This is a genomic window from Psychrobacter sp. Arc29, from assembly GCF_041431175.1.
In the GTDB taxonomy this organism is placed as follows: Bacteria; Pseudomonadota; Gammaproteobacteria; order Pseudomonadales; family Moraxellaceae; genus Psychrobacter.
This window is the reverse complement of sequence record NZ_JASMRR010000002.1, coordinates 173015-230685: the sequence shown is the minus strand read 5'-3', so window position 1 is coordinate 230685 and position 57671 is coordinate 173015. Positions and strand designations below refer to the sequence as shown.

50 protein-coding genes (2 of these 50 running past the window's edge) are annotated in these 57671 nt (G+C 44.3%); 22 read left to right on the top strand and 28 right to left on the bottom strand.

The features are described from left to right. The 3 genes from acs to pgsA form a co-directional block, all read left to right on the top strand. Positions 1–694, top strand: the 3' end of a protein-coding gene (gene acs / locus QO189_RS03895) for an acetate--CoA ligase (protein ID WP_371531606.1). It extends 1268 nt beyond the left edge of the window; only the last 694 of its 1962 coding nucleotides appear in the window; its start codon lies beyond the left edge, outside the window; it ends in the stop codon at positions 692–694. Positions 695–954: 260 nt separating this feature from the next. Continuing rightward, positions 955–2112, top strand: coding sequence for an NAD(P)/FAD-dependent oxidoreductase (locus tag QO189_RS03890; protein ID WP_371531605.1), 1158 nt, complete (start codon positions 955–957; stop codon positions 2110–2112). Positions 2113–2762: 650 nt separating this feature from the next. Then, complete coding sequence (gene pgsA / locus QO189_RS03885; protein ID WP_201601155.1) at positions 2763–3443, top strand: CDP-diacylglycerol--glycerol-3-phosphate 3-phosphatidyltransferase; 681 nt, start codon at positions 2763–2765, stop codon at positions 3441–3443. 98 nt (positions 3444–3541) lie between these two features. Here pgsA and QO189_RS03880 read toward each other — a convergent pair whose 3' ends face one another. Both QO189_RS03880 and QO189_RS03875 read right to left on the bottom strand, forming a co-directional pair. Beyond that, the gene (locus QO189_RS03880; RefSeq protein ID WP_371531604.1) at positions 3542–4036 is read right to left on the bottom strand and encodes a pyridoxamine 5'-phosphate oxidase family protein; all 495 of its coding nucleotides are present in this window, start codon (positions 4034–4036) and stop codon (positions 3542–3544) included. Positions 4037–4381: 345 nt separating this feature from the next. Then, positions 4382–4876 (bottom strand): pyridoxamine 5'-phosphate oxidase family protein, encoded by a 495-nt coding sequence (locus tag QO189_RS03875; RefSeq protein ID WP_371531603.1) that lies wholly within the window; start codon positions 4874–4876, stop codon positions 4382–4384. Positions 4877–5302: 426 nt separating this feature from the next. On the opposite strand from QO189_RS03875, the gene purL reads away from it, so the two are divergent. After that, positions 5303–9316, top strand: a complete 4014-nt coding sequence (gene purL, locus QO189_RS03870; protein ID WP_371531602.1) for a phosphoribosylformylglycinamidine synthase — start codon at positions 5303–5305, stop codon at positions 9314–9316. Between the two features lie 82 nt (positions 9317–9398). Here purL and QO189_RS03865 read toward each other — a convergent pair whose 3' ends face one another. Then, positions 9399–9566 carry a hypothetical protein gene (locus QO189_RS03865; protein WP_371531601.1) on the bottom strand — a complete coding sequence of 56 codons (168 nt, stop codon included), beginning with the start codon at positions 9564–9566 and terminating at the stop codon, positions 9399–9401. A gap of 123 nt (positions 9567–9689) precedes the next feature. Here QO189_RS03865 and QO189_RS03860 point away from each other — a divergent pair, with 123 nt between their 5' ends. Further along, a complete protein-coding gene (locus tag QO189_RS03860; RefSeq protein WP_371531600.1) occupies positions 9690–13454 on the top strand; it encodes an SMEK domain-containing protein in 3765 nt (1254 codons plus the stop codon). A gap of 237 nt (positions 13455–13691) precedes the next feature. On the opposite strand, the gene tdh is transcribed toward QO189_RS03860, so the two are convergent. The 10 genes from tdh to QO189_RS03810 all read right to left on the bottom strand — a co-directional run bounded on the left by tdh (position 13692) and on the right by QO189_RS03810 (position 25887). Beyond that, positions 13692–14717 (bottom strand): L-threonine 3-dehydrogenase, encoded by a 1026-nt coding sequence (gene tdh, locus QO189_RS03855; protein WP_371531599.1) that lies wholly within the window; start codon positions 14715–14717, stop codon positions 13692–13694. A 235-nt stretch (positions 14718–14952) separates the two neighbouring features. Then, positions 14953–16143 carry a glycine C-acetyltransferase gene (gene kbl, locus QO189_RS03850; protein ID WP_371531598.1) on the bottom strand — a complete coding sequence of 397 codons (1191 nt, stop codon included), beginning with the start codon at positions 16141–16143 and terminating at the stop codon, positions 14953–14955. A 77-nt stretch (positions 16144–16220) separates the two neighbouring features. Then, positions 16221–16967, bottom strand: coding sequence for a pyridoxine 5'-phosphate synthase (locus QO189_RS03845; protein WP_371531597.1), 747 nt, complete (start codon positions 16965–16967; stop codon positions 16221–16223). A 171-nt stretch (positions 16968–17138) separates the two neighbouring features. Further along, positions 17139–18014, bottom strand: a complete 876-nt coding sequence (locus tag QO189_RS03840) for an N-acetylmuramoyl-L-alanine amidase (RefSeq protein WP_371531596.1) — start codon at positions 18012–18014, stop codon at positions 17139–17141. Between the two features lie 95 nt (positions 18015–18109). After that, positions 18110–19474: an APC family permease gene (locus QO189_RS03835; protein ID WP_371531595.1), complete on the bottom strand. Its 1365-nt coding sequence runs from the start codon at positions 19472–19474 to the stop codon at positions 18110–18112. A 156-nt stretch (positions 19475–19630) separates the two neighbouring features. Then, complete coding sequence (locus QO189_RS03830; protein WP_371531594.1) at positions 19631–20368, bottom strand: MOSC domain-containing protein; 738 nt, start codon at positions 20366–20368, stop codon at positions 19631–19633. A gap of 211 nt (positions 20369–20579) precedes the next feature. Further along, entirely contained in the window at positions 20580–20993 is a 414-nt protein-coding gene (gene rsfS, locus QO189_RS03825; RefSeq protein ID WP_201601366.1) for a ribosome silencing factor, read from the bottom strand. Between the two features lie 131 nt (positions 20994–21124). Further along, positions 21125–22066, bottom strand: coding sequence for a nicotinate-nicotinamide nucleotide adenylyltransferase (locus tag QO189_RS03820; RefSeq protein WP_371531593.1), 942 nt, complete (start codon positions 22064–22066; stop codon positions 21125–21127). Positions 22067–22372: 306 nt separating this feature from the next. Beyond that, positions 22373–24520 (bottom strand): phosphate acetyltransferase, encoded by a 2148-nt coding sequence (gene pta / locus QO189_RS03815; protein ID WP_201601371.1) that lies wholly within the window; start codon positions 24518–24520, stop codon positions 22373–22375. 134 nt (positions 24521–24654) lie between these two features. Then, on the bottom strand, positions 24655–25887 hold the full coding sequence (locus QO189_RS03810) for an acetate/propionate family kinase (protein WP_371531592.1): 1233 nt from the start codon (positions 25885–25887) through the stop codon (positions 24655–24657). Positions 25888–26609: 722 nt separating this feature from the next. Between QO189_RS03810 and QO189_RS03805 the strand changes: the two genes are divergently transcribed. The 4 genes from QO189_RS03805 (at position 26610) to QO189_RS03790 (ending at position 30518) form a co-directional block, all read left to right on the top strand. Next, a complete protein-coding gene (locus QO189_RS03805) occupies positions 26610–26924 on the top strand; it encodes a lipoprotein (RefSeq protein ID WP_371531591.1) in 315 nt (104 codons plus the stop codon). Between the two features lie 52 nt (positions 26925–26976). Next, positions 26977–28353, top strand: coding sequence for a diaminopimelate decarboxylase (gene lysA, locus QO189_RS03800; RefSeq protein ID WP_371531590.1), 1377 nt, complete (start codon positions 26977–26979; stop codon positions 28351–28353). A 205-nt stretch (positions 28354–28558) separates the two neighbouring features. Next, on the top strand, positions 28559–29446 hold the full coding sequence (gene dapF, locus QO189_RS03795) for a diaminopimelate epimerase (protein WP_371531589.1): 888 nt from the start codon (positions 28559–28561) through the stop codon (positions 29444–29446). Between the two features lie 46 nt (positions 29447–29492). Further along, on the top strand, positions 29493–30518 hold the full coding sequence (locus tag QO189_RS03790; RefSeq protein ID WP_371531788.1) for a tyrosine recombinase XerC: 1026 nt from the start codon (positions 29493–29495) through the stop codon (positions 30516–30518). 42 nt (positions 30519–30560) lie between these two features. On the opposite strand, the gene QO189_RS03785 is transcribed toward QO189_RS03790, so the two are convergent. Next, complete coding sequence (locus QO189_RS03785) at positions 30561–31460, bottom strand: nitrilase-related carbon-nitrogen hydrolase (protein WP_371531588.1); 900 nt, start codon at positions 31458–31460, stop codon at positions 30561–30563. Positions 31461–31747: 287 nt separating this feature from the next. Between QO189_RS03785 and rpoN the strand changes: the two genes are divergently transcribed. Further along, the gene (gene rpoN, locus QO189_RS03780; RefSeq protein ID WP_371531587.1) at positions 31748–33394 is read left to right on the top strand and encodes an RNA polymerase factor sigma-54; all 1647 of its coding nucleotides are present in this window, start codon (positions 31748–31750) and stop codon (positions 33392–33394) included. 359 nt (positions 33395–33753) lie between these two features. Then, positions 33754–34134: a ribosome hibernation-promoting factor, HPF/YfiA family gene (hpf, locus tag QO189_RS03775; protein ID WP_075105727.1), complete on the top strand. Its 381-nt coding sequence runs from the start codon at positions 33754–33756 to the stop codon at positions 34132–34134. A 228-nt stretch (positions 34135–34362) separates the two neighbouring features. On the opposite strand, the gene thiS is transcribed toward hpf, so the two are convergent. From thiS to QO189_RS03755, 4 genes are all read right to left on the bottom strand, one after another. Then, complete coding sequence (thiS, locus tag QO189_RS03770) at positions 34363–34563, bottom strand: sulfur carrier protein ThiS (protein WP_201601386.1); 201 nt, start codon at positions 34561–34563, stop codon at positions 34363–34365. 147 nt (positions 34564–34710) lie between these two features. Continuing rightward, positions 34711–35085 (bottom strand): DUF423 domain-containing protein, encoded by a 375-nt coding sequence (locus QO189_RS03765; RefSeq protein ID WP_371531586.1) that lies wholly within the window; start codon positions 35083–35085, stop codon positions 34711–34713. A gap of 24 nt (positions 35086–35109) precedes the next feature. Continuing rightward, on the bottom strand, positions 35110–35973 hold the full coding sequence (gene rpoH / locus QO189_RS03760; RefSeq protein ID WP_201601468.1) for an RNA polymerase sigma factor RpoH: 864 nt from the start codon (positions 35971–35973) through the stop codon (positions 35110–35112). A 241-nt stretch (positions 35974–36214) separates the two neighbouring features. After that, positions 36215–36682, bottom strand: a complete 468-nt coding sequence (locus QO189_RS03755; RefSeq protein ID WP_371531585.1) for a sulfurtransferase TusA family protein — start codon at positions 36680–36682, stop codon at positions 36215–36217. A gap of 320 nt (positions 36683–37002) precedes the next feature. Between QO189_RS03755 and QO189_RS03750 the strand changes: the two genes are divergently transcribed. Continuing rightward, positions 37003–38697: a M48 family metalloprotease gene (locus tag QO189_RS03750; RefSeq protein WP_371531584.1), complete on the top strand. Its 1695-nt coding sequence runs from the start codon at positions 37003–37005 to the stop codon at positions 38695–38697. A gap of 103 nt (positions 38698–38800) precedes the next feature. Here QO189_RS03750 and QO189_RS03745 read toward each other — a convergent pair whose 3' ends face one another. Then, positions 38801–39250: a GatB/YqeY domain-containing protein gene (locus QO189_RS03745; RefSeq protein WP_371531583.1), complete on the bottom strand. Its 450-nt coding sequence runs from the start codon at positions 39248–39250 to the stop codon at positions 38801–38803. Positions 39251–39456: 206 nt separating this feature from the next. Beyond that, positions 39457–39672, bottom strand: a complete 216-nt coding sequence (gene rpsU, locus QO189_RS03740; protein ID WP_010195908.1) for a 30S ribosomal protein S21 — start codon at positions 39670–39672, stop codon at positions 39457–39459. A gap of 639 nt (positions 39673–40311) precedes the next feature. On the opposite strand from rpsU, the gene QO189_RS03735 reads away from it, so the two are divergent. The 5 genes from QO189_RS03735 (at position 40312) to QO189_RS03715 (ending at position 43398) form a co-directional block, all read left to right on the top strand. Continuing rightward, on the top strand, positions 40312–40671 hold the full coding sequence (locus QO189_RS03735) for a hypothetical protein (RefSeq protein ID WP_371531582.1): 360 nt from the start codon (positions 40312–40314) through the stop codon (positions 40669–40671). 89 nt (positions 40672–40760) lie between these two features. Beyond that, positions 40761–41264 (top strand): cytochrome c5 family protein, encoded by a 504-nt coding sequence (locus tag QO189_RS03730; protein ID WP_371531581.1) that lies wholly within the window; start codon positions 40761–40763, stop codon positions 41262–41264. Between the two features lie 221 nt (positions 41265–41485). After that, entirely contained in the window at positions 41486–42523 is a 1038-nt protein-coding gene (gene tsaD / locus QO189_RS03725; protein ID WP_371531580.1) for a tRNA (adenosine(37)-N6)-threonylcarbamoyltransferase complex transferase subunit TsaD, read from the top strand. Between the two features lie 44 nt (positions 42524–42567). Further along, the gene (crcB, locus tag QO189_RS03720) at positions 42568–42939 is read left to right on the top strand and encodes a fluoride efflux transporter CrcB (protein ID WP_371531579.1); all 372 of its coding nucleotides are present in this window, start codon (positions 42568–42570) and stop codon (positions 42937–42939) included. 141 nt (positions 42940–43080) lie between these two features. After that, positions 43081–43398, top strand: coding sequence for a barstar family protein (locus QO189_RS03715; RefSeq protein ID WP_371531578.1), 318 nt, complete (start codon positions 43081–43083; stop codon positions 43396–43398). 346 nt (positions 43399–43744) lie between these two features. Here the strand turns inward: QO189_RS03715 and QO189_RS03710 are convergent, their stop codons facing one another. From QO189_RS03710 to potA, 4 genes are all read right to left on the bottom strand, one after another. Beyond that, complete coding sequence (locus QO189_RS03710) at positions 43745–44635, bottom strand: LysR family transcriptional regulator (protein ID WP_371531577.1); 891 nt, start codon at positions 44633–44635, stop codon at positions 43745–43747. 104 nt (positions 44636–44739) lie between these two features. Next, positions 44740–45528, bottom strand: a complete 789-nt coding sequence (gene potC, locus QO189_RS03705) for a spermidine/putrescine ABC transporter permease PotC (RefSeq protein WP_371531576.1) — start codon at positions 45526–45528, stop codon at positions 44740–44742. Beyond that, positions 45528–46406 carry a spermidine/putrescine ABC transporter permease PotB gene (potB, locus tag QO189_RS03700; RefSeq protein WP_371531575.1) on the bottom strand — a complete coding sequence of 293 codons (879 nt, stop codon included), beginning with the start codon at positions 46404–46406 and terminating at the stop codon, positions 45528–45530. The genes potC and potB overlap by 1 nt, the downstream gene beginning before the upstream one ends. Further along, positions 46406–47647, bottom strand: coding sequence for a spermidine/putrescine ABC transporter ATP-binding protein PotA (potA, locus tag QO189_RS03695; protein ID WP_371531574.1), 1242 nt, complete (start codon positions 47645–47647; stop codon positions 46406–46408). Before potA ends, potB begins: the two co-directional genes overlap by 1 nt. A gap of 425 nt (positions 47648–48072) precedes the next feature. Between potA and QO189_RS03690 the strand changes: the two genes are divergently transcribed. From QO189_RS03690 to QO189_RS03680, 3 genes are all read left to right on the top strand, one after another. Beyond that, positions 48073–48711: a carbonic anhydrase gene (locus tag QO189_RS03690; RefSeq protein WP_201601422.1), complete on the top strand. Its 639-nt coding sequence runs from the start codon at positions 48073–48075 to the stop codon at positions 48709–48711. 154 nt (positions 48712–48865) lie between these two features. Further along, entirely contained in the window at positions 48866–49429 is a 564-nt protein-coding gene (gene gloA / locus QO189_RS03685) for a lactoylglutathione lyase (RefSeq protein WP_371531573.1), read from the top strand. Positions 49430–49506: 77 nt separating this feature from the next. Beyond that, positions 49507–50472, top strand: a complete 966-nt coding sequence (locus tag QO189_RS03680) for a mechanosensitive ion channel family protein (protein WP_371531572.1) — start codon at positions 49507–49509, stop codon at positions 50470–50472. A gap of 126 nt (positions 50473–50598) precedes the next feature. Here QO189_RS03680 and QO189_RS03675 read toward each other — a convergent pair whose 3' ends face one another. The 3 genes from QO189_RS03675 to ribA all read right to left on the bottom strand — a co-directional run bounded on the left by QO189_RS03675 (position 50599) and on the right by ribA (position 53162). Then, a complete protein-coding gene (locus QO189_RS03675) occupies positions 50599–51072 on the bottom strand; it encodes a cytochrome c (protein ID WP_371531571.1) in 474 nt (157 codons plus the stop codon). Between the two features lie 364 nt (positions 51073–51436). Then, complete coding sequence (gene hemF / locus QO189_RS03670; protein ID WP_371531570.1) at positions 51437–52447, bottom strand: oxygen-dependent coproporphyrinogen oxidase; 1011 nt, start codon at positions 52445–52447, stop codon at positions 51437–51439. Positions 52448–52454: 7 nt separating this feature from the next. Then, a complete protein-coding gene (gene ribA, locus QO189_RS03665) occupies positions 52455–53162 on the bottom strand; it encodes a GTP cyclohydrolase II (RefSeq protein ID WP_371531569.1) in 708 nt (235 codons plus the stop codon). 533 nt (positions 53163–53695) lie between these two features. Here ribA and dxs point away from each other — a divergent pair. Together dxs and QO189_RS03655 are read left to right on the top strand one after the other, a co-directional pair. Further along, a complete protein-coding gene (gene dxs / locus QO189_RS03660; protein WP_371531568.1) occupies positions 53696–55753 on the top strand; it encodes a 1-deoxy-D-xylulose-5-phosphate synthase in 2058 nt (685 codons plus the stop codon). Between the two features lie 353 nt (positions 55754–56106). Next, positions 56107–56934, top strand: a complete 828-nt coding sequence (locus QO189_RS03655) for an inositol monophosphatase family protein (protein ID WP_075105898.1) — start codon at positions 56107–56109, stop codon at positions 56932–56934. Between the two features lie 57 nt (positions 56935–56991). Here the strand turns inward: QO189_RS03655 and QO189_RS03650 are convergent, their stop codons facing one another. Beyond that, a protein-coding gene (locus tag QO189_RS03650) for a wax ester/triacylglycerol synthase family O-acyltransferase (RefSeq protein ID WP_371531567.1) crosses the window boundary here: on the bottom strand, positions 56992–57671 show its end. 748 nt of this gene lie beyond the right edge of the window; 680 of the gene's 1428 nt are visible here — the last part of the coding sequence; the start codon falls outside the window, past its right edge; the stop codon is at positions 56992–56994.

Here is a 57671-nt window from a genome sequence, read left to right as displayed (position 1 = left end):
TTTGATGGCACCTATCCCAGGTACTGTCGATCTTAAGCCGGGCGCCGCGATGACGCCACTATATGGTATTAAACCTGAAGTCGTAAATGCCGAAGGCGCAATCATAGACGGCGCTGCTGAAGGTAACTTAGTCATCAGTAGTGGTTGGCCTGGGCAAATGCGTACGATCTACAATGACCATCCGCGCTTTTTGAAAACCTATTTTAGCGATTATCCCGGTCATTATTTCACAGGTGATGGGGCGCAGCGTGATGAAGATGGACATTATTGGATAACAGGACGTGTGGATGACGTATTGAACGTTTCTGGGCATCGCTTGGGTACTGCGGAGATTGAGAGCGCGTTGGTTGCTCATCCTGCTACTGCCGAGGCCGCGATTGTCGGTATGCCGCATGAGATTCGCGGGACAGGTATCTGTGCCTTTATCATTCTAAAGTCTGGCGAAGAAAAAACAGACGATCTAAAAGCGGAGCTAAAACGTCATGTGCGTTCTGAGATTGGGCCGATTGCGACCTTAGATGCCATTTATATGGTTGAGGCGCTACCAAAGACTCGTTCAGGAAAAATCATGCGCCGTATCTTGCGTAAGTTAGCAGAAGGTCAATATGTCGGATTGGGTGACTTATCCACGCTGGCGGATAGCTCAGTGATTAATGATCTGGTCGAACAGGTCAAAGCTGGTCGCGGAGAGTAGGTTGATGAATGGATATGCATTGTTGAAGAAGTAATTTAAACCTAACCTTTAACACTTGCCTGTCACAGTCGAATAAAAGCCATGTTATCGTGAATAGCATGGCTTTTTTACGTAGACGATATTGATATTGCGGCGTTTTGACGGTTCAATATCAATGGTTAATTAACATTGCTACCTACTAGTTGCCCGCCATATAACAATCGTCTTGCCATTTATAGATGGTAGCGACTCATAAATACTCGATAAGGTTTACTGTCATTATGACTGATCATACTTTGCTCTCAACGGATGAATCCTCGCCAAAAATCGCTATCATTGGTGGTGGTCTGACAGGACTGCTAACCGCGACACTACTAGAGCGCGCCTCAAACCATAGCCTTGCGCAAACAACTACGCCGCAAATCACTATCTTTGAAAAATCACGTAGTGTCGGCCGTTTAGCGACGCGCTATCGCACCGACAGTGACACAGGTAAAAACTGGCAATGGGCATTTGGCGCACAGTTCTTTACGGCAAAGACCGCTAGTTTTCAGCAGTTTATTGCCCCTTGGTTAGATACTGAGCTGCTACAGCCATGGTGTGCCAACGTAGTCGAGTTAACGCCAGCGAATGATCATAGTCAATTACCCGATATCCAAAGTAAAGAGCAATGGGATACCGTGCATGCGCGCTATATCAGCACACCAAAAATGACCAGTTGGGGACGTGAGTTAGCCGCTGGGCTCGAGCACACAAACATAATGTTTAAAACGCGTGTGGCTCCGCTTGATGAGCATACCACTCACTCAGATGATAAAAAAACTGAGCTATTTGATGAGACAGGGGAGAGCCTCGGTTGGTTTGACTGGGTCATTTGTACTGCACCAAACGGTCAGGCAGTAGAGCTGATGGCAGACAGTGGGTTTAGTCAGCAAGATAACATCACCCAGCCACAGATGCAGGCCTGCTATACGTTGATGCTAGGTTGGGACAATGCCAAAGAATTACCTGAGACATTGAACTCTCAAACAGCACCGCAGTGGGATGTTGCTTATTTAAATAATACGGTACTCGATAGAATATTTATTGAACATCATAAACCTGCTCATGATGAGCTATTACCAAGCATTACCATTCATGCACGCAATAACTGGTCAGAAGCCCACGTTGATGAGGATTTGGAGACAGTCAAAGCCGCGTTATTAATGGTGGCGCAGCAAGCCTTAAACTGGAATGACGACCGCGCCCCTAGCCAAACAGATTGTCATCGCTGGCGCTATGCGGCTACTATAATAGATACAGATACTAAAGAGCTAGGTATCTTAGTCGATGAAATCAGACAGTGGATTGTCAGTGGCGACTGGTGCGCTCGCGGCAATATCGAAAGCTGCTATCAGGTGGCGCAGCAAACCGTTGAGGCGATCTATAAGACAAGATAACGGTGCTGTGATGGTCTGTTAGCAGCGCTGGTTTATAACTGAGATCTAAAGATACTTTTTATTATATATGAGAGGCTATCGTATCAGCAAAAAGGCAAAAAAAGGCCCACAGAGGAGGTGCTGTGGGCTGAGGAAAACGGGCTGTGCAGATTGGTCACAAGTTCCGTGGTCGTGATTTATTATAGTTATTGGCTTTCTATACACTTATTTATTAGGGCAATAATAACCAATACAATAGGTACATATATTTGCTTACATATTTAAGTGTACAAGTGTTTTGTGACAGTTGCTATCATAACCCGACTGACTGCTATTTGGCTGTTTTGGTTACAGTATATTACGTTATAAAAACACTAAACCGTATGATCAATGCATTAAGCTTTTATTTGGCTAGTAATCTATTTAAGTAGTAAGTCTTATGCCAAGCTATTTAAGTAATACGCCATTAAATCAATGGTAACGTCTTAGCGTTTTTTACTATTAATATCTATAGAAGCACTCAATGTTTTCAAGAAATTATATCGATATGAAAAGAGACATCTGATATTGATACCTTTGGTGACTCAATCGCTGCAGAGATGGCATGACGGCTTGCCGGAAAAATGCTAAGCTATCTGCCATTATTATGTCTATATTAAACTGGGTTTGCCATGACTGAGAGCACGCATTTGCATACGCAGGAACCGTCAAGTTCGCAAAATACCAAGAGTATTTTTAACTTGCCCAATAATCTTACGATTGCTCGTATCTTGATGATTCCGTTGTTTGTTGCAATTGCTTACTGGCCGCCTGCCATGGGTATAGGCTTGCCTGCAATCTCAGACAATGTCATTGCGCGAGTGGGGATGAGCGAGTTTAGCGATAGCCTATTGCGCCATTTATTATTAACCAGTGTTTTTATCATTGCGGCGATTACCGATTGGCTTGATGGATACTTCGCTCGTAAATTAAATGTCATGTCAGCGTTTGGACGTTTTTTGGATCCTGTCGCTGACAAATTAATGGTAGCCGTCGCACTGATCGTCCTTGTGCAATGGCATCCTAATATTATCATGGCAATCGCTGCGATCGTCATCATCTCACGTGAGATCGCTGTATCCGCATTGCGCGAGTGGATGGCAGAGCTGGGCAAAAGCACCAGCGTCGCCGTGTCCTATGTCGGTAAGTTAAAAACGACGTTTCAGATGGTGGCTATTACGGTGCTCTTATTGAACTGGGAGTCGCTTGAGACGATCGGTTATGCGCTGATGGTCGCCGCTGTTATATTGACGCTTTGGTCGATGATGATTTATCTCAAAGCCGCTTGGCCGTACCTAAAGCAAAGCGGATAATAGTGAGACAAATAATCGTAACCTGTACAAAAAACGCCAGTGGCTCATGCGACTGGCGTTTTTATTTGTCTATTCTTACTGTTTTAACGACTAAATCATTACAGCTCTATCGAAAAATTCTCACCTAAGCTTTTTTCAATGGCAGTATCGGTGACAGCTGCCGCCGCCATTTTGACAGCGCTGGTGATGGCATTACCATTCGCCCAATATTCAGCACCATGTGGAGTAACTTTGATTAGCTGAACGCGTGGATCTTCTTTGCCTTTTTCAAAATACGCATTGTACATAGGTGACCATAGCTCGTTGAGCTTTTCTTCGTCTTCAACCAGCTCGGCTGTACCAGCGATAGAGAGATATTTTTTGCCATCTTCACTCACGTAGGCCAAGTTCACTTCTGGGTTCTTTTCAATACTGCTCACGGTTTCGCAAGGGCTGTGACCAATAAACCAAATTTCTTTTGCACCGATACTGGTTTCAGTAGTATTCATCGGGCAAGAGTGTAGATGGTTTTCATCATTACGAGTGGTCATCATGGTGTATTTGATGTCTTTTACCACTTCTTGGATGGTGTCCATTTGTTGTTGCTTGCTCATCATAGTTATCCTTTACTATTTAAAATTTGGAGTAAAAATTATTATTCGGTAAGTGTGACCTAGAGTACTAATAAGGTGGTCAATGATGCCTATTAACAGTTATCAATATAGCGATATCACCTAATAGAACGATACAGCTGGTCTGTAATACCCTGTGAAAGTTTGTAATTATCTGCGTGATTTTATTCAGTAGATGATTTATCAATCAAAAAATACTGTCTAAAAATAGCCTTACCAAAAATAAGGCAATAAAAAACGCCAATAAACCAGCGCTTATTGGCGTTTTGGGCGACTCATTGACTATAAGCTTATCTGAGCCAAATCGAGTTATATGTTGCTTCTAAACTATAGCGTTACTTCAAACTGCTCGCCGATGTCTTCGGCTGTTTTGCCATCTTGTAGCGCGGCGGCTGCCATTTTGAACATATTAATAGTAGAGCTACCGCCTAACCAGCACTCAACGCCATGCGGGACGACTTTGATTAGCTGTACGTTTGGATCTTCTTTACCATGTTCAAAAAACGCATTGTAGACTGGTGACCACAGTTCTTCTAATTTGTTTTGGTCTGTTGGTAACTCAGCGTTGGCGCTTACAGAGACATAATCTTTTTCATCTTTAGAAGCATAAGACAAGCCAATTTTTTGATTGTTCTGGATGTCTTTGACGACGTCTGAGGTTTTATCGCCAATGAACCAAATCTCTTTACCACCGATACTCGCTTCGCTGGTCGTCATTGGCCAAGCATGGACATCGCCTTTGCTGTTGACAGTGCTTAACATCGCAAATTTTACGTCTTTGATAACGTCTTGAATTTTGTCGATTTGTTCTTGCTTACTCATAGGGATTTCCTTTTCTTTATAGTGATTAGCGTTAATAAGTTGTAGTAGTAATTTTTATTCAAGGTAGATGTGATAGTTCTCAAAAAACATCACATTAACAACTGAAACTAGAATACCGAGTAGTGGCCCTACATTTATATAGGTGCCCAGTAATGCGATGTGAGTGTTTGTAAGGAGTATGAGGGTTAGGTAAAAATTGTGATATCAGGCATGAAAATAATAAGGTCTAAGAAGTATCGAAGCAAAACTATAGTGAACAATAGGTCGATTAGACTTGGCATTTAGCACATATGTGATGCTGACAGAAGACAACTTATCGGCAATTTATCTTGGTTTAGACCTGCTTATTATAGGTCTTCTTGTTATAATACCCAGACCATTTACTTAGCATGGCAGAGATGCCTTGATCTTACGGATTATGCCTTTATGATGACCATCGCCGGACAACCGTTTCTTACCGATTTTCAGACGCAGCAACTCATCAGTCAGTTCCAGCAAAAAACCGAGCTAAATGTTAGTCAAATAAGTACTCAGCAAGTATACGTGCTATCACGCGAATTGAGCGGTGATGAGCATAAAAAAGCGCTAGATTTACTGGCGGTTGATGCATCAACAACGCTAGATGCGCCGCAAGACAATCAAAGACAAGTGATCGTTGGGCCACGTTTTGGCACCATCTCACCATGGGCAAGTAAAGCGACCGATATCTTTAATAATTGTGAAATCGAGATCAATCGTGTTGAGCGTGTGGTTGTTTATACGTTAACCCTCGATGAAAAAACAGACGGTGACGCAGGCGAAAAACTATCCGTAGACGCTGAGCAGTTATTGTTTGACCGTATGACTCAGAGCTTGGTTTATGACTTGAGCGATGTCAGCAAATTGTTTGACGATCAAGCGCCAGCTTCACTCAATCATATCGATGTGATCGGCGAAGGTCAGTCAGCGCTAGAGTCTGCCAATACCGAGTTCGGCTTTGCGTTATCCAGTGAAGATATCGACTATCTGATGAATGCGTACGTCAATGAATTAGGTCGCAATCCAACTGACGTTGAGCTGATGATGTTTGCACAGGCCAACTCAGAGCATTGCCGTCATAAGATTTTTAATGCTCAGTGGACAGTTGACGGCGAAGCACAGCCAAAATCATTGTTCCAAATGATCAAAAACACTTACCAGTCGAACCCGCAAGGTATCTTGTCAGCATATAAAGACAACGCCGCTGTGATGGCTGGGTCTGATGGTATGCGTTTTTATCCTATCCCAACGGACGCGATGGATGCCAACTCAATCCATCCTTATGGATTTCATCAAGAAGACATCGATATCTTGATGAAAGTTGAGACGCACAATCACCCAACGGCGATTGCCCCGTATTCAGGCGCGGCGACTGGTTCTGGTGGTGAGATTCGTGACGAAGGCGCAACAGGTCGCGGCGGTAAGCCAAAAGCGGGTCTAGCAGGCTTCCACGTGTCGCATCTGCACATTCCAGAGCTTAGCGAGAAATGGGAGCAGTCAGGTCAGTTGAGCACGCAAGCATATGGTACGCCAGACCGCATGGCAACCAGCCTTGAGATTATGACGGAAGCGCCATTAGGCAGTGCCAACTTCTCAAACGAATTTGGTCGTCCTAATCTGTGCGGTTATTTCCGTAGTTTTCAGCTAGATACGTCTGCGGCAAAAGACGGTAGCGAGATGCGCGGCTATCATAAGCCAATCATGCTGGCAGGTGGTTACGGCAATATCAAACGCAATCTGATTGAAAAAAATGCCATTAAAAAAGGCGATTTACTCATCGTTCTGGGTGGCCCTGCGATGCAAATCGGTCTAGGCGGCGGCGCGGCATCGTCAGTCGATAGTGGCGAGCTCGATGAAGGGTTGGATTTTGCCTCAGTTCAGCGCGATAACGCTGAGATGGAGCGTCGTTGCCAAGAAGTCATCGATCGCTGCTGGGCGCTGGCCGGAGACGATGTAGACGCCAGTAATAACAGTAAAGACGGCAACCCAATCGTCTCACTACATGACGTAGGCGCAGGCGGTCTGTCTAATGCGATGCCAGAGCTGGTCAATGACCATGAAATGGGCGCGCATCTGAACTTGCGTAAGATCCCCTCATTGGAAGCGGGCATGTCGCCAATGGCGATCTGGTCTAATGAAGCGCAAGAGCGTTATGTGCTAGCGATTCGCCCAGAGAGCAAAGATCAATTCGACGCCATCTGTGCCCGTGAGCGCTGCCCATATGCCATCTTGGGCGAGGCGACGGATATCCGTCAGCTAATCGTTGATGATGAATTATTGGCTGAACAACCAGTCGACATGCCGATGCAAGTATTGCTCGGTGGTACACCAAAAATGCAGCGCAGCTTTGAGCGTCAAGAGAATACATTGCCAGCACTAGAGCTTGGCGAAGTTAACTTAGCCGAGTCAATCACCGATGTATTGCGTCACCCAACAGTAGCAAGCAAATCGTTCTTGATTAGCATTGGTGATCGCTCCATCACGGGTATGGTCGTGCGTGATCAGTATGTGGGTCGCTATCAAGTGCCTGTATCAGATTGCGCGGTGACGGCATCAGGCTTAGTGGCACTAGATGGTCAGCCGATGACTGGTGAAGCCATGAGTGTCGGTGAACGTACGCCTGTTGCGTTGATCAGTCCAAAAGCTTCTGCACGTCTGGCAGTCGGTGAAGCCATTACCAACATCGCTGGTGCGCGTATCGCTCAGTTGTCTGATATCACCATGTCAGCGAACTGGATGGCAGCGTGCGGTGATGATGCAGAAGATGCGGCACTCTTCGATGCGGTACATGCAATCGGCGAAGAGCTGTGTCCAGCACTCGGTATCGCTATTCCAGTCGGTAAAGACTCGCTATCGATGCGTGCCAACTGGAGTGATGAAGAGGGCGCTGATAAATCAGTCGTGTCACCAATGAGCTTGGTCGTGACTGCGTTTGCCCCTGTCGTTGACGTCGCAAAAACGCTAACCCCTGAGCTAATCAATGGCGACAGCGCGTTTTACCGTATTGACTTGTCTAAAGGCAAGCTACGTCTAGGTGGTTCAATCCTTGCGCAAACGTTAAGCCAACTCGGTAACGACTGCCCAGATCTAGCGCAGCCAAGCGACTTGATCGACTTCTTTAACTTTATCCAAGCGGGTAACGCGCAAGGCGTCATCAGCGCCTATCACGATATCGGTGATGGCGGTCTATTAGCGACCATCGCAGAGATGCAGTTCACCAGCCGTCAGGGTATTAAGCTGTCATTAAATGATGACAACTTACTCGGTCAGCTGTTCAGTGAAGAGCTGGGCGCGGTCATCCAAGTACTGCCAGAAAACGTCGCGGCGCTAATGCAATTAGCAGAAGAGTTCAACGTCGCTGATATGCTCAGCCTCGTCGGTCAAAGTTCTGAAGAAGACAGCTTACTAATCCAAACGCCTTTGCACATGGGTGATGACACTCTACGCTTTAGCCGTACTGAATTGCAGCAAGCGTGGACGCAGGTCAGCTATCAAATCGCGCGCCGCCGTGATAACCCAGCGTGCGTACAGCAAGAGTATGACTTGATTAGCGACGCGAGCCATAAAGGCCTCATAGCTGCGCCAAACTTTGATCTGAATCAAAAAGTGGAAGCGCCTTATGTAAACAGCCGTGCTGATGCTAATAACAGCCAACCAAGAGTCGCCATCCTGCGTGAACAAGGCGTCAACGGTCAGACAGAAATGGCAGCAGGCTTTACCCAAGCTGGCTTTGAAGCGGTCGATGTCCACATGAGCGATCTGCTCAGCGGTCGCATCAACCTACGTGACTTCGATGGTCTGGTCGCTTGTGGTGGCTTTAGTTATGGTGATGTACTCGGCGCAGGCTCAGGCTGGGCGAACTCTATCTTGTTCCATGACGAGCTGCGTATGCAGTTTGTGCGCTTCTTCGCCCGTCCTGATACCTTTAGCTTAGGCGTCTGTAACGGCTGTCAGATGATGGCACAGCTAAAAGACCTGATCCCAGGTGCAGAGAACTTCCCACGCTTCGTCGCTAATAAATCCGCTCGTTTTGAAGCGCGTACCGTCAACGTAAAAGTTGAGCGTACCAAGTCAATTCTGTTCAAAGGCATGCAAGACAGTATCTTGCCAATCGCTGTGGCGCATGGTGAAGGCTATGCTACGCTGAACAATACCGAGATCGACGGTATGGCAAACCACGGTCAGCTCGCGATGCGTTATGTCGATAGCCAAGGTCATCCAACCGAGACCTATCCGCTCAATCCAAACGGCTCGCTCGGCGGTGTCACGGGTCTATGTAGCACCGATGGTCGCGTCACTATCATGATGCCGCATCCTGAGCGTAACCTAAAAGCGTATAACCACAGCTGGAAACCAGAAGCGTGGGATGAAGACGGCGCGTGGATGCGTATGTTCCGTAACGCTCGCGCTTGGTTTAGATAGGTTAAGCTCGTTTAGATTATTGTTGTAAGCATAAAAAAAGGTGGGCGTAATGCTCACCTTTTTTGTGTTTGGAATTTGGGTTTTAAAGGTGTGGGAGCTGATCCTGCTTTTCGCTACTATCTTGGTCGTCCACTGGGGCGGTGGCTAAGGCTAGAGGCGTTCCAACATTCAAGCGACCACCTCTAGCCAAGCCTCCGCAGCCCAGTGACCAACCAAGTATATCCGCTGCAATCAGGGCTAGCGGTAGCATCGGGTTCTTGCTAGTATCAGATGTAGTTTAAACTTTTTATCATGTACAAACCTACATATCATCTCGTTAGATTTATGTCGTTTATGCTCAATCATCAACATCTAAAATAAGAGTTCTAAATTTATGCAGCGTAAAGAATATTATGATGGCATTGAAATGCGTTTAAACTGGTTAGTTGAGCGCACTAATTCTAGAGCGAAACAAAATATATTAGACTTAAATATTCATGCAGAGACCTTCTTTGAAAAACTATTAAATGTTATCTATGACTTATGTCTTGAAAATTTAAATAAAGTTAGTAAAAATGCAAAAGGTGTAGACTTAATCGATAGGACTAATAAAATAGCATTCCAAGTCACAAGTACAGCTACTACTACAAAAATTAATAATAGCATCAAGAAGTTAGGAAAAGATTATCAAGGATATACGCTTAAGTTTATGTTCATAGGTAACGGCATTCACAGTAAACTTTCGAAAAAATCATATAACGATAATTCTTACGTTAATTTTGATCCAGCGAATGATATTTTTGATGTAACTACTCTTTTAAGTGAAATTATTCATACCAATGATATTCACAAAATAGAAAAAATATATACTTTGTGTGAGAGTGAAATTCCTCTAAACGAAGTGGAACGTAATACAAATCTAATTGAAGAATATAACTATAATAAAGTCCTTTCTAGTGCATACCAGTACAACAAAAATGCTTACTCTGAGATATCTATCCTTAGTGTACAAAAACCTATCGGCTTACAAAGTCTATGGATTCCTTTAGAAGCAAATATTGTTAATGATAAAGAGAATGAGAATCTGAACTTAGACTCAACTATCGAAAGGTATCAAAATTGGTACAAAGAAAAACGTAATAATGAAACTACCATTGACTCCTTTACCTTTGGAAGGTTTATAAAAAAATGTGTTGTAATAGGTGGCGCTGGTATAGGAAAAACTACGCTATTTCGTAAGCTAGCCTTGGATTATAGCGACGAAGGGTACTTTGTTCTATTCGTTAAGTTGTCAAAACTAACGGATATGCTATCAGATAGTAGCAAGGGTTTCGAAGAGTGCTTGATAAGTTGTGCGTTTGATAGAACGATTCAAACTGATAATGCTAGTGTATTACTGAAAAATGCAGTGATATTAGCTGATGGTTTAGATGAGTGTTTTCAACATCAGCCTAAGATGATTCAATACTTTTCAAAACTCTCGAAAGACTATCCAGAATCACGAATTTTGATATCAACTCGTCCAATAGGCTACAAGCTAAGTTTAATAAGTGATTGGCGACGCTATGAACTAAAGCCCATTGATGATAACGAATTTGAAAGTGCAGTAAAGCAACTCTCTACAGTCATTTCTCCAGAGGTATCAATTGATGAAGCTGTTCTGAAACAGATAAAAACCTCTAAAATCAGTCATCTAGTTAAAAGAAACCCACTGATTCTAAGTTTAGTTATTGTTCTTGTACAGAGAGGTATAGAGGCAAATACTAATTATGCTTCTTTGTACAGACAACTATTCTTTTTGATTGAAAAAGAAAGTTCAAATAGAGAAGTATCTATAGAGATATCAGAAATTCAATTACAGGAATTTTTATACCTGTTAGGGTGGATAATATTAAGAGATGGATATAAGCCGCTAAAGGAAGTAGTGATCCTATGCTACGAAGAATGGAGAGAAGAATTACAACTTCCAAGGTTTCAAGCAATCAAATTAATCGAAAATTGTATTGAATACTGGGTAGCGAAAGGAATTATTGAAAGAGTTAATGACTTAACAGATGAAACTGTTTTGTTCATACATAAAACATTGGGTGAGTATGCTGCTGCTGAATATCTGAAACTACAAAGTATCGATGTTAAAGAAGAATTTATTTTATCAGCATTTTCAAATTCTCAATACAGTGAAACTCTGACATTTCTTAGTCACCTAGGTCTAAGCTCCAAGATTTTGGAATTATGGAATGAGAAATACTCTGCTAATAATAGACCTAAAGATATCAATATATATGAATTTATATTGAATGCAGGTATTGATTATAATTCAGATGAAATAGACAGCTTTATAAATTTGTGTTGGGAAATAACAGAGGATTCTTTTTCTACAAACCGTTATACGAGCGGAGCAATACTATGTCACATTGCTAAATATACATGGAATAAAATTGAACTTAGTGTTGAAGAAAGAATAGATTCTGTTGACAACTGGGTATCGTTTATAGCACTAAATTGCAAATTGACAACTCAGGAAATGATCACGCTAAAAGATATTAATGTCTGTATTAAGAAATTAGAAAAAAATACTGTCTCTAGAAAAAATATAAGTATTCGCTCTTATATGAATAATCAGACTATAAGTTTAAAAAATAATTTTATAAAATTATTGTTAGAAAAAACTTTGGATGCTGGAGAGGAAGATGGGTTGGAAGTATTGGAGTCTTACTTAAATTCTAAAAATGGTGAATTGAGTATAGGCTTAATATTAGATATAAATAAGATATATTCTACGTATGATAAGCCTAGTCCAAATTATGGGCTGACAAGTAGTATATTACTTTCTAAGTCAGATACTAAAGAAATGGAAAGTGTCTTCAGTTATTTGTCTAGTCCGTTGTACAAGACACAAGAACGAAAGAAAAGTCTTAATTTCTTCAAAGCAATCGCTAAACAAGAGTATAAAATAAATCTCGATTTTAAAAAAATGTTCGAGTTAAGTGCGCTTGTTAGTCTAAGTGGAATAATGGAAATGTATCCACGAGATTTAGATGTTTTCATTCAAGATATTACTAAAGATGATGCTAGGCATTTAATTTTTATATCATTAGCAAATCTTGTTGATTTAAATTATGAATATATATCGAATCAAGCTGGTTCGATAATTAAAAAGCTAATGGATAAAGAAAATGAGCTTATTTATCCTATACATAGGCTTCCTAAAGTAGATATCGAATTGCAATTTGAGAATAAGTTAAGTATAGAATTATTAACAGTTTTTAAGGAAATTATATTAACATCTGAAAGATTTTTAATAGCAAATGCTTGTCGCCTGTTCCTATCATATCCTGAATCAGAAAGCTTTGAAACGTACTTAGAGCTTATAAAAGATGGACAAGGTCTATCGCTTTCATATATAGGTGCTATGAGCGAACATTATCAGAGTCTGGAAAATACTGATAAGATTCAAAAACTATTTTTAGAGAAGTTGTTGAGAGATAATTTAGTAAGTGGCTGTGAGTATTTATACCAGTATGTTAGAGAACCGTATAACGAGAGTCATATCCAAGTAATAATAAAAGGTCTTAATTCAACAAATCCAATTATTGCAATTGGAGCAACAGAACTACTTGATAAGATGCCACTTAATCTTATAAGCTTAGATAAAGCGAAAGAGCTTTACTTGTTATGGAAAGATATAGAAGAGCCATATCCAGTCAAAGGAGGTACTGTTCCACATACTCCAAGAGAAAATTTAGCGAAAATACTAATTAAATATCATTATCACGATGAAATTTTCATACAACAAATGATGTTAGATATGAGACCTGATATTAAAAAACAAGCAATACAGCCTTTCGTTGATTATTGTAAAGACTCAAGTCAGTTAAGATACTGGTTTGTAGGCAAGGTTGAAAGAAAAGAGATAAGTGCAGACTTGTTAAAGAAATGTATTACTGAAGGCAGTTTTTTGAAGGATAGCCATCTTGTCTTAGAACTATTGAATAGTGAGAGTGCCGGTATTCGAGAAAATGCTTTAGGAATCTTAAACACAAAATACTGCTCTAAAATTGAAGTGGAAGCTTATGCAAAAAAATTATTAAATGATGAAGTTATAAAAATTAGACAATTTGCTAAAGAAGTCTTAGAGCAATCAAATTATGAATCTTAGCACTTTCTTTTAGCACACAAGTATAATAGGTAGAAAGCGATTTCACCTCCTGCTCTTGTTCTTGCTTGGCTTTTTCTTTTAGATATTTTTGTAGATCGTCTTACCTAGAATTACTCATTATTTACCACTATTCTTATTTTCTAATATCCAAAAAAACGGCACTGAGATCAGTGCCGTCTTATAAATCGTGACAATGTAAAAGCTAATCACGACTCCTCAAATGATGAATCGCCAAAATCAATCCCAGCTTAAAATCACCTTACCGCATTGCCCACTTTCCATGACATCAAAGCCTTCTTGAAAGTCATCGATGTGCATGCGATGGGTAATGATTGGCGACAGATCAATACCGCTAATCAGCATTTGCTCCATCTGATACCACGTCTCCCACATCTCGCGACCATAGATACCTTTTAGGGTTAACGCCTTAAAGATAATCTTGCTCCAATCCACCGTGGTGGTGTTAGGTAAAATGCCCAAGAGCGCAATTTTAGAGCCGTTATACATGTTAGTAATCATCGAATCAAAGGCCTGAGGCGAGCCTGACATCTCAAGCCCAATGTCAAAGCCGTGCATTTTTAAGGTATCGATAGCGCCTTCGATAGTTTCGCCTTTGGCTGGGTTGATGGTCATCGTCGCGCCCATTTTTTTGGCAAGCTCTAGGCGATAATCACTGATATCACTGACCACAATATTACGCGCTCCTGCGAAGCGGCAAATCGCTGTTGCCATTGAACCAATCAGCCCCGCACCCGTAATCAGTACATCTTCACCAAGGACAGGAAATGAAAGGGCAGTATGAGTAGCATTGCCAAAAGGGTCCATAATGGCGGCCATCTCATCGCTGATACGTTCATCGAGTTTGATGACATTATCGGCAGGTATCACCAAGTATTCGGCAAACGCGCCATCACGGTCAACGCCCACGCCGATGGTGTTTTCGCACACATGTAGCTTACCACGGCGGCAGTTACGGCAATGTCCGCAAGCGATATGGCCTTCGCCGGTGACTCGGTCGCCCACTTCCAGATGCTTGACGCCATCGCCCATTTCACTAATGACACCGACGTATTCATGTCCGATAATCATCGGCGTCTTGATGGTGTTTTGTGACCAATCATCCCACTTATAAATGTGTAAATCTGTGCCACAAATGGCGGTTTTTTTAATTTTAATTTTTACGTCATTGATGCCGACGGTCGGTTCTGGCACGTCTTGCATCCAGATGCCTTTTTTGGCATGGGCTTTAACCAGTGCTTTCATACTCTTCTCTTATTTAACGGTGTTGCATTTTATTGTTGAATCTAGGGCGTGTTTTCATTTTAAAAATGGTAATAAAAATGAGATAAATTGCCGTCAAACAAGGAAAATAGTGTCGATAATATCGAGATATTAACCAGCTATTTGACACAGTTTGGCAAAATTTAGCCATTTTTAACCCATTTAGATGACCATCGATTGAATTGAAGATATGCCCTAGATAAATACCGAACGACGCTTAATCAATCACTTTCATTTGCTTGGCGACTTTGGTAAAGGCGGCGATACACTGGTCTAGCTGCTCGCGAGTATGAGCGGCAGAGAGCTGGACACGAATGCGAGCCTCATTTTTGGGGACGACAGGGTAGAAGAAGCCAATCACATAAATGCCCTCTTCAAGCAGTGCCTCTGCCATTTGTTGTGAGACATTGGCGTCATAAAGCATCACCGCGCAAATTGCCGATTCGGTGGGCTTGATATCGAAGCCTGCATCTTGCATTTGCTTGACAAAATAGGCGGTGTTTTCATGCAGTTTGTCTTGTAGGGTATTGTCCTCTGCTAGCATCTCAAACGCTTTTAACCCAGCGGCTGCGATCATGGGCGGAATGGAGTTTGAAAACAGATACGGGCGTGAGCGTTGACGTAGCATCTCAACCATTTCTTTTTTACCCGTCGTAAAGCCGCCAATCGCACCGCCAAATGCCTTGCCCAAAGTCCCCGTAATCAGCTCAATATCACCGCGTAGATCAAACAATTCAGTCACGCCGCCACCCGTGCGACCGACCACGCCTGCTGAATGACACTCGTCAATCATGATCATGGCATCATATTTTTGTGCCAACGCATAAATCTCATCCATCGGCGCCACATTACCATCCATTGAAAACACGGCATCGGTGACAATCAAACGAAAACGCTGTGCTTGCGCCGCTTGCAGCTGAGTCTCTAAATCTTGCATATCTGCATTGGCATAGCGATAACGCGCCGCTTTACACAGGCGCACACCATCGATGATTGAGGCATGGTTTAACGAATCAGAAATAATGGCATCCTCGGCGGTCAATAGTGGCTCAAAGACACCGCCATTGGCATCGAAACAGGCCGCATAAAGAATCGTATCTTCGGTATTGAAAAACTTAGAAATCGCTGCCTCTAATTGCTTGTGCAAATCTTGCGTACCACAAATAAAACGTACCGATGACATGCCATAACCTGAGTCTTCAATGGCCTCGGTAGCTGCTTTTTTAATCTCAGGATGGTCAGACAATCCAAGGTAATTATTGGCACAGAAGTTCAGCATTTCACGGCCGTCGGCAATCGTGATGAGCGCATCTTGCGGAGAAGTGATAACGCGCTCAGTTTTATACAGCCCTGCGTCGCGGATATCGCTGATTTCTTGTTGTAGATGTTTTTGAAAGGCTTGGTACATAATGGTTCCTTTTTTACTATTATTGGCGTTTGCTTAGGGTTTGTTGATAGAGCCAAATTATTTGCTTATTGAGCCGGTTAAGCACAGATGTCTAAATACTGACGCACCACATTATCCATACCTTGCTCTAGTGATTCAATCGTAAACGCATGACCGATAGACACCTCAGCGATATCACCAAGACTGAGCAACTCGGCTAAATTCTCTAAATTCAAATCATGACCGGCGTTGACGCGAATGCCGTTGTCACTGGCGAGGGTAATACAGTCGCCAAAGCGTTGCTTGACCTCATCGAAATCAATATTGTCATCGTTCTTACCATTACTGTAGGTGCGCGCCCATTCTTCGGTATACATCTCGATCGTTTGCACGTCGCTGTCGATGACTGCTTTGATTTGCTCGATATCAGGATCGATAAATACCGCGCAGCGTGTGCCAAACCCTTGCAACTCATGACTCAACGCTGACAGCATGTCTTTATGTTTGATGATGTCGAAACCATGATCGGAGGTGAGTTGGTCTTCGCTGTCGGGCACGAGCGTACATTGATGCGGTTTGACTTCACGGATAATCTTTAAGAACTGCTCGTTTGGGTTGCCCTCAATATTGAACTCAATCTCTGGATAGTCTGTCAAAAACTGACTGATATCGTAGACATCTTGGTATCTGATATGACGCTCATCAGGTCGCGGATGTACGGTGAAGCCTTTGACACCCAGATCAATCAGCTTCTTCACAAAGTACAGCAGATTGGGATAATCTGTGCCTCTTGAGTTTCTAATTAAGGCGAGTTTGTTTAAATTGACACTAAATAGGGTGCTCATAATATGTCCTTTTTCATTGTTGTTATGTCCGATAATAAAACATAGACCTTATGTTATCACGCTTGACTGGTATGAATTTTCTGGCGTGCTGTGTCTACGCTGACAGAGGCTGAGAAAAATTCCTGCCAGTCGCGCTAGTTATCTTTTTAAACTACCTATATTTGTATCGCTTTAATAAAAATCATCGCGACTAGCATACTTCATATTGAGCGCCTGTAATATCGCATAGGTTTCGCTATCCATATTACCGGTTGGCTGCTGCGGTCTGAAATGCAGTTGAAACGCATAGATGACATCGCGGCTAGGCTTGTCCCACTCGTCGCTATTATTGATTTGATAGCCATATTTGCGAAAAGCTTGCTTGATCTCCTGCACGCTTGGCGCGACCAAGGTACGCCGACTCATAATTTCTTGCTTGTCCGCTTCATCATACCAAGCGCCGATACCATACTCTTTATACAGTCGCTCCCATGGAAATTTTGCACCCGGGTCGATCTTGCGCGAGGGTGCCATATCTGCATGACCGATTATATTTTTTGGTGAGATGTCATAGCGTCTAGCGATATCTTGCACCAGCGCCGCGACCTTCTTAATCTGCAATTCATCAAATTCTACATAATGCTCATAAGGATGGTAATCCATATTGCCATTCTTTAGCGCGTCTCGATATTCAGGCTTGATCCCTGCGTTGACGATTTCGATACCGATAGACGTATCATTGAGGATGGTTCTACCTGAAAAGCCACCGTCGCCTGCATGCCACGCGCGCTCAGACTCTGGAACGAGGTTATAGATTTTATCATCGTCACTGTCTAAAACCAGATAGTGCGCGCTCACATTGCCCGTAGTCAATGTTTTGATTGAGCGCTCATTATCTGAGACCGTGTAGTGCAGGACGATGGTTTTGATGCGCTGGCTTTTGCCAGTCGATTGATAGGTGTCGCTGTCGATGACGTAATTTTTGGTCGTTGCGACTGGTGAGGTCGTTGTCACGCAGCCAATCAAAGGCAGGGTTAAGCCAAGTGCTAAAAAGATGTTCTTTACCATGAAATGCTCTATATAGGAAGAGTTGTGGTTATAGCTTCGTTTGCGTTTGATGCTATTGGTGTCTATTTCGTTCGACAGGTAAATGCTACTTTCCGTTAACTAACGACAGACTTAACGTTAGGATTGACTGCGATTTTTTTATAACCAATTGCCCCGAGCAGAATAAAGAATCCCAATAAGACATAAGCATTAAATGATAGCGCCGCTGGTGAAAATGGTAGTAGCAATAGCGATATGAAGACCACACTGATCAATACAGAGAGAGAATTTAGTAAGCCTGCCTGTTTCTTTTTTCGCTCATTGATAAGGTCAGCGGTCGTGACATAAGCGAAGCCAACCGTAATGCCCAAGGACGCCATCGTCACGATATCGAGCAGGTAGTTTCTACCTAGCCAAGGAGAGAGTAGACATACCAAGCATATCAATATAACGGTTTTTTGCTTACTAAATTGGTTGCGTTTATCTGTAAATACGCTAGGCAATAACGACGTGTCGCCCATAGATTCTAAGAGCTTAACTGATGACAATATAAAGCCGTTGATACCGCTCATTATCGAGCCAATCATAGCGATCGATAGCAGCCAGATACCGATGCTACCAATCCGATTGTCTATGCCTTCACCTGTCGCCCAGTGGCTGTCTTTGATTGCTTGATAGTCAAAGTTCATGTTTAGCGCGGTAAAGTAATTGATTAAAAAGTAAAACAACACACCTGCGATGAGTGAAATTAGGATAATACTTTTGGTCTTGGTTTTTGAATCGCTAATGGCTTTTGAAATCTGAGGTGTGGTCTCAAAACCAACATACGCCCACGGCATAACGGCCAAGATAGGTAACCATGCCAGACTGGTGATAGAGCTGCTAGACATATCAGCTGGCAAAAACGCTTGGCTCGTTGGTGTCATCCAAAGCGATGCAAAAAACAGCGCGGTGACTGATAGAATCATAAAAAGGGCAATATAGAGTTGGATTTTTGCGCCGACTCGTATGCCTTTTAAATTGATATAACTGAACAAAATAATAGCCGCGCTGCATAAGAACACTTCACTGGCGTAGACTTCCCAACCAGCAATCGTATACAGATAGCCTAATTGTAAGCCGCTAGGTAACAGATAGCGCAATAGCAAAGCGACAGCTGATATATTAAGCGCGATAATAGAGATATAGCCTATCGTGACGCCCCAACCATAAATATAGGCATGCTTGCGATTGATGTATTTTTCAATCCAATAGATACCGCCTGATTCATTCTCTGGCGTTTGGGTCAGCAAATTAATATAGGCACGCGCAACCATATAGATGGCTAAAGTACCGATAATAATAGCAATAGAAGAGCCTAGTAGCTGTGACTGTGGCAAAAATAAATCGCCTGGCATGACATAAGCACCCCAACCGATAATCGCACCAACGCTAATCGCTATCGCTTGTAGGTAGCTGATACTTTCTGTCTTTTCACTCATGGGGTGCTCCTTCACAATTAAAGATAGAGAAGGAGAGAGTGTTTATTATGGAGCTGACATAGAACATGAAAAACCTTGTGACGCCATTACGCAGGGTAGTGGCTATCTTTTATAAATAGAAAGTCATATTAAAGGTTTTTGTTGAGTGTTACCTTTTTAATCCTGTTGGATTTTCTTAGCCAGAACCTTTTTCCAACTGTCTTCCAAACATTCAATCTCGAGCCACGGCTCAATCACCTCAGCGTCAAACTTCTCTTTTGAATTGGACAATTGCCAAAGTGTCTCAAGCGTAGCAAACGGATAGGGACGTTTGACCAAGTAAACTGGTAAATCATCGTTAATCATGCCACCACGCACCACTTGAAAGTACCAGCCTGAGATACCTTGCTTGCTGACCCATGCTGCAATATTTGGCACTTTGGTAAACTGACCAATCTGATCGTTGATTTTGTAGCACGGGCGGCGCGGTTGGACGATACGCAGTTGCACGCTATCTTCACCGTTTATATTATCGTCGCCATACTGATAAACGTCGCCAATACAGACGTTAGACTCATTCATTTCAGGTAAGCCATCGACGGCTTCAGTGGTAAGGTTTTCTCCGAGCGTACCGATACGTACTTTTAGGTCAAACTCTGTATTGATTTTTTCATAAGTGGCAGTTGGCAATTGATGCACGGCTTTGAGTGGGCCGCCATGATGTTTGCGGTCGGCTTGCTCGTCAGTGGTCAATCCCATAAAATTGACGGCGACGGGTGCTGTAATGGGCGCTTTATCAATGGCGCTCATTTCTTCACGAGTGAACGGCATGGCTTTGCCCGCGCGGACACATACTAAGTTTGCCACATACAAGGGTAGGTCAATCTCAGAATTTGAGCGGTGAGTAGCAGACATGGGCAATCCTTAGTGATCCGTGAGAGCAGGACAAAATTTGCGCAGCAATAGTGGTAAGGATGATAGCAATCTATCCGACAATTATCCATTCTAATGGCTGTTTATCATGATAGATATGTCTAAATATCGGCACAAAAAAAGACCAGAATAACAATTCTAGTCTTTTTGATCTCATGCTTTTAGTATGACGCGATTATTGTACTCAATAATCTTATTTGTTCTTGTTGCGACGACCAGCGGTTTTCTTTTCACGCGGTGTGGCGACCAGTTCAGCCAACTGATCCGGTGATGACCATAGGCCTTCTAAGTCATAGAACTCACGCGCTTGCGGGGTCATGATATGAACGACAACTGCGCCCAAATCAATCAGCGTCCAGTCAGAGTCGATACCGCCTTCACGGCCAAGCGGCATAAAGCCTGCCTGTTTTGCTTCAGCGCCGACGCTGTCCGCCATCGCGCGTACATGACGTTTTGAAGTACCATCAGCGATGACGATACGTTCGGTGACGTCGGTCAAGTCTTCTACATTCATTACAGTGATGTTCTTTGCTTTCATATCATCTAGCGCGCTTTGTACAAGGTTCAAGCACACGGTTAAGCGTTCTTCGGTCATGGTGTTGATCATAAATTTTAATCTCTTCAATCGTAACTATTAAAAATAAAGGGGTAAAACGTCAATTTGTCTGAGTCGACTGATCATATGTCGTCAGTCACGTATAGAGACAGGATAGGCAAAATGACATAGATAAGGCGATTTTAACGGAATTGAGCAGCAGAATATAGCTGATGGGCGATAATATAGTGATAAACGGCAGGATTGAGCCATTTAGCTGATGAATTGGGGTGAGTATTGCTCATAATATCATTTATTGGTGCGATAGATGCAATTTGCCTGTCAGTGACGGGTATTTTATTTGTTTCAGTCGCCAATATTTGTAGTTGTTCGCGTATTTGCGTGCTTGATACGGCAGTGATCGGTTGCGTATCTATATAAATGCGTCCTTTCATAGCGCTTTTCAAGTCAGTGCTATTTACGTCAAGGCTATTTGTTTTTGAGCTATCGGCTTCCGTGCTATCTACCAAGCATCGAGCAATTGGGGTTAATAGCTCAATCGGTGAATCGGTTACGTGTGATTGTAAAGGTAGCGGCAGTTGCGATTGTAAGGTAGCAAGATATTGCGAAGTTGCTATATTTTTTTCAAAGAATGTAGCACTGTCAGAAATTCCATTATTGATATTATCGCTACTTTCACGATTAAAGATCCACAGATTGACATAGTCAATGAGTCGTAATCCATCCTTCCATTTATCCAAACTGTGCGCGCTGTCCATACCCATGATAAATATCAAACAATCATTAGGATACTGCTGCCTAAGTGCGCGCACACTATCAATCGTATAGACAGGCGGCGCTTGCCATAGCTCTAGCTCATTGATTTGTATCGGCGTCTCTTGTACCGCAAGCGTCAGCATGGCTAAACGATGCGCAGGATCTGTGCTTTGCGTTTTAAAGGGTGAGCGTGCATTGGGCAATAAGGAGACGTGCAAGGGGCGGTTTTGCTGCTTTGCGATTGGCAACAAGTCCTGATAGACGTGTAGAGCCACTTCTAAATGACCATTATGTACCGGATCAAATGAGCCACCAAGATAGGCACGGATGGCAGGGGCAGTTATTTTTTCTTGAGAATTATCGCTCATATTTGGCATAAATAAATGCAAATAAAAGAATGAGGGGTATGCTCTCTTTGGTATACACCATTCTTTATCCGCTAACCTTTTTATATTAAGTTTTATATTAATTGGATCGTAGCGCTATTGTAGAGGGCGGGCGAGTATCTGTCATCACTATCTATCACCACCTATAGTCAGTGAAAATTAATACCGCTACATTATGCACTGTTAAATCAATTTTTTTGCTTGCTGTGCCTGCGCAGACAGAGAAAACCGACCATCATGACGATAGTCGGCGATATAAAGGACTTTAATTAGCAAGTATGACAGCGATTAAATCAGGTCGCTATACGCTTGGATAGCGGTTAGCGCGATGGTATAGACGATATCATCAACGAGCGCGCCACGTGATAGATCATTGACTGGTTTGTTTAAGCCTTGAAGCATAGGTCCAACGCTGATGACATTGGCGCTACGCTGCACTGCTTTATACGTGGTGTTACCAGTATTAAGATCAGGGAAAATAAAGACGTTGGCTTGACCTGCGACAGGAGAGTCAGGCGCTTTTTGCTTACCCACGCTCATGACCGAGGCGGCATCATACTGTAGTGGGCCGTCGACTTTGAGGTTTGGCGCACGCTCACGGACGATTTGAGTGGCACGGGCGACTTTTTCGACATCCGCGCCTGCGCCTGATGAGCCCGTAGAATAGCTGATCATCGCGACTTTTGGATCGATACCAAAGGCAGCAGCAGACTGTGCCGATTGGATGGCAATTTCTGCCAACTCTTCAGCATTCGGATCAGGATTGATCGCACAGTCACCATAGACAACCACTTGCTCAGGCAACAGCATAAAGAACACTGACGATACGAGCGAGTACTGCGGCGCGGTTTTGATTAATTGAAACGCTGGGCGTACGGTATTGGCAGTGGTATGAATCGCACCTGAGACCAGACCATCGACCTCATCTAGCTGGAGCATGATGGTGCCAAGATATACCGTATCTTTTAAATATTCAGCGGCGACGTCCGCGCCAGTTTTGCCTTTGCGGCGCTCCACGACGGCAGCGATATATTTGCTCATATCAAGGGTGTCGGGGTCGATGATTTCTAGACCTTCTGGCAACGTCAAATCGCGATTTTTGGCGACTTGCTCGACATCGCTACGCTTGGCCAGTAGTACGCAGTTGGCAATACCGCGGCTTTGACAGATACAGGCCGCTTCGACGGTACGTGGCTCAGAACCTTCTGGCAATACGATACGTTTTTTGGCGTGCTGTGATTTTTTGACCAACTGGTGGCGAAACGCAGATGGGGACAAGCGCGGTTCATGATTACGGCTAAAGTATTCTTTAATCCAGCTCAAATCCAAATGAGCAGCGACATAACGTGCCACTTCTTCTGCACGCTCAGTGTCATCGCTTGGAATCTCAGAACTCATATGCATCAAGCTTTGCACCGTCTGATAGCTGTCGCTCTCTACGCTCATGACAGGGATGCCGGTTTTGAGCGCTGATTGCCAAAGCTCAGCGACCGTTTTGCTTGGGGTGATACCGCCAGTGAGTACCAGACCTGCCAATGGAATCCCATTAATACAGGCCAATCCAGCAGCCAGCAATAAATCATCACGGTCACCAGGCACCACCATTAACGTACCGCGCTTAAAAACTTCGTTGACACGTGCTACCGAGCGCGCCGTTAGACTGATGCGATTGATGCGACGTGTTTTTGCTTCACCGACATTGAGCCAAGTAGCATCCAGCTCTGTGGCAATATCCCATGTGCGCGGTACTGATAACGAATCGCTGAAGGGGACGACACCGATGAGGCGAAACGCATCAGTATTGAACGAAGGCGATAGGCGCTGCACTTCTTGCAAAAAGGTTGGATCTAAGCTGACGACTGCCTCACCCGGAGCGACTGGTTGATTTTCAAAGGTATTGGGCACGTCTTGTACCCGCATCAAGATCACGCCAAGCGTACGTGCATCCATGACACCGCCGAACTCGCGAGCATGCACATCTAATTTGTCTGCTAAATAGGCAGGCTTGCTGATATCAGCCGTACTGACAAATATAATCTTGGCATCTAAAGCATGGGCAAGCGCACGGTTGATTTGTGAGGCGTAAGAGGTCTCAGTGGTCGGCACCAGACCTTCACAGATGATGACGTCAGGACCATCATCGATCGTGTGATAATTGGCAATCACTTCTTCCATCAAATCATCAAGATTGCCATCGCCTAGCATCCGCTCGACGTGCTGACGGCTGATCGATTTGGGCGGCTTTAGACCAAAGGCATGCATGGTCAATGCGCTTGAGCTGTCTAAGCTGTGCTGTTTATCTAGTGTATCGTCTTGCAAAAACGGCTTCATAAAGCCCGCTTTGATACCGTTGTAATCAAACGCGCGAATTAGGCCAAGCGCGGCTGATGTCACACCGATACCGCGGCTAATGGGAACAAGTAAAATGGTCTGCATAGTGTATCCTACGGTTTATTTTATTATTAAGTTCAATTCACCCTTGGCAGAATGAGCAATGTGTTGAGTATTTACGCCATAGCTTTGTAGCAAATGTTAATTATATAGATATGGCGTATCAAACACGCTCACGCTTATATTAAATTCAATGCCTGACGAGTCTCTTGAGCAATACGGTATTCTTCATCGGTTGGGACGACCCATAGCTCGATACTGCTGTCCTCTGCGTGGAAGTTGCCTTCTTTACCACGAACCAAACTGGCATTTTTGTCAGCATCTATTTTGATACCGAAATGACGCATCACTGCCAAAATTTTGGTACGTGTAATGTCGGAGTTCTCACCGATACCGCCAGTAAAGACAATACCAGTAAACTCTGGTAGCGCACAGCTAAGACTGGCCAGATATTTACCAGCACGATAGCAGAACATCTCGATAGCGAGCTGCGCATCTTCGTGACCTTCACTGGCTGCTTGCTCAATAGTACGCAAGTCGTTAGACAGTCCTGAGATGCCGAGTAGACCGCTGTCATTATTAAGCATTTTGTCGGTCTCTTCTAAGCTCATATCGAGCTGGCGTTTTAGATGCATATGCAAGCTAGGATCGACATCGCCACTACGCGTGCCCATCATAAGGCCCTCAAGCGGGGTCAAACCCATGCTGGTATCGAGACTTTTGCCATCGTATACCGCCGCGATTGAACAACCATTACCCAAATGCGCGGTCAACCAACCATGCGGGCCTTTTGCCTCGGTGATTTGGCTGGCACGCTCTGAGACATAGGCGTGAGACGTACCATGAAAACCATAGCGACGGATTCTATGTTCTTCGTATAGATATTTTGGTAGCGCATAGCGAAAAGCAACGGGTGGCATGGTCTGGTGAAAAGCGGTGTCAAACACCACTACTTGTGGCATATCAGGATAGATCGCCTGAACCGCTTCGATACCTAGGGCGTTTGCAGGGTTGTGTAGCGGAGCTAGTATTTTGAGACGTTTCACTTCTGCCAATGCATGCTCGTCAACGCGAACGGCTTTAGAATATTCGCGACCACCATGTACCACACGATGACCGACGGCGATGAAATGGTACTGCTCTAGTAGCTCAAGGATTTTTTGTAGTGCCAGCTTATGGCGACCACCAGGGATAGAGATTTCAAGCTTTTCACCGTTTAAGGTCGTGTGTTTGATACGGGCGGTATCGAGACCTAGGTTTTCGGCAAGACCGGTGATACGAGTAGAGTTGTCATCGCTAATCAACGCGTATTTGATGGAAGACGAGCCGCAGTTTAAAACCAAAGTTGGGCTGGTCAGGGTTGATGTTTCAGAGTTCTTATCATCAAAAGTGGTCGTTAGGCTGGCGCTCATACTCTATCCTTAGATTGGTTTTTATAGGTGGGTTTTTGTAGGTAGAAAATCATCATATCGTCAGATTACTATGATAAAAACGACACTGACATCGCATCGTGTTCATATTAAGGTGATGATAGATTGATCGTGTTTAACATAAAATTAGCCATACCCATGCTGATCTATCAAACAAGTATATGATCGATCTTAGTCATACTGAGGCTGATAATTTTATCTTATCACTACATAGCAGTACCGCTGAATCGCAGGCCTGCGCCTCATCATAGCCGTAAGGTCGCGGTATAATGTAACATATTTTTGTAGCTATACCGCGATAACGGTAAGGTTTAAAATTGTTGTCTATCAAGCGTTCAAAATATTGGTACATCTGTTATAGCTAGTGGCTCCTATGTACTTTAGCCATTGATTATTGGCTGTTGTAGAGCTGCCTTGTGAATATCAAAAATTGTAAGAAATATTGTCTAAATACCTATCAGACACGTTTTTATGCGCAGATTATCAAGCGATATCGTCAGTAAATTATGATAAAAGCATCAAACCAATCCCCGCTATGAGCCAAATTTATTAGCCAATGCTGTTCAGTATGCGTACAGCTTTGTGTCATAATGCTATGATTAAAACTTTGATATTGGCTATTTTTGGGCTGCCTTTTTCGCTCTTTATTTATCACGATTTTTTATCGCACTTACACCGCTACACGCTCACAGGTTATCCACTTTATGTCTACTATACCTCGCTCATCAGAAACTGGGCATATCGCCTTATGGAGACTTGTCAGTCGCCGCGCCATTACTGCTTTAGTCATTGGCAGTGCGATGATGGTAGGGTTGTCAGGCTGCGGACAAAAAGGCGCTTTGTACTTAGCCGACTCCAGTAGCCAAACGATAGAGGGTAGCTCGTCTGTACTGAGTAGTACAAGTAACCCACAAGATGCCGCTTTTGCAGGTATTGATGATGATACTTATGAGAAAAACGACTATTTAGATGAGCAGCAAATACTGCCTGAGCCGAGTACCGACCCTAACGATTATTAACTTAAACTTTTATTCTTACCCTTGATACCCTGATTATATTAGAGATGTTTATATGAGTCATTCTGAACTACCTGCTGACGTAACCGATTCTGCCAATGGTGAATCTGTCACTATCCAAACTGAGCAAGGTCTATATGTTGATCCTAAAGCGTTAAGCGCTCATCTGCCCGCGTTGAGCTATCGCGACGATGCACTATATATGGAGCAGGTCAGTGTTGATGAGTTGGCAAAACAATATGGTACGCCATGCTATGTCTACTCAAAGCAGGCGATACTGGATGTTTATAAAGCCTATACCGATAGCTTCGCCAGTCTCAATCATCAGGTATGCTATGCGGTAAAAGCAAACTCGAATCTTGCAGTGCTTGGGGTGTTAGCGCAGGCAGGCGCTGGGTTTGATATTGTCTCTCGTGGTGAGCTGATGCGCGTACTGGCTGCAGGTGGCGAGGCGGCGCGCGTTGTCTTCTCAGGCGTTGGCAAAACTTATGGCGATATCGAATATGCACTGACCCAAGGTATTGGCTGCTTTAATGTCGAGTCAGTCAGTGAGTTGACCTTGATTAACGAGGTAGCGGCAGCACTTGATAAGCGTGCGCCAATCTCATTACGCGTCAATCCAAATGTCGATGCCAAGACGCATCCGTATATCTCAACGGGTCTTAAAGACAACAAGTTCGGTATTACTCACGAAGACGCCCTAGCGGTCTATCAGCAAGCGGCGGATTTATCGCATATTGATATCGTTGGTATTGATTGTCACATTGGCTCGCAGCTGACTGAAGTCGCGCCGTTTGTCGCCGCACTAGATAAAGTTATTGAGCTGATACATAGCCTGCGTGATCATGGTATTGAGCTGCGTCACATTGATTTGGGTGGCGGTCTAGGCGTGCGTTATATTGATGAGACGCCCGTGTCTATCGATGAGTTTGCCGAGGCTTTATTGCCAAAATTGAGCGAGCTTGGTTTGACTGTATTCTTTGAGCCGGGTCGTAGTATCGTTGCCAATGCTGGCGTGCTATTGACGCAAGTCGATGTACTCAAGCCGACTGAGCATAAAAACTTTGCGATCGTCGATGCCGCGATGAACGACTTGATTCGTCCTGCTTTATATCAAGCTGAAATGGCCGTGATTCCAAGTACATTGCCGAGCGATGGCATTGATACAAATGGTACAAAGCCGTGGGACATCGTTGGCGCGATTTGTGAGACAGGGGATTTCTTAGCAAAAGACCGCTTACTATCACTTGCTGAAGGTGATGTGCTGGCTATGACAGGCGCGGGTGCTTATGGCTTTACCATGAGTAGTAATTACAACTCGCGTCCGCGTGCCAGCGAAGTGATGGTGTCAGGTAATAACCATCAGCTCATCCGCAAACGTGAAACGGTTGAAGCATTGTATGCTGACGAAATATTGTGGCAGGATAAATAAAACAGCCAACACTGAAACTGTTTTTGCACAATAAATAAAACCCACCGTGATGATAACGGTGGGTTTTTTATGGCAAACTCGAATGGTGTATATCAAGTTTGAAGTATAACGATAAGTTGGTATTTGATAGCGGTGATAATTATGATTGTAACTGACAGCGTGCTAATATAAGCCATACATAAAAATAGGATAGGACATCAAAGATATGCTAATAGAGTTTACTAAAATGCATGGGTTGGGCAATGATTTTATGGTTATCGATTTGGTGACCCAGCGCTTAGATTTGACCAAGGAGTTGGTAGAGTTATTGGGAGATCGTCACCTAGGTATTGGCTTTGATCAGTTGCTCGTGGTCGAGCCACCGATGCGCCCCGATGTTGATTTTAGTTACCGTATTTTTAACACGGATGGTACCGAGGTGGAGCAATGCGGCAATGGTGCGCGCTGTTTCGCTCGTTTTGTCCAAGCGCGCAAGCTATCATTTAAGCAGCGTCTGCGTGTTGAGACGGCGAGTGGCATTATCTCTTTGACTACTGATCGGTTTGGTTGGGTAGAAGTCGACATGGGTAAGCCCAAGTTTGAGCCAAATGAGATACCCTTTAGCCCAAGAGCCACGACCAAAATCCAAAACACTTATCACCTAGATGTAAATGGCACGCCTGTGCAGCTATATGTCGCCAATATGGGCAACCCACATGCTGTTATTAAAGTTGATGACGTGCTGGACGCCGAAGTTGAAACGTTAGGCAAGGCCATTGAGTCCCATCCAGCATTTCCAGATCGCGTCAACGTGGGCTTCATGCAAGTGATGAACCAGCGTCATATTCGTCTGCGTGTGTATGAGCGCGGCGTGGGCGAGACGCAAGCTTGCGGCACGGGCGCCTGTGCAGCAGTTGCAGTCGGTATAAGAGAGGGCTGGCTCGACGAAGGCGAAGAAGTGCGCGCGCAGCTCTATGGTGGCAGCATGATCATCAAGTGGCAGCCAGGCTATTCAGTTATGATGACAGGTCCGACTGCTTTTGTTTATGAAGGGGTCTTTAGTCCAGATGGTTTGATGGCGCAAGTAGGTATTAAGCCAAGTTCTGAAGGCTGATATCTGTCGTTAGACAAATGATATCAATAACATGGGTGCTTCTGATATGGTTATGTCCACTCATCAAGATGGTCAGACAACGCAAACGGCACCTTGGCTATCAGCCGAGCTGGCAGCAAGTATAGAGTCAGATGCCGCGCTACGAGCTTTATTAGCACCTGTCCATCGTTGGCTCAATACGCTGTCTGTGCGCAACCATTCGCCGCATACGCTGACTGCTTATTTTGCTGGCTTAAACCAATTAGCATTGTTCTTGCGCGGTAAGCGTCTGACGTGGACGCGCTGTGATAAGCGCCAATTGGCTCAGCATATTAGTCAGCGCCTCGATGAAGACAAGCTTGCGCTTGCTAGCGTTCAGCAAGAGCTGTCAGCGATTCGGCATTTTTATGGTTGGCTCATAGAGGAGGATTTGGCGCGTATCAATCCAACGACTGGCTATCAGCTCAAGCGTAGCCCTAGACCATTACCTTCGATTGCTGATGTGGATTTATTGACGCAATTATTGGATCAACAAATCCCTGATACACCAGAGCAGGCGCGCTTGTGGTTGCGTGATAAAGCCATGTTTGAGCTGCTCTATAGTAGTGGTCTACGTGTTGGCGAGTTGGTCGCACTCGATATGGCTGATGTGGACTTGTCTGATTTTCGGGTGCGCGTTACTGGTAAGGGTAATAAAACCCGCTTAGTACCATTAGGCGCAAAGGCAGCAGAGGCGATAACGCGCTATCTTCCGCATCGCAATCTATGGGTTGAGCAGATGGACAATGCCTTGTTCATTAGCGAAAAACTCGGCACCAGACTATCGACGCGAGCAGTACAGCAGCGTTTGAAGGTTGCTGCTACTCGCGCAGGTATTGCACAAAACATGTATCCACATCTACTGCGTCATTGCTTTGCCTCACACATGCTGTCAGGTAGTGGTGACTTGCGTGCGGTGCAGGAGATGTTAGGGCATAGCGATATCAGCACCACGCAAATTTATACCCATGTTGATTTTGCCAAATTGACCCAAGTATATGACCGCGCTCATCCGCGAGCGACCCACACTCAAAATGATGAAAATCCTACCTAATTAAGTAGTTTACGGTTTAAGTAATCTATGTTACTTCCTAAGTTACGCCAAACGGTGACAATCAAAGATAGGTAATTTCTGTCGACCTTGCACTTGAGCTTGCTTGTCTAACGATGCCATGACGATGGCGTATCCTTTATCTATGTCAGATGTCGTAGACAGATTTAGCTCACTGCTATCATGACTCGCAATAACGCTGCCGTCAAAAGCAGTAATGGCGGTATGTCCCCACGTCTGGCGAGTATTGCCATCTTTATACGCATGATCGCCGCCCTGTGCTGCCCCAATCACCATACACTGACTGTCCAAAGCACGTGCCTGTAATAATAGCGACCAATGCGCTTGCCCAGTCAGATAAGTAAAAGCAGAAGGTGCGCTTAATATATCAGCACCTGCTTGACGTAAGCGCTGCGCTAGAGCAGGAAAACGCAAATCAAAACAGACCATCATACCCAACTGATAGACAGTGTCGCCGGACTCAAGAGGCGCAACCACGGTCTGCGTGCCCGGCTCAAACGTCGCCGCTTCATTGTAGCTGCCTTGCTTGTCGGCCACGGTCGCGGTGAACAGATGGATCTTGTCGTAGCGAGCCACTCGCGACCCATCTGGCGCAAACAACTGACTAACTTGGCGTAGCCGACCATCAGGAACGACCATGCCATCAGGCCGATAAGGGCAAGGCAGTGAGCCTGCCAGTAGATATATATTATGAGTGCGGGCATACTCTGCCATCGTCGCTGAGAGCGCGTCAAAACGCTCTGCAGTCGCAAACTGCTGGCCCATGCTACAGCAGTTTTCAGGTACGACAACGAGTTCAGCACCTTGCGATTTGGCATCAATGATCGCCGCTTTTATATTCGCTAAATTGCTATCGATGTCTTGCTGACTGTTCATTTGAATGGCAGCTGTGCTAAATTGAGGGATATTTGTTTGGTCATGCATGACAATATTCTCCGTAAATGTTGAGTATTGATGGTCGCTCATTACGTTATTTTTATAATAAAATTTTGATGATCGTGAACAGGCCATTCATATTTATTGGTTGGCTATTGAGATAAAAGTGATAGGTTTATATAAGAAACATACCAATCGTATCTGGGTAGAATATAAATTATCGTAGCAAAATTGTCACAAAAAATGCTATCGTCATGTCCTGATTAGGTTATGTCACGGCCTCAATTGGCAAAATAAATATAATATCACCAAAATTGGAGTGTAATAAGCCGCCCATGAGTATGTCATTCGGATTGGCGAGCACGCTAAGCACCTCACAAAAACTGACACCGCAAATGCAGCAAGCCATTAAATTGCTGCAGCTCTCTAGTCTTGAGCTCGCACAAGAGGTTCAAGCCAAACTGGATAGTAATCCGCTGCTTGAACGTATCGAAGAAGATGATGACGAGTACGAGAGTAACCGTGACGATAGAGCAGATGAGCTAAGTGAGTCATTAACACTTGATAGCTGGAACCAAAGCAGCAGTGACGCATCTAGCGCAGGATCTGATAACCATACAGACTATGGTGACGATAGCACTGACAGTTGGGAGAAACTGCAGCAATCTAGTATTGATGACGGGGCGATGGATAGTGACAGCAGTTTTGACACTGATAGCTTCGATGCTAGCAGCTTTGATAAAGATAATTACGCTTCGACATCAACAGGCGCAGGCAATAATAGAGGCGATGAGGATTTTGATAGTTATCAGGGCGGTACTTCGTCGACTATCCAAGATCACGTACGTTGGCAGCTCAATTTTAAGCGTCTATCAGAAGCGGACACCCTGATTGCAGAGTATTTGATGGACTCTATGGATGACATGGGTTTCATACGAATTGATATCGATGAGTTGCTACAGAGCTTTGATACCATGGCCAACTTTTATCAGTGGGATGAACGCGTTGAGTACGACGAGGTCATGGCCGTGTTGCGTATGATTCAATCTTGCGATCCGATTGGCGTTGGCGCACGTCATTTGAGTGAGTGTCTAGCGATTCAATTGTCCAAGCTAGATGCCAATACCCAATATCTTGAAGAAGCAAAAGCGCTGCTAACGGCGGGCGAGCATCTAGTCAGTAACAATATCAAAGCGCTTACTGAACGGACAGGACTTGCCCCTGAGAAAATCACCCCTGCGCTTACCTTACTGCGTACCTTAAACCCTTCACCCGGATTACTCTTTCAGATCAACCAGCCTGATTATACCCAGCAGCCCGACAGTTACGATATTCCAGATGTGTTAGTCACACCTATTAGGAGTCGTAAAGCCACTACCAATGCTGAGGCACTAGAAGATGGTTGGCATGTACGCCTCAATCCTGATACCTTGCCGAAGCTGCGGGTCAACCAAGAATATGCCAATTTAGTCAAACGCGGTGATGACAGCCCGGACAACCAATATCTACGCGAAAACCTCACCGATGCGCGCCTCTTTATCCGCAGTATTGAAGAGCGTAACCAAAACCTATTAAAAGTAGCAACCAGTATTGTGCGTTATCAGCAGGAGTTTTTGCAGCACGGTGCGACGGCCATGCAACCACTTATCCTAAAGGCAATCGCAGAAGAAGTGGATTTACACGAGTCCACCGTTTCACGTCTCACTACCAGTAAGACGATTTTGACACCGCAAGGACTATTTTCACTAAAGCACTTTTTTTCTTCTCACGTCAGCAGTTCGGATGGCGATATCTCATCAACGGCCATCAGTGCCATGATTAAAAAGCTAATCGCTGATGAAGATCCCAAAAAACCGCTATCGGATAGCCGTATTCAAAAAGAGTTATTGGCAGACGGTATCGATATTGCCAGAAGAACCGTTGCCAAATATCGTGAAGCCATGAATATTGGCTCATCCACTCAGCGCAAACAGAAGTATTAATCGTTTAAATACAGCTATCTATAAAGATATTGAGTAATCATTGATATTTCTGTAGCAAGATATAAAAAATAAAATTTTTTGATTATATAGAAACATGATAGAAACAACAGGTATTGTTACACTTAATTACAATTTAACGTCTTGCTACTATCTCTCTTTCATGACAAATTAGAGTCATACCAACAACGAAATCTAAGTGCCAATCTATAGTATTTACTTATAATGAATAAAGGAGACGATAAAAGGATACGTCGAAATCTTACTAGAGGCATTAGATGAATTATTGGTAAGGCAGGATGATAAGAGCAGGAATGCGACTTCATCTGTTGAATGTAAGTTACAAATACAAGGACAATAATATGAATGTTTCTATCAGTGGTCACCATATCAGTGTTACCGAAGCTATGGACACAGCAGTTCGTGAAAAGCTTGAAAAAGTAGAGCGACACTTTGATCAGATACAGAGTATTAAAGTGATATTATCACTAGACAATAGCGGCGCAAATGATGGCGGTAAAAAAAGCCATAAAGCTGAAGCAATTATGCGCGTCTCAGGTCAAGAAATGTTTGTCCAAGCATTAGAAGATGATATGTATAAAGCCATTAACGAGATGGCAGACAAACTTGATAGACAAGTACGCAAGTACAAAACCCGTCAAGAGCGCAAAAAGACTCAGGGTGCTGGGCGTGATGAGCGCTATCAAGACACCACTCCTGCTGAAGCAGTACCAGCAGCTTAATGATACGTTTGAATCACGTTGATTAAGTAGGCAATCAGATCATCAAGAGCGTCTGAACAAGCTAAAAAATAAGAAATTTGACAAACAGCTATTTCATTCATTGGTGATTTACAAAAGAAAAAAGACCTCGAACGTTTGACACGTTGAGGTCTTTTTTAGTACTTCTCTAATGATGCGGTTAAGACTTCATAATTAATAAAAACTAATGACAGACTGAAATATAAAAAATCAGCCTCCGCCCACAGCCTGTACTACCTCTATATTCATACCCTCTTCAATACGCAATTGAGCCAGCTCACTTTTTGGTATCAGGTCACCATCTACTTCGACGGCATAGCGTCCTTGACTGAGTCCAAGTTCATTGATGACTAATTGTACTGTCTGATGAGTGGTTTGTAAGTTTTTACCATTAACACTAATGGTGCTCATATACAATCCTCCTTAATAATTTGAAATTCCTTATATTAGCCGTCCTCTTGTATTAATCGAAATATAGGTGCTTTGAATCTTATAGGCGACTATTTGTATCTATACTCATAACATCAATCAATTTTCGGCAAGTATGAGTAGAATGGATTAATCCATTGAGCTCTCAAGTCGAAATGTAGAGATAGCAAGCCACAACCAACCTGCAATCATAAGAACCCCGCCAATGGGCGTAATCGCACCAAACCAGCGCGGTGCCCCAAGCGTCATAGCATACAGACTACCGGCAAATATAATAATACCGATTTGCAATAACCAAGCCGTAGTTTGAGTGGTATATTTTAAGCGTATCAGTAGGCCCACGACTAATAGACCCAGCGCATGTATGAACAAATACAGCGTCGCGGTATGCCACCATTCAAGCTGTTGTGCACTGACCATGCTTTCTAAACCATGAGCACCAAATGCACCCAAAGCGACAGCAATAGCCATATTAATTGCGGCAATACCGATCCAGTTTAGCATGGCAAAACTCGTATTTTTTTAGAGCTACTGAATGTCATCTGGCAAGATCACGCTATCAATGGTCATGGCATCGCGGATTTTGTCCATCGCGTTTTTTTCGATCTGACGGACACGTTCAGCCGAGATAGAGTAAACCGCTGCTAGCTCGTGCAAAGTGGACTTTTGCTCAGAGAGCCAACGCTGCTCAACGATATCGCGTGAACGGTCGTCTAATGTCCCCATAGCAGCGATCAACGCTGATGAGTTGTTTTCTTCCCAGTCTTCTTCTTCCAACTGTTCAGCAGGATCAATGCCATCTTCCAAAAACAGCTGCGGTGCATAACGACCATCATCATCGTCACTTGACTGTGCTTCAAATGAGGCATCATAAGAGGTCAGGCGCGACTCCATCTCTAGCACTTGCTTGCGCGTAACATTCAAGTCTTTGGCAATTGCGTCTGCTTCTTCTAGCGTGAGCTGATTATTGGTTTTCTTTAAACTACGTAAGTTAAAGAATAACTTGCGATGTGCTTTGGTGGTTGCGACTTTTACGATGCGCCAGTTACGGATGACAAATTCGTGAATTTCAGCTTTGATCCAATGTACAGCAAAAGACACCAAGCGCACACCTTTATTGGGATCGAAACGTTTGACCGCTTTCATCAGTCCCAGATTACCTTCTTGGATTAAATCAGCTTGTGGCAGTCCATAACCTGAGTAGCTACGTGCAATATGAATAACAAAACGCAGATGCGACATCACCAGCAGACGTGCTGCTTCAACATCGCCTTCATCATAATAGCGATGGGCGAGTTCTTGCTCTTGTACAGTAGTCAAGATAGGGATTTGATGAACAGTATTAATGTACGCACCCAAATTGACCCCTGGCGCTGACAAATGGGTTGGCATTGCCGGCACCAAATCACGTGTACTGGTATTCTCTAACGTACTGGCGTCATAAGGTGGGCGCTGTGCAGCTGCCTTTAGTGCAGCATCGCGCGCATCGTTTTTTATAGGAGCTGTGCTGTCTTTTTTATTCGCATTCGCAGCATCAGAAGTAGTAGTAGCCATATTCTTGACCTTGGTTAAATAGTTAAGCAAATAGTCAGATAAAAATCTCTATAGTTGTAATTGTAAAGGACAGCAGCGTTTAGTTGCTATCAGTTTTGGTAATGATGAAGTGATATATTGTAGCGAAACGCTGCAATGATGTGCTATTGCCTGACAAATCAGTAACTTCGTTGACGATTAACGCTAAGTAGTCGTTTGTCTGTGTTTGCTGACTCTGACGACAAAACGCTGTGATATCAGCTTGCGAATTAGGATCCGTCGCGACCACATATAATGATTCACCAGCGGCTACATCACGTAACGCAACTTTGGTTTTCAACAGTGGCATTGGGCATGCAAGCCCGCGACCATCGACTAAACGCTTGATATTTAGTAAAGGTTGCTCTTTATCTGTTTTCGTCTCAGTGTCAACATCTGAGCCACCATTCTCTACTGGCAATAAGTCTAACAGATGACTGATCTCTTGCTGCTCTGGATCGGATAAGCTCGCTGATAAGTAAATAGAGTGTGATGCACGTTTAATTGGTAATTGGCTATCAGCGGACATAATACAAACCTTACAAGTATCAATATTTTGGTTTTTTTATCAAAAAAGGCTCTAACAATTATTCTTGATTACCGTAAATATATTTACGGCAACCATGAGCTTACTATTATTGTGTTTAGCCATTATACCAAATAGCCGATGTATAATTGCATTTGAATATAATCAACGTCATGTTCGGTTCATTAGAATCACACAGTCATGTTGCACAATCGTGACGGGTGGCTGAGTGATTGGTAGCTAAGCACATAGTAGAATTGACCTTATACAAACAAGCTCGTATAGTCAAAAAGACGTCGTCAACAATCTGATAGGATACGAATTTGTACCACGCTAATAGACCGCCACGACTTGCTAAAGCCACCAGCCATTCGTTAAATAAGCTGTCGGAAAGCTCGCTATCTAAACTATTTGGGCAAACAGATAGCCGCAAATCTGTGGTTTTATCTTTTTCAAATAGTATCAAAATCGGACTATCAGTGACACTGCTGGTAATCGCTACAAGTGCTCATAGCAAGGATGGTGATGACAGCCAAGCTATGCCATTTGCCAATCATTCATGGAAAACAGTAGAGTCACAATCGTTAGAGCTACCCAATTTGCGCGGGCAAGGACTGAGCTTTGCTGAGCAGTATCAAAACAAAATGCTGGGTGAGTGGTCGTTACAGAACATCAATGGTCGTGTCAAAATGGAGCACGACCCTTGGGTGCAAGAGACGGTAAAAGACATGACATGGCGATTGAATGCCCAAGCCCGTCAGCAAGCACCACTTGGCTTAGTTATCCTTGATAATCCTAGCATCAATGCCTTTGCCGCACCTGGTGGAGTCATCGGGATCAATACAGGGACGATATTGGCCGCCAAAAGTATGGATGAGTTGGCAAGTGTCATCGCCCATGAAGTCGCGCACATCAGTCAACGGCACTATGAGCACAGCGCAGACGAGCGCAAAAAAGCCTTACTGATGCAAGTAGGCGGTATGTTGGCTGCGATTGCCGCATCAGCAGTCGATGGTGATGCGGCGGCGGCTGTAATGGCGGGTAGCCAGACAGCTTCTATGAATAGCAGCATGGCTTTTAGCCGTAACAACGAGCGCGAGGCTGACCGAGTAGGGATGCAAATCATGACTCAGGCAGGCTATGACCCTAGGGCAATGCCACGATTTTTTGCCACGATGAATCAACAAAGCCAGCTCAATCAGGTTGAAAATCGCTTTTTACCAAGCTTTGTGCGCTCGCACCCACTCAGTGATGAGCGACTGAGTGAGTCGCAGAGCCGTGCTGGGCAGTATCCCACACTGTCATTGAGCCAGCAGCAGCGCCATCAAGCCTTGTTTGATTTGCTCTATTGGCGTGTACAAATTACTGGCAAACATGCTTCTGAAGTGACGCTCACAACCGCTGCTAAGAATAGTCTGGGTGCCAAACTTGCTTTAATGAGCTGGTATGGAGAACAGCAGCGCATCAAAGAGGCTAATGAGGTATTGGCTGAGATACATAAACTCCCAAATACGCAGCGTCAAAGCCTAGAACCTTTGCTATCGATTACTCATAGTCAGCTTTTAAGTGAACAAGGCAAATGGCAACAAGCCGCAGATATTTTAGAGAGTCAGCAGCGTCTGTATCCTGAGCGCCGTGACTTACGCCTATATTTGGCGGAAGCACTGACCAATAGCAATCAGCCATCAAGGGCACAAGCACTGCTAAAACCACTCACAGAGCAACAACCAAGCGATCGCTATGCATGGCAAAGTCTGCAGCTTGCTAATGAAAAGCTCGCTAAAACTGCAACGTCACCACAACTGGCTAATATTGCAACGATCAACGCGTTGCGTTATCGCAGTTATGATCAACTTTGGAATGGGCGCTATGAGAGTGCGCTGACATCACTGACGCAGGCCAAGCAATTGACTGAAAACCTACAAGCCACAGCACAAAGCAATAGTGCGCGCCCGTTGCTAGCCAATATCAATGCAGAAATCAAAGCAATAAAAACCGCCAAAGACTTTGAGCCTTAGGCGGTTTGTAAATAGTCAGTTTTTTGTACAATAACGGGTGCGCTTGACGACATCATTCTCAGTAATAGCAGCTCATATACCGTTTGCTACCCAAAATGAAAAATTAGCCTTGTAACGCGTCTTTAACCATTTTAGAGATCAACGCAGGATCAGCGCGACCAGCGGTCTTGTTTTTCAGTACACCCATCACGCTGCCCATATCACGCATAGAAGTGGCACCTTGCTCTGCGATTTCAGCGTTGACCAATGTCATGATTTCATCATGACTCATTTGCTGCGGCATAAACTCATTGATAATATCAATTTCAAACTGCTCTTTGGTCGCCAAATCATCACGGCCATTTTCAGTAAAAATAGTGAGCGACTCTTGACGTTGTTTGAGCTGCTTTTGTAGCACTTCTAATACTTGCGCGTCATCAAGCTCTGTTTGACGATCAATCTCAATTTGTTTGACCACTGACTGTACGTTGCGCAGTATTTTGACACGCTCAAGCTCACGAGCTTTCATTGAAACTTTGATGTTGTCTGATAACGTCTGTTTAAGTTGGCTCACTGCTATTATCCTTATTCGTTTGTTAAATGCTATTTGTTAGGTACTGTTTAATGAGTTTTTTTGGGGTAAAACCTGCTGAGAGCGGGCTTTAATAAAAAATTGCGTCAGCAGTAACAACGAAAATTGTAGCATAAAAAACGCCACTGATATCGATGGATAACAGTGGCGTTAGTGTAGCACTTGTACTTAACTAATCAGATTATTGATTAGTACATACGAGTAGTACGAATAGTTTCGCGTTGTAATTTCTTCTTATAACGCTTTACGGCAGCAGCTTTTTTGCGCTTACGTACTTGCGTTGGTTTTTCATAAAACTCACGCTTACGTACGTCTGATAATACACCAGCTTTTTCACAAGCGCGCTTGAAACGACGGATAGCGATATCAACTGGTTCGTTTTCTTTAACCTTAACTGCAGGCATGAAGACTCCTCGATTAGGATGAGATATAAGGGCATTAGTTTGGCTGTGTGTTAGTATTTAGCCGTAATATCTCAAGATTACAGGCATCAGCTCAAACTAGGACAATTCTCACGCATTGGCGTAAGGGCAGGTATTTTAATAAAAAATATCAACAAAGTCAATGATTTTAACGGTTTATTGTCTATTTATCACTCGTTTAGAGCGGTATTTAAACTAAACAGTCTTATTTTGAGTGACGTCAAAACACAAATTTTACGGTCAATAAAAAGTCCCTACGGTCTATAACGGTTTAGTGGGAGTTTATGCTATGATATTTCCCATATTATAGGGTCTGTTTGATATTCAATTATTAGGGCTGCTGATGGCTAAAATGGCACCAAACTAGGCGAAAACCGACGATAATGTCGCGACCTTAGCTAGGGTTTCAACAACGTTTGGGGTAATTTAGCATCAGCCTTTTAGGGCAGTACTCTTTTTTGCCACTATATGGCGAAACGGTTTAGCCTAGAATGACTAGGCGTCAACCATTTCACTACATATTGTCTAAAAAATAGTGACTGCCAGCGCCATATTTGAATATCAAACAGACCCTAATAAGCATATAAACCGTTTTGTGCGTATTTTATTGAGGATGTTGGAATGAAAAAAACAGTATTGAACACGGTGTTGAGCACAGCTTTTATCGTGGCGTTGGGTGCGGGCGTGAGTGCTTGTAGCGGCGGCGAAGAGCATGAAGAAGTATTGGCGATCGATATGGTAGATGAAGCGGCTGAGCTAGCACGCGCAAATGCCCCTGAAGCAGAAGACATGGAGTTTCCGGAGACTTCTGCAACTGCAGTGGCAGACAATGCGACGGCAGCTGATGAAGCAGGTGCGACTGAATCTGAAGCGATGAGTGTTGAGCAAGAAATAACAGGCGATACTGAAGCGGATAGTGCTGATACCGCGGCTGCGCCTGCTGCCACTGACAGCGCCGATATGGCAACACCTGCTGAATAAGCCTTTAATTAGACTCGTAATATAATATTGCGAGTCTATGAACTGCTATAAAAAATTTGGCCACAGACGCATCAAATAAAGGTAAGGTCATGATTGATATACAGCGGCACATAAAGAGACTGAGCTTATCTGTCATCAGTCTGAGTGTGTTATTAGTATTGAGCGCTTGTAGTGGTGATAACGCGACTACGGAAGCGTCTACCGCAGCCAACGAACCTGCTGCGACGAGTGTTGAAGAAACAGTTGCAACAGAATCTGAAGCTACGGTGCCTGAATCTATGGTTGAATCTGAGTCTGCCGATATGGTGGTTGAAGAAGAGCCTGCCGTTGCCGCTGAGCCTGAAGTGTTCGCTGCAGATGCTGGTGCTAAACTTTACGAGTCAAACTGTAAGGTTTGCCATACAGCGGGTCTATTGAATGCACCGAAATATGGTGACACAGCCGCTTGGGCGACTCGTTTGACCAAAGATAAAGAAACGCTGTATATGCACTCTGCTAAGGGCTTCAATAAAATGCCAGCACAAGCGGTAGATGGTGTCAGTGAGGCACAAGTCAAAGCCGCTGTTGATTATATGCTCGCGTCAGTAAGCTGATACGGTATATATAGACGATATCAGTCATTGAAATTTGTTAAACTGACCGTCATTGTGACTAACAATGGCGGCTTTTTTATGCGCGTTTTTTATTACTATCGATTTTAACAATATGACTAGCTGTGCGAAGCTGATTTGATTCGCTACTCAAAATTTTAAAGTGATATACAATAAAAGCGCGGCAAAAAATGGTCCGAAAACGAAAGCATAAAGGCAAAAGTATGAAGGTATTGGGTTTAGAGACGTCTTGTGATGAAACTGGGCTGGCGATCTTTGATAGCGAGCAGATCAATAGTGACAATCAAGGGTTGGTTGGGCAAGTACTGTACTCACAGATTGAGCTGCATACGCTCTATGGCGGCGTTGTACCTGAGCTTGCCAGTCGTGATCATATTCGTAAGCTTGTGCCCTTACTCAACGAGCTGCTTGAGCAGTGTGACATGAAAAAGAGCGAGATTGATGCGATCGCCTTTACCAAAGGTCCAGGCCTCATCGGTGCGTTAATGACTGGCGCATTATTTGGGCGTAGCTTAGCCTATGGTTTGGGTATTCCTGCCATCGGTATTCATCATATGGAAGGGCACTTGCTCGCGCCGCTTATGGGCGCCAATCCACCCGCCTTTCCATTTGTCTCGCTGTTAGTCTCTGGCGGTCATACCTTACTTATTGCCGCTCATGGTGTGGGACAGTATGAGATATTGGGTGAGTCGATAGATGACGCGGCGGGCGAGTGCTTTGATAAAGCTGCTAAGATGCTGGGCTTGCCTTATCCCGGTGGCCCTAATATTGCCAAACTGGCAGAAACTGGCAATCCTGATGCTTACGCACTGCCAAGACCGATGCTTCATCGAGGTTTGGACTTTTCATTTAGTGGTATGAAAACAGCGGTACATAATCTGATCAAAGACACCGATGGCTCGGATAGTGATCCGCAAGTTCGTGCGGATATCGCCGCGAGCTTCCAACATGCAGTGGTCGATACACTAGTGAAAAAATGTGTTAAAGCACTCAAGCAAGCAGATATGAGCCGTCTGGTCATTGCAGGCGGTGTCAGTGCCAATACGCATCTGCGCGAGATGCTAGAGGCAGAGCTGGCTAGGATCAATGCTACGGTCCACTATGCACCGCCCGCGCTGTGTACAGACAATGGCGCGATGATTGCTTATGCAGGGTTTGAGCGCTTGCAGGCAGGACAGTCTGATGACTTGGCCGTTAGCTGTATTCCGCGCTGGCCAATGACAGAGTTACCAGCCGTATAATTGAGCTTTTTGTCCACCAAACCTATTTGAACTAAGGACAGTCTATGCAGTGGCTTGCTATTGGTCTGGGAGCAGCATTTGGTGCTTGCCTGCGAGCGTGGCTCTCGCGTTTCAATGCTTTAAATAGTTGGGTACCACTTGGGACTCTGAGCGCTAACATACTGGGCGGGCTTCTAATTGGGCTTGCGCTGGTGTGGTTTGAGCGTATGGGAAGCAATCTATCTGATCATGTGCGTGTCTTTGTGATTACTGGCTTTTTGGGTGGGTTAACTACCTTTAGTACGTTCAGTGCAGAAGTATTTGGCTTTATTCATGATGGGCGGCTGCTGGCAGGCTTAGCGCTCATCGGTTTGCATGTTGGATTGACATTATTAGCAACCGCGCTTGGCTTTTATTTCTTTAAGTTGGTTTTGTAGGCGTTGATAGATATTAATCGTTCAATGGTCTGTTATAAGTGGTTCCATTATACCAATCTGTTTTAAGTAATATGTTAATAGGTTTGAAGGGTGAAATAGCTGGTTCTCTTGAGGTATAATTAAAAAAAATGGTGATAATATATGGAAATGGTTATAGATTTTAAAGATGTTGATACAGCGGACAAGATGCACATAAAATTAAAGCATGCTTTTGGTTTTCCAGATTTTTATGGTGCTAATATTCATGCCTTAATTGATTGCTTAGGTGACATACGCTATCCAGAATACGGCATGTCGGAGGTTACTATAGGAGAAAATGAAGTGTTAAACCTAACGATTAAAAACTTTCCTTACGAGAACGACATAATTATAAATATTTTTTTTCTTGCTATTAAATATGTTAATGCTAAGTCTATTCGAAATGAAGAAAGTCCTTCGATACATTTGATACTAGTTTAGGTCAACTGATAAGTGGCCCCTGCCGTTAATCTCGTAGGAATTAACTTGGGAGATTTTAATCATACAGCTCGATAATACTGTGCTATGAGTTTTATATTAATTAATTTCCTGTCTAGCACTAGCAGTTCGATGCCTGTATAGCGCACCGAACATGAATAGAGTATATATTGTAAGTACACCATGAAGTACACTGTGACTATTTCAGCGAGTTAAAACGTTGATACCATTAGCCTACAGCCAAAGATTCAAGTCCTCACTAGGGTACCATCAGTTTTCCTAACACCTACCACAACGTAAGAAAGCGGACGGTATTTTATAATCAAAAAATGTAATAAGCAGTGGAGTATTAAACTGGCTTTACGATCCCTTCCAATAAATTCGCAAACCCTTGCATGTATGCTATATCTTTACTTGAGGTGCGGGTTGCAGCATAAAGCTGACAATGTACGCCATCACCTAATGGTCGCGAGACGACCCAGCCTTTTTTCTCATATTCAGCAACCACCCAATCAGGCAATGCTGCCACACCGCGCTCGCTCGCGACCAACTGAATCAACATTGCGGTCAGCTCTGTCGTACGAACACTATCAAAGCTCACTTGTGCTGGCGTCATAAAATTGGCAATGATATCGAGGCGCTTGGCTTCCACTGGATAAGCGATTAAGGTCTCGTTGGTCAAATCATCTGGTTCAATAAATTTCTGTGCTGCCAAATCATGTGTTGGCGATAGTACCAAGCGACTCTCATACTCAAACAATGGCTGATAGCTGATACCGTCTATTGGTAAGTCACTGGTGGTAATGAGCAAATCGATATCGCCCTCCATCAATAGATGATGCGGCTCAGGCTCAAAGCCTGTCGCAAAGTCCAGCTCGACATCTGACCACTCACGGCGATAGTGATTGAGTATCGGCATGAGCCAATCAAAACAACTATGGCACTCTGATGCCAGTCGCAATCGACCAGCTTGACCGTGCGCTAAGCGTTTGAGGTTGGATTTGGTACGGGTTACTTGCGGCAAGATACTATCTGCCAATGCCAATACTGTTTTGCCCGCAGGCGTGAAGCTGAGCGGGCGAGTTCGACGATTGACTAAGCTGATGTCGTAATAGTTCTCTAGCTCTTTTAATTGGTGTGAAACGGCAGAAGCAGTGACGTGTAGCTCATCGGCCGCTGCTGCAAGTGAACCATGCGCTCGTAGCGCGGTTAATGTATTAAGATGACGAAGCTCAAGCATAATAGTACCTAACCGCTAAGGTGAGAAAAATTCATTATAGTCAATATGGAGCTGACTTTCACTCATAGTCTGCTACTAGTGAGAAGTTAATAAATAATCAACGTTTAGCGCTTGCGCAATAGTAACTGTGAGATGACTACCAATACTAGCGAGGCAACCAATAATAACGTACCTATCGCGTTGACTTCTGGCTTGAGACCGACGCGCACCATAGAATAAATACGCAGCGGTAAAATCTCATAACTAGGCCCTGTGACAAAGGTCGATACCACCACATCATCAAGCGATAAAGTAAAGGCGAGTAACCAACCTGCCATGACCGCTGGCAAGATAACGGGGATCAATACCGTGCGTACCATCGTTGATTCGTTAGCACCCAAATCACGTGCCGCTTCCATCAAACGCTCATCCAAACTACTCAATCGCGCAAAGACAGTAATCACAACAAAGGGTAGGCAAAAAGTAATGTGCGCCAGTAGCAATGAGACAAACCCTAGCTGCAAACCAATCAACAAAAACAGGGCGAGCAAAGAGATAGCCAATACAATCTCAGGCGACATCATCAGCACAAACAGCAGCCCGTTTAGCAAGCCTTTACCGCGAAAGTTATAACGATGTAAGGCGAGGGCAGTGAGCGTCCCTATAAGAGTCGAAACGGTAGCCGCGACTAGCCCCAAGACAATAGAATGCCAAAACGCATCGAGCATCGCTTGGTTGTTAAACAGCGATTCGTACCACTTTAGGCTAAAACCGCCCCAGTTGTAGCCGATTTTTGACTTGTTAAATGACATCACCACCAAAACAATGATGGGTAGATATAACAAAGTATAAATCAGACCGAGATAGCCTTTAGCAGCGATACTGCCAATCCTGAGTGTACGCGAATAAGACATTAGGCCACCTCGTTAAAGTCAGTCTTGCCAATGCGGCGACTACTGGCACGGTAGGCTAGTAATAATACCGCCATTGCCACTGTCAATAACACACTAGCAGCCGCACCGAACGGCCAGTCACGGGCGTCCAAAAACTGGTTTTTGATGATGTTACCGACCAACAAATTGCGAGAGCCGCCCAAAATATCCGCCACATAAAACATACCCATCGCAGGCAAGAGCACGAGCAGCACCCCAGAGATAATCCCCGGCGTCGTTAATGGCAGGACCACATGCCAAAAGGTCTGTGTTTTAGTTGCGCCCAAATCCTGCGAGGCGAGCAGCATGTCATTGCGCAAATCGGTAAACACGGCATATAACGGCAGTACCATAAACGGAAATAATAAGTAAGTTAGGCCTGCAATCACCGCGCCTTGCGTATATAAAATATCGATAGGAGCATCAATGGCACCGATTGCCAGCAGTGACTTATTAATCAAGCCATTATTCGCAAAGAGCAGTTTTAGCGCATAAGTACGCACCAAAGAGTTGGTCCAAAAGGGCAGGATCAACAGCAGCATGAGTAACGGCTGCCATCGCACTTTTACCTTAGATACGAGCCACGCAAAAGGGTAGCCTAGCAGTAGACAGATAACCGTTGTGATACCTGCCATCCATAATGAATGAACGAAGACCTCAAAATATAACGGATCAACCATGCGCACATAGCTGTCAATACTGACAGGCAAGCTAATAAAGGCGCTGCTATCACGGGTTAAAAAGCTGACAGCAATGACCAATATGTTTGGTAATAGTGCAAATACCAGTAGCCAACCCCAGATCAGCCAGAGCGTTGCCGTACGAAACGGACTTTTGCTGCCTAAGTGGTTGCGGGCCATCAGCTACCATCCTTTTGTGCAGTCGCCTTGTTTGTAGGGTCAGCGTCTTCTGGCAATACCCACTCCCAGCCATCGACCCATGAGACTTTGACGCCTTCGTTTAGTTTGTAATCAAAGCTTGGGTCGTCTTCATCAAAAAACTCAGAAGCCTTGATGATATGGCCATTTGCCAACTCAATAATCGAGTCTAACGTACTGCCTTTATAATTACTCTCGATGACCCGTCCAAATAGTCCGCTATGCTCGTTATCTTTTGGATCATATATTCGCAGATCTTCGGGACGAAGTAGTAAATTAACGATGTCGCCCACTTGTACATCATTGGCAAAATTAGGACGACGCAAGTTACGTAGCGTTGTTGGTCCTTCTTGCGCTTGAGCCTCACAGACTTCGACTTCGATGCGTCCATTGGTCACTTTGCCATCGCGATCGGGAAGGTCTGGATAGACACCCTTGACCTCAGCTTTAAACAGATTGGTCTCACCGATAAACTTGGCAGTAAACAAGTTGGCAGGGGTCTCGTAAATCTCGATAGGCGTACCGATTTGCTGGAATGTACCGTCTTTCATCACGGCAATGCGGTCTGACATCGATAGCGCTTCTTCTTGATCATGCGTGACAAAGACAAAGGTAATGCCCAGCTCACGTTGCAAGCGCTTAAGCTCAGACTGCATTTGCAAGCGTAGCTTGTGATCGAGTGCGGATAGGGGTTCATCGAGCAGGAGAAGCTTGGGTCGATTGATCACCGCACGGGCGATCGCCACGCGCTGCTGCTGCCCACCAGATAAATCTTGCGGTTTGCGATTGGCCAAATGCTCCAACTGCACCATGGCCAGCATCTCGCTAACGCGCGCTTGAATCTCGTCTTTTGGTACTTTTTTTAGCTTTAATCCATACGCGACATTTTGGGCGACGCTCATATGTGGAAACAACGCGTACTGCTGAAACACGGTATTGACTGGACGCTTGTCAGCGGATAAGCCTGCCATCTGTACGCCATCTAGATAGATTGTCCCCGCATTTGGCTGCTCAAAACCCGCAATCAAGCGCAGCAATGTCGTTTTGCCACAGCCTGAGGGCCCAAGCAAGGTCAAAAATTCGCCGTGCTTGATATCAAGGTTGATGTCTTTTAAAACCTCGGTTTGATCGTAGGTTTTTTTGATACCATTTAGTTGCAGCAACGTCTTGTCATTTTGAGGTGACGCAGAGGTTTTGTGCGTGTTTGGCGATGGGTCGGTCATAATATCTGTTCCTAAGCGTCCAATAGATCAGAGCAGTAAATCAATGCAGCCATCAAGGTATCTCGATGTCATCAAAAAACTGGCAGGAGCGTAAGCACGACTTGATTACTGTCTAATTGCTGCCTGATTGCTGCGTATTATAACAAACCCGTGATATAAATCAGTGCAAGTTCGTTATAAGTTACGCGAGTCGTACCGTCATAGCAGCGATGGTTACGGCTATATTTTTACAGTTATAGGTTGGTGTATAACGACATTTAAACAAAATTTTTTACCGTTTTTTGGCCTCTATTCCTATACAATCACGGTATGGCTGACAAACATAATGAGTCTGCTAGGTTAGTATCTGCTCGCACTTCGATGTCTGCATACATGTGTGAAAAGCCGTTTATAACTCTCATATTATTGATAATAAAGGATCTCTCATGCCTACTGATATACGTCCAACAACAGGTCAAGAAGCCCTTGAGCTTTTAAAAGAAGGTAACGCCCGCTACGTGGATAGTCTCACCAGTACCGATGAATATATGCAGCGTCGCCCAGAATTGGTCAAGGATCAAAATCCCTTGGCCATTATTTTGGGCTGCTCGGACGCACGAGTACCTGTTGAGATTGTCTTTGATCAAGGCTTGGGGGATTTGTTTGTCATACGTGTGGCCGGCAATGTGGTGGCGCCATCACAGATTGGCTCAATTGAGTTTGCGGCCGAAGCCTTCGGTACGCAGTTGGTGGTTGTCCTTGGACATTCAAAATGCGGTGCTGTTACAGCCTGCGTTGAGACACTGATTAATCCTGAGCAGAACTATTCACCTAATTTGCAATCGATCGTTGATCGTATTCGCCCAAGTGTTTATAACTTGCACGAACTGGCAACAGCCAATGGTCAAGACGTCGATGCCGATGAGCTGGTTGATCGTTCTATCCGTGCCAACGTGCGCATGTCAGTGAGTCAGCTCAGACATGGATCGCGTGCACTAGAGGACTTGACCAATAGTGGACAGCTACTTGTTGTTGGTGCTGAGTATGACCTAGAGACGGGTAAGGTAAGGTTCTTAGACGGCTAATATATCTGTAAATATGAACATACTCTGTTCATATTCTTACAAAACCCTATCAATTATTTTGCCAATTTTTATTATGATGAAAGAACCAAGCGAATTGCGATCATCGTGATTCGCTTATTTATAACTGCATTTTCTAAATTATATTGGGATAATTATGTCTACTCCATCTAATAATAATAACGCAACCATCGCACAGCCTGCGAGCAGCATAAGTGCAGATGGTGTGCAGTCGATTTCAGCACAAACGACAGGCTTTACTTTCAATCACACCATGCTACGCGTCAAAGATCCTGCAAAATCCTTGGAATTTTATACAGGTGTATTGGGTATGACGTTGCTTGCGGTCAAAAAATTCCCTGATATGGAGTTTGATCTGTATTTCTTGGCAAAATTGACCGAGAGTGAGCGTGAGAATCTGCCTGCTGGTGATGATTTAGAAATCTTTGCGTTCCGTCAACGCGGTATCTTAGAGCTAACCCATAATTATGGCACGGAGACAAAAGCTGACTTTAGCTATCATGATGGTAACCAAGACCCTCAAGGCTTTGGACACATTTGTTTTAGCGTACCGAACCTAGATGAAGCCATCGCTTGGTTTGATAAGAACGATGTCGAGTTCAAAAAACGTCCAGAAGATGGCAGCATGAAAAACATTGCCTTTATCAAGGACGTTGATGGCTACTGGATCGAAATCGTACAAGCTGATTTGATGTCATAACTGGTAAAACAGCAGTGAGATGTTCATTTATTTATTCCTTTAAACACGCGCTAAAACAGTAATAGGAGCAACCCTTTATGCCCACCCCCGACGTGAGTCGCATATCGAATACGCTAACCGATGGTGTAACCATCTATCAACAAGTGGTCTATACCACGCAAGACTTGGCAAGTGGCTTTATTGAGCGCATTCCATATTTTGTGGCGGCGCTCATTGTGTTGGGGATTTTTTGGCTGTTGTCGATTATTTTCAAAAAAGTCGTGCATAAAACCTTAGGCGCGCGCGTGCGTCATCAAAACTTGGTGAAAGTGTTTCAGCGGATAGGTGGGGCACTTATTCTGTTTATTGGCTTTATGATCGCTATGGTTGTTGCTATTCCAGGATTTACACCAGCCAAATTAATCGGCGCGCTAGGTATTGGTTCGGTTGCAATTGGTTTTGCTTTTAAAGATATTTTTCAAAACCTACTCTCTGGTATTTTATTGCTGATCTCAGAGCCATTTCGTATTGGTGACCAAATCGTCTCGGGGGACTACGAAGGAACGGTGGAAGATATCAAAATCCGTGCAACGACCATCAAGACTTATGATGGTAGGCAAGTGGTTATCCCAAACTCGGAGCTGTATACCTCGGCATTGACCGTCAATACCGCTTATAAGCAGCGCCGCTTACAAGTGGCGGTGGGCATTGGTTATGAAGACGATATCGAAATGGCAAAAGCTGAGATTTTACAAGCCTTAGATAAAGTCGATAGCGTGTCCAAGAAAGCGACACCAAGCGTGATTGCCACAGGGTTTGGCGGCTCGTCCATAGATCTGATGGTTCGCTGGTTTATTGAAGATGGCACGCAGGCCAACAAGGTCACCTCAATTCATCAAGTGATTGTAGAGATCAAAAACGCCCTTGATGCGGCAGATATCAATATTCCATTCCCAATACGTACGATAGATCTAAGCGATCCTTCTGTAAAATCTATCGTTAAGCAAATAAATAAGCAGCAAGATGATGATGCTAATAATGCCAAAAAAATAGAGACAGAGTAATTTACTCAGCGCGTTATTTCAAAGAGCTGTCTTAGCGTGATATTTTTTAAGCAATAAAAAACCGCCATATTCAATGATATGGCGGTTTTTTTGTCTTTCTACAAACTACTAGGCCAGTACAAAGCGTTAGTCATTCTTTGCTCTAAATTCAGTATGGCACGATTTACAGCTTGCGCCCACTTCACCAAAGGCAGGCTGAACGTCTTCAACACTAGTGGCCGACTGTGCAGCAGCATTTAGCTCAGCAGTCACTTTCTGAAAGTTGTCCGCTTCAGCACTGAAACCATCAGCATTTGACCAAACGGCTTCAGCGGCATTACCCATGGCTTCTTGGTTTTCAAAATGACTCCAAGGGCTTGAGGCGTCTTCTGCCAAGAATGCCGCTTGTTCTTTGAAAACCGCTGCATCAAAGGTATCTGGTGATTTGACCATATCACCCATGACCCCCATTGCATCCTCCCAGCTTTTCATACTGTCTTGGCGCGCTTTGATATCAGGGTCGTCGCCTGCACCACTACACGCTGTCAAACCCAGCGCCGCTGCCATTAAGGTGATGCTAAAAAAAGACTTCAAAGATTTTTTGGTATAAACCTGTGCCATATGACTTACTCCTTTAAACTTGGCTAATCGCAGGCGCCACTATAAACGCGCACTTTGCCTCAAATATTATTATAAAAATACCGCCGAACATTCTTTTACGTACAGTAGCCGCCAAAGAACTTCTCTTATTGTAGCGGTTATCTACAAAATGGTGATGAGATAGTTGTTATATCCTCGTAATCATTCAGGTTATTAAAAAGAGTTTATAGCGTCAATAACACGATTATTATTCATTTTATTCAAATGTCATATCAAGGCAGTAAAATTCAGTATCAGTCATGATATGAATGCAAAAAGGCCAGCTATCGTAGCTGACCTTTTAAATCATTTATTAAAAGCTTGAACTGCAAATTAGCTGCAAAATCTATAGTGCCAACCAATCGCGTGGTTTTAGATAATAATCAGTCAGCTCAAATTCAGGCGTACCCTCAGTCGGCTCAAAACGATAATGCCAGCTAGCAAGTGGCGGCATACTGACTAGGATAGACTCGATACGCCCGTTACTTTGTAAGCCGAACAGAGTCCCACGATCGTAGACCAGATTGTACTCAACATAACGGCCACGGCGATAGAGCTGAAACTCACGCTGTGCTTCGGTATAAGGCATATCTTTACGCTGCTCAAAAATCGGCATGATACCGTCAAGGTAACCATTGCCAACGGCTTTCATAAAGTTAAAGCAAGTCTCAAAGTCCCAGCCGCGACTCTCTGTACTGACGTCGTCATAAAACAAACCGCCGATCCCACGCTGCTCGTCGCGATGACGCAGATGAAAATACTCATCGCACCACTGTTTAAAGTCAGCATAAATATTGTCCCCAAAAGGCGCGCACAGATCGTGACAGACTTGATGCCAATGCACACAATCAGCAAGTACTGGATAGAATGGCGTTAAGTCAAAACCACCACCAAACCACCAAATAGGCGCTTCGCCTTCCGCTTCTGCGACAAATAAACGCACATTGGCATGGCTGGTCGGCACGTTAGGGTTTTTGGGATGCACAACTAGCGACACGCCCATGGCCTGAGCTTTACGACCAGCGATATTTGGGTGGCGGGCCGTCGCTGAGGCAGGTAGGTTATGGACATGAATATGGCTAAACATGACGCCCGCTTTCTCAATGACCTCGCCGTCTGCCAATACGCACGAACGACCGCCGCCGCCTTCAGGACGTTCCCAGTCATCAGGAACGAAGGTTGCATATTCGTTGTTATTAGTACTGCCATCACGCTCTTGTGCTTCTAGCGATGCACAGATGCGTGCTTGTAAATCAACTAGAAATTCGCGCACGCGCATGATGTCATTATTGGTTGGCGTCGTCACTGATGCTACGGTTGACAAGTCTGTTTCGTTATTTGTATTTGTAATACTCATAAGATATCTATTTATTCAGGTGTATGGCGGTATTAAGGTCTGTATCGAGAGAAGCATCTATATCGAGATTGATATTTTTATCAAACAAGTGGCCCATGCGATCACGTTTGGTTGCTAGATATTCAGCGTTCATATCATTAACACCAACCAACAATGGCACACGTTCGACAACGTCAATACCGTGCTCAGTCAAATAAGCAACTTTGTTTGGATTGTTGGTGATGAGCCTGACAGCGTCGACACCGATATGGGCAAGCATCGGACCACACATATCATAGATACGCGCATCGGCAGGCAAGCCTAACATGAGATTGGCATCCAGCGTGTCGTGTCCCTGATCTTGTAGGGCATACGCACGAATCTTGTTAGTCAAACCGATACCGCGACCTTCTTGACGCAAGTATAAAATAGCACCGCAACCAGCTGCTTGTATCGCTTGCATGGCAGTATTGAGCTGTGGCCCGCAGTCACACTTCAATGAGCTAAAAGCATCGCCTGTTAGGCACTCAGAATGAATCCGAACCAGTGGGACTGGTCTTTGCGACAATGTGTCATCTGAGCTAGGTACTGTCATTGTGCCTGTCGTTTGATCAACCACAGACAGACCAACGGTCAGCATGACATGCTCTTGGCCCTCGTCGTTTTCAAAGATATGAATATCAAACTCGCCGTGACGAGTGGGTAATTTGGCACTAGTGATAAATTGATATGACATTGCTGTCCTGCATAAGCCTATAATCGTGGCGGTGAAGGGTTTGTGATAGTGCTATTAAACCCGCGATGACATTCTAGCCTGAACGGTAAGGCCAAGATGATAGCAGTATAACCCTTTCATAAAGAACGCGTGCTTATTGTATTTATTATAAAAACACACAAAGTTCACAGACGACGCACGATGATTAAAGCGACAATTAAAAAAAAATGCTATTATGCCATACTATTTTGGTGGATACAGTGACAAGTCTTTATCCTTACATTACTATGTCGTCACTAACATCCGATATTGATGCAAAATAATAGGGCATAATAATAGTCCTTGGTATTAAAGCACGTAGTTTTGAGGCACGATCTACTGTGGTAGCGTGTTCATATGATACGTAGCGCAGCTATATACACGTAAAGTTGCATGAATAATTATATGGTCGATTACATCAATAATGATGTAGATATTATTGACGTCTCTCAGTTGTAGCTATTGCTATATTGGAGATGCGTCTTGTCAGCAGATTGGTAGGTATCGTACGGTTTATGCAGCAGTCACTTCATTCCCCAAAGTCTCAGTCTTCATCTGCATCAGTATCTGATTCTGCCGCCCAGCTATCGAGCTTACAGCAGACTTATACTGTGATTCCTCGCGTGCGTCCGCATACGCCATTGCTTGATGCCATTGACACACCTTCTGATATGAATGCGCTTTCAACCACTCAGCTGATTACGCTGGCTGATGAACTGCGTCTTTTTTTGTTGTATTCAGCTGGTCAGAGCGGTGGACATTTTGGCGCCAATTTAGGTGTGATTGAGCTGACGATTGTATTGCATTACTTGCTTGATACGCCGCAAGATCAGATTGTATGGGATGTAGGTCATCAGGCCTATGCACATAAAGTCTTGACTGGTCGCCGTGAGCAGCTGGCAACGATCAGATCAAAAGATGGTCTGACTGCATTCCCAGAGCGTGCAGAGTCTATCTACGATACATTTGGTGTTGGGCATTCATCAACCTCTATCTCAGCCGGTTTGGGCATGAGCTTGGCGCTACGCTATCAATGCCGCGCGCAAACCGTTGCTTGTATCATTGGTGATGGCGCGATGACCGGTGGTATGGCTTTTGAAGCCATGAACGATGCAGTCCAACAAGATGCCGATCTACTAGTCATTTTAAATGACAACGATATGTCGATTTCTTGTTCTATTGGTGGTTTTTCACGACATTTAGCGATGCTTTGGGAGTCGGGCTACCAAGTCGATATCTCTGAGTCAGGTAAGCCTGTGCTTTGCCAGCGTCCTGATATGCAAGCATTTGATCGGCGTAAACGTCACAAAGAGATGCGCGATGTGCCCCAGTTAGAGGACAACTTATTCAAAGCGATTGGCTTTACCTATTTCGGTCCGTTTGATGGGCACAATATCCCTGAGCTACTGCGTGTGCTGTCAATTGCCAAACAAGTCAAAGGGCCTGTTTTAGTACATATCTATACCACCAAAGGTAAAGGCTTTGCACTAGCAGAACTAGATCCGGTCGGCTATCACGCGATTAGTAAGCTGCCAGCAGAGATTCATAATGAGTCTCAGAGCAAATCTACAGAAGCACCAAAACAAAATACAAAACCTGCGCTAAAATACTCGCAAGTGTTCGGCAAGTTCTTATGCGATAAAGCGGCCGAAGATGAAAAACTGCTCGCGATCACACCTGCGATGGAAGAAGGCTCGGGCATGATTGACTTTGCTCGTCATTTTCCAACACGCTTTTTTGATGTGGCTATTGCCGAACAACATGCGGTCACGCTAGCGGCCGGTATGGCGACGCAAGGTGTCAAACCTATTGTGGCGATTTACTCGACGTTCTTGCAGCGCGGATACGATCAGCTGATTCATGACGTGGCGCTACAAAATCTCGATGTCATGTTTGCCATTGATCGAGCGGGCCTCGTTGGTGAAGATGGTGCCACGCATGCAGGCGTGTTTGATTTTAGCTTTTTACGTTGTATCCCGAATATAGTGATTGCAGCGCCAAAAGATGAAAACGAATGCTACCATTTGCTCAATACTTGCTATGAACATCAGGGATGTACGGCAGTTCGTTATCCGCGTGGCACCGGTACAGGTGCAGCTATCGAGCAGCCAGCACAAAACTATAAAATCGGTGAAGCCGTTATTGAGTCTGTATTGGGCAGCAATGATGCGCCTTATAAGCTAGCAATATTAGCTTTTGGTACGATGGTGGCGACCGCTCAGCAAGCCGCCGAGAGTCTAACCAGTGATGATACAGGGTTAGAGTGTCAGGTACATGTGGTCAATATGCGCTGGGTAAAACCGCTAGATACTGCAATGCTTGAGAGCTTACTGGCGCAAGGCGTGACGCATGTCGCAACCATAGAAGAGCATATGGTTATGGGCGGTGCGGGTAGTGCGGTCAATGAGTACTTACTCAATGAGTCGGCTGCTTTTAAACGTCAGCGTCCAGCTGTTGGCAACATAGGTATTGCTGATCGCTTTATCGCGCATGGCTCACAGGCAGAGCAGTGGGCTGATTGTGGTTTAGATGTTGCAGGTGTGATTAAACAGCTTAAGCAACTGCTGTCGTAAATTTTACTTTTTAAATTTGCAGTATTATTTACAAAAAAATTGCCTTAAAAGCTATTACTGTAAACAGATATAAGCTCTTGAATAGAGCAAACGCCTGCTAGCCGTAGGTGCTAACTTTTTTACAACTTGCGCAGTTTGTTTGACCACCAAAATATTGGCTTGGTCAGCGTGACGGTTTTTTCGTTTTTATCGAACAATTTTAGTATAATGCGGTTGTCGTTTATAAGTTTTTATTTATAGAAGACACGTTTTTAATCGCATAGATGTGGTGTGATGCGGCGGCTGTTTGGCATGTTGTGGGCACAGAGTTGGTCTTATTTTTTATATTCATTCATCAAGCAAATAGGTTATTTATGGAACCCATGGTCGTCATCGCAGCGCGTACTGCTGAAAAAGTTGGTAAAGAAATTTTATATGCGCATCAAAACCGTCACAAAATCGAGTTAGATATCGAGTCCAAGGGGCTTGATGGTTTGGTTACACGCATCGATCGCTTTAGCGAAGAGCTCACGATTGAGACGCTAAAAGCCAGCTATCCCAATCATTCGTTTTTGGGTGAAGAGTTTGGTATGCAAGAAGGTCGCGGCGAAGACGCTGACTGGTGCTGGATTATCGATCCGCTAGACGGCACTAAAAACTTCGTTCATGGTGTACCGCAGTTCTGCGTATCTATCGCTGTACAGCACAAAGGCGTGACTCAGCACGGTGTCATTTATGACCCGGTCCGTGATGAGATGTTCTCTGCTAGCCGTGGTAAAGGCGCACGTTTAAATCAACGTCGTATCAATGTCAGCGAACGCAAAACCATCGATGGCGGTTTCTTTACTACAGGTCATCCGCTTGAGCGTAAGCGCAATGGCGAAGTGATCTCTTATGCCAAGCAGCACTTTGAGAGCTTACAAAAGATCTCTGAAGCTGGTGGTCAGGTACGTCGTCTGGGTTCAGCGGCGCTTGATTTGTGTTATGTTGCTGCTGGTCGCTTTGATGGTTATTTTGAGATGTCGATCAAGCCTTGGGACATCGCAGCAGGTGAGCTTATCGTCACCGAAGCGCGCGGCGTTGTTGTCGATCACACGGGCGCGCACAACTCTATGACCTCAGGTTCTATCTTTGCTTGTAACGTCAAACTACTCAAGCCACTGATGCAAACCGTTGTGCCAATTTGGGGCGATGTGATCTAAGTACAAAATAAGCAGGCTTAAACGCCAAGCGAGTCAAATCTTAAAAAGCTGGTTCCGTTATGGAGCCAGCTTTTTTGTTTTCTTAACAGGTTTGTCTTCAACGGTGATACCTTTAAACGCCAACTCTTTACTGACAGTCTCTAACAACTGTAGCTCTTCTTCTATCAGCATGAGCATGTCTTGGACACGCGGTAATGCTTTACTACAAGCAGTGATGCCAAACTCAATTCTATCCAAATAACTGGCCAAAGTGATATTCATTGCTTGACCGTTGAATACGATAGAAGCGGGATACAGTGATTGTAAGCGTGCACCATTCCAATACAGCGGCTTCTCAGAACCAGGAACGTGAGAAATAATAAGGTTAAAGGCCTGCTTTTTTGGAAATACGCCAGTCGCCAAGTTGATACCTTGCCATGCATAGGCGATGACACTGTAATTAATAACTTGCGCTTGATTCATGCGGCGAAAGCGACGTTTGCCATTATTCATACTGCGATGGATAAGCTCTATCCTGCGTAATGGGTTGTCTAAATGTGTTCCCAAATTCGCCAATACAAATGATAGCTGATTGCCTGATATACTATCATCAGTACGCAGTGACATCGGTACAAACGCAATCAGCGGCTTGCTGGGCAGCGCATCCATCGAGATCAAATAACGCCGAATGGCGCCAGCACAGACAGCTAATACCACATCATTTCTACTGATTTTCAGTCTTTCGGCAATTTTATTAA

Coding starts and splice junctions, on each gene's coding strand:
- QO189_RS03890 (WP_371531605.1), top strand. CDS start 955: ATGACTGATCATACTTTGCTCTCAACGGATGAATCCTCGCCAAAAATC.
- pgsA (WP_201601155.1), top strand. CDS start 2,763: ATGACTGAGAGCACGCATTTGCATACGCAGGAACCGTCAAGTTCGCAA.
- QO189_RS03880 (WP_371531604.1), bottom strand. CDS start 4,036: ATGAGCAAGCAACAACAAATGGACACCATCCAAGAAGTGGTAAAAGAC.
- QO189_RS03875 (WP_371531603.1), bottom strand. CDS start 4,876: ATGAGTAAGCAAGAACAAATCGACAAAATTCAAGACGTTATCAAAGAC.
- purL (WP_371531602.1), top strand. CDS start 5,303: ATGATGACCATCGCCGGACAACCGTTTCTTACCGATTTTCAGACGCAG.
- QO189_RS03865 (WP_371531601.1), bottom strand. CDS start 9,566: ATGCTACCGCTAGCCCTGATTGCAGCGGATATACTTGGTTGGTCACTG.
- QO189_RS03860 (WP_371531600.1), top strand. CDS start 9,690: ATGCAGCGTAAAGAATATTATGATGGCATTGAAATGCGTTTAAACTGG.
- tdh (WP_371531599.1), bottom strand. CDS start 14,717: ATGAAAGCACTGGTTAAAGCCCATGCCAAAAAAGGCATCTGGATGCAA.
- kbl (WP_371531598.1), bottom strand. CDS start 16,143: ATGTACCAAGCCTTTCAAAAACATCTACAACAAGAAATCAGCGATATC.
- QO189_RS03845 (WP_371531597.1), bottom strand. CDS start 16,967: ATGAGCACCCTATTTAGTGTCAATTTAAACAAACTCGCCTTAATTAGA.
- QO189_RS03840 (WP_371531596.1), bottom strand. CDS start 18,014: ATGGTAAAGAACATCTTTTTAGCACTTGGCTTAACCCTGCCTTTGATT.
- QO189_RS03835 (WP_371531595.1), bottom strand. CDS start 19,474: ATGAGTGAAAAGACAGAAAGTATCAGCTACCTACAAGCGATAGCGATT.
- QO189_RS03830 (WP_371531594.1), bottom strand. CDS start 20,368: ATGTCTGCTACTCACCGCTCAAATTCTGAGATTGACCTACCCTTGTAT.
- rsfS (WP_201601366.1), bottom strand. CDS start 20,993: ATGATCAACACCATGACCGAAGAACGCTTAACCGTGTGCTTGAACCTT.
- QO189_RS03820 (WP_371531593.1), bottom strand. CDS start 22,066: ATGAGCGATAATTCTCAAGAAAAAATAACTGCCCCTGCCATCCGTGCC.
- pta (WP_201601371.1), bottom strand. CDS start 24,520: ATGCAGACCATTTTACTTGTTCCCATTAGCCGCGGTATCGGTGTGACA.
- QO189_RS03810 (WP_371531592.1), bottom strand. CDS start 25,887: ATGAGCGCCAGCCTAACGACCACTTTTGATGATAAGAACTCTGAAACA.
- QO189_RS03805 (WP_371531591.1), top strand. CDS start 26,610: ATGTCTACTATACCTCGCTCATCAGAAACTGGGCATATCGCCTTATGG.
- lysA (WP_371531590.1), top strand. CDS start 26,977: ATGAGTCATTCTGAACTACCTGCTGACGTAACCGATTCTGCCAATGGT.
- dapF (WP_371531589.1), top strand. CDS start 28,559: ATGCTAATAGAGTTTACTAAAATGCATGGGTTGGGCAATGATTTTATG.
- QO189_RS03790 (WP_371531788.1), top strand. CDS start 29,493: ATGGTTATGTCCACTCATCAAGATGGTCAGACAACGCAAACGGCACCT.
- QO189_RS03785 (WP_371531588.1), bottom strand. CDS start 31,460: ATGCATGACCAAACAAATATCCCTCAATTTAGCACAGCTGCCATTCAA.
- rpoN (WP_371531587.1), top strand. CDS start 31,748: ATGAGTATGTCATTCGGATTGGCGAGCACGCTAAGCACCTCACAAAAA.
- hpf (WP_075105727.1), top strand. CDS start 33,754: ATGAATGTTTCTATCAGTGGTCACCATATCAGTGTTACCGAAGCTATG.
- thiS (WP_201601386.1), bottom strand. CDS start 34,563: ATGAGCACCATTAGTGTTAATGGTAAAAACTTACAAACCACTCATCAG.
- QO189_RS03765 (WP_371531586.1), bottom strand. CDS start 35,085: ATGCTAAACTGGATCGGTATTGCCGCAATTAATATGGCTATTGCTGTC.
- rpoH (WP_201601468.1), bottom strand. CDS start 35,973: ATGCCAACCCATTTGTCAGCGCCAGGGGTCAATTTGGGTGCGTACATT.
- QO189_RS03755 (WP_371531585.1), bottom strand. CDS start 36,682: ATGTCCGCTGATAGCCAATTACCAATTAAACGTGCATCACACTCTATT.
- rpsU (WP_010195908.1), bottom strand. CDS start 39,672: ATGCCTGCAGTTAAGGTTAAAGAAAACGAACCAGTTGATATCGCTATC.
- QO189_RS03735 (WP_371531582.1), top strand. CDS start 40,312: ATGAAAAAAACAGTATTGAACACGGTGTTGAGCACAGCTTTTATCGTG.
- QO189_RS03730 (WP_371531581.1), top strand. CDS start 40,761: ATGATTGATATACAGCGGCACATAAAGAGACTGAGCTTATCTGTCATC.
- tsaD (WP_371531580.1), top strand. CDS start 41,486: ATGAAGGTATTGGGTTTAGAGACGTCTTGTGATGAAACTGGGCTGGCG.
- crcB (WP_371531579.1), top strand. CDS start 42,568: ATGCAGTGGCTTGCTATTGGTCTGGGAGCAGCATTTGGTGCTTGCCTG.
- QO189_RS03715 (WP_371531578.1), top strand. CDS start 43,081: ATGGAAATGGTTATAGATTTTAAAGATGTTGATACAGCGGACAAGATG.
- QO189_RS03710 (WP_371531577.1), bottom strand. CDS start 44,635: ATGCTTGAGCTTCGTCATCTTAATACATTAACCGCGCTACGAGCGCAT.
- potC (WP_371531576.1), bottom strand. CDS start 45,528: ATGTCTTATTCGCGTACACTCAGGATTGGCAGTATCGCTGCTAAAGGC.
- potB (WP_371531575.1), bottom strand. CDS start 46,406: ATGGCCCGCAACCACTTAGGCAGCAAAAGTCCGTTTCGTACGGCAACG.
- potA (WP_371531574.1), bottom strand. CDS start 47,647: ATGACCGACCCATCGCCAAACACGCACAAAACCTCTGCGTCACCTCAA.
- QO189_RS03690 (WP_201601422.1), top strand. CDS start 48,073: ATGCCTACTGATATACGTCCAACAACAGGTCAAGAAGCCCTTGAGCTT.
- gloA (WP_371531573.1), top strand. CDS start 48,866: ATGTCTACTCCATCTAATAATAATAACGCAACCATCGCACAGCCTGCG.
- QO189_RS03680 (WP_371531572.1), top strand. CDS start 49,507: ATGCCCACCCCCGACGTGAGTCGCATATCGAATACGCTAACCGATGGT.
- QO189_RS03675 (WP_371531571.1), bottom strand. CDS start 51,072: ATGGCACAGGTTTATACCAAAAAATCTTTGAAGTCTTTTTTTAGCATC.
- hemF (WP_371531570.1), bottom strand. CDS start 52,447: ATGAGTATTACAAATACAAATAACGAAACAGACTTGTCAACCGTAGCA.
- ribA (WP_371531569.1), bottom strand. CDS start 53,162: ATGTCATATCAATTTATCACTAGTGCCAAATTACCCACTCGTCACGGC.
- dxs (WP_371531568.1), top strand. CDS start 53,696: ATGCAGCAGTCACTTCATTCCCCAAAGTCTCAGTCTTCATCTGCATCA.
- QO189_RS03655 (WP_075105898.1), top strand. CDS start 56,107: ATGGAACCCATGGTCGTCATCGCAGCGCGTACTGCTGAAAAAGTTGGT.